The sequence below is a fragment of the Ktedonobacterales bacterium genome, from assembly GCA_036557285.1.
GTDB lineage: Bacteria > Chloroflexota > Ktedonobacteria > Ktedonobacterales > DATBGS01 > DATBHW01.
In genome coordinates, this window is sequence record DATBHW010000029.1 from 1 (window position 1) to 57,671 (window position 57,671).

General features: G+C 59.3%; 39 protein-coding genes, 3 tRNA genes and 1 pseudogene. 27 read left to right on the top strand and 16 right to left on the bottom strand.

The genetic code is table 11. The features are described 5' to 3' along the window. Positions 1-1,020 precede the first annotated feature (1,020 nt). Both VH599_08650 and VH599_08655 read left to right on the top strand, forming a co-directional pair. On the top strand, positions 1,021-2,637 hold the full coding sequence (locus tag VH599_08650; protein HEY7348370.1) for a peptide ABC transporter substrate-binding protein: 1,617 nt from the start codon (positions 1,021-1,023) through the stop codon (positions 2,635-2,637). A gap of 215 nt (positions 2,638-2,852) precedes the next feature. Next, on the top strand, positions 2,853-3,695 hold the full coding sequence (locus VH599_08655) for an alpha/beta hydrolase (GenBank protein ID HEY7348371.1): 843 nt from the start codon (positions 2,853-2,855) through the stop codon (positions 3,693-3,695). A 56-nt stretch (positions 3,696-3,751) separates the two neighbouring features. Here VH599_08655 and VH599_08660 read toward each other — a convergent pair whose 3' ends face one another. The 5 genes from VH599_08660 to VH599_08680 form a co-directional block, all read right to left on the bottom strand. Continuing rightward, on the bottom strand, positions 3,752-4,564 hold the full coding sequence (locus VH599_08660; GenBank protein HEY7348372.1) for a hypothetical protein: 813 nt from the start codon (positions 4,562-4,564) through the stop codon (positions 3,752-3,754). 94 nt (positions 4,565-4,658) lie between these two features. Continuing rightward, positions 4,659-5,543, bottom strand: a complete 885-nt coding sequence (locus VH599_08665) for a hypothetical protein (protein HEY7348373.1) — start codon at positions 5,541-5,543, stop codon at positions 4,659-4,661. A 297-nt stretch (positions 5,544-5,840) separates the two neighbouring features. Continuing rightward, entirely contained in the window at positions 5,841-6,119 is a 279-nt protein-coding gene (locus VH599_08670) for a hypothetical protein (GenBank protein ID HEY7348374.1), read from the bottom strand. 127 nt (positions 6,120-6,246) lie between these two features. Beyond that, entirely contained in the window at positions 6,247-7,206 is a 960-nt protein-coding gene (locus tag VH599_08675) for a hypothetical protein (protein HEY7348375.1), read from the bottom strand. 250 nt (positions 7,207-7,456) lie between these two features. Then, positions 7,457-8,458, bottom strand: coding sequence for a substrate-binding domain-containing protein (locus VH599_08680; GenBank protein ID HEY7348376.1), 1,002 nt, complete (start codon positions 8,456-8,458; stop codon positions 7,457-7,459). Between the two features lie 290 nt (positions 8,459-8,748). Here VH599_08680 and VH599_08685 point away from each other — a divergent pair, with 290 nt between their 5' ends. The 7 genes from VH599_08685 (at position 8,749) to VH599_08715 (ending at position 19,329) form a co-directional block, all read left to right on the top strand. Beyond that, positions 8,749-10,953: a hypothetical protein gene (locus VH599_08685; protein HEY7348377.1), complete on the top strand. Its 2,205-nt coding sequence runs from the start codon at positions 8,749-8,751 to the stop codon at positions 10,951-10,953. 20 nt (positions 10,954-10,973) lie between these two features. Continuing rightward, positions 10,974-11,732, top strand: coding sequence for a vWA domain-containing protein (locus VH599_08690; GenBank protein ID HEY7348378.1), 759 nt, complete (start codon positions 10,974-10,976; stop codon positions 11,730-11,732). A 14-nt stretch (positions 11,733-11,746) separates the two neighbouring features. Continuing rightward, on the top strand, positions 11,747-12,700 hold the full coding sequence (locus VH599_08695) for a hypothetical protein (protein HEY7348379.1): 954 nt from the start codon (positions 11,747-11,749) through the stop codon (positions 12,698-12,700). 190 nt (positions 12,701-12,890) lie between these two features. Then, a complete protein-coding gene (locus VH599_08700) occupies positions 12,891-13,262 on the top strand; it encodes an EsaB/YukD family protein (GenBank protein ID HEY7348380.1) in 372 nt (123 codons plus the stop codon). A 77-nt stretch (positions 13,263-13,339) separates the two neighbouring features. Further along, entirely contained in the window at positions 13,340-17,443 is a 4,104-nt protein-coding gene (gene eccCb, locus VH599_08705) for a type VII secretion protein EccCb (GenBank protein HEY7348381.1), read from the top strand. A gap of 27 nt (positions 17,444-17,470) precedes the next feature. After that, positions 17,471-18,829, top strand: a complete 1,359-nt coding sequence (locus tag VH599_08710) for an O-acetylhomoserine aminocarboxypropyltransferase/cysteine synthase family protein (protein ID HEY7348382.1) — start codon at positions 17,471-17,473, stop codon at positions 18,827-18,829. After that, positions 18,826-19,329 carry a CoA-binding protein gene (locus VH599_08715; GenBank protein HEY7348383.1) on the top strand — a complete coding sequence of 168 codons (504 nt, stop codon included), beginning with the start codon at positions 18,826-18,828 and terminating at the stop codon, positions 19,327-19,329. Before VH599_08710 ends, VH599_08715 begins: the two co-directional genes overlap by 4 nt. Positions 19,330-19,378: 49 nt before the next feature. On the opposite strand, the gene VH599_08720 is transcribed toward VH599_08715, so the two are convergent. Further along, on the bottom strand, positions 19,379-21,304 hold the full coding sequence (locus VH599_08720) for a serine hydrolase (protein ID HEY7348384.1): 1,926 nt from the start codon (positions 21,302-21,304) through the stop codon (positions 19,379-19,381). Positions 21,305-21,796: 492 nt separating this feature from the next. On the opposite strand from VH599_08720, the gene VH599_08725 reads away from it, so the two are divergent. The 5 genes from VH599_08725 (at position 21,797) to guaB (ending at position 27,312) form a co-directional block, all read left to right on the top strand. Further along, positions 21,797-23,440 (top strand): cellulase family glycosylhydrolase, encoded by a 1,644-nt coding sequence (locus VH599_08725; GenBank protein ID HEY7348385.1) that lies wholly within the window; start codon positions 21,797-21,799, stop codon positions 23,438-23,440. A 42-nt stretch (positions 23,441-23,482) separates the two neighbouring features. Then, entirely contained in the window at positions 23,483-24,958 is a 1,476-nt protein-coding gene (locus VH599_08730; protein ID HEY7348386.1) for a serine/threonine-protein kinase, read from the top strand. 149 nt (positions 24,959-25,107) lie between these two features. Continuing rightward, positions 25,108-25,188, top strand: a tRNA-Leu gene (locus VH599_08735). Between the two features lie 56 nt (positions 25,189-25,244). Next, a tRNA-Gly gene (locus VH599_08740) sits at positions 25,245-25,316 on the top strand. Between the two features lie 499 nt (positions 25,317-25,815). Next, entirely contained in the window at positions 25,816-27,312 is a 1,497-nt protein-coding gene (gene guaB, locus VH599_08745) for an IMP dehydrogenase (GenBank protein HEY7348387.1), read from the top strand. Between the two features lie 48 nt (positions 27,313-27,360). On the opposite strand, the gene murA is transcribed toward guaB, so the two are convergent. From murA to VH599_08765, 4 genes are all read right to left on the bottom strand, one after another. After that, positions 27,361-28,731: a UDP-N-acetylglucosamine 1-carboxyvinyltransferase gene (murA, locus tag VH599_08750; protein HEY7348388.1), complete on the bottom strand. Its 1,371-nt coding sequence runs from the start codon at positions 28,729-28,731 to the stop codon at positions 27,361-27,363. A gap of 173 nt (positions 28,732-28,904) precedes the next feature. Continuing rightward, on the bottom strand, positions 28,905-29,606 hold the full coding sequence (locus VH599_08755; GenBank protein HEY7348389.1) for a hypothetical protein: 702 nt from the start codon (positions 29,604-29,606) through the stop codon (positions 28,905-28,907). Further along, positions 29,606-31,105 (bottom strand): FAD-dependent oxidoreductase, encoded by a 1,500-nt coding sequence (locus VH599_08760; GenBank protein ID HEY7348390.1) that lies wholly within the window; start codon positions 31,103-31,105, stop codon positions 29,606-29,608. The genes VH599_08755 and VH599_08760 overlap by 1 nt, the downstream gene beginning before the upstream one ends. Before the next feature lie 7 nt (positions 31,106-31,112). Then, complete coding sequence (locus VH599_08765) at positions 31,113-32,942, bottom strand: FHA domain-containing protein (GenBank protein HEY7348391.1); 1,830 nt, start codon at positions 32,940-32,942, stop codon at positions 31,113-31,115. 268 nt (positions 32,943-33,210) lie between these two features. Between VH599_08765 and VH599_08770 the strand changes: the two genes are divergently transcribed. The 7 genes from VH599_08770 (at position 33,211) to aroC (ending at position 42,458) form a co-directional block, all read left to right on the top strand. After that, positions 33,211-34,074 (top strand): type I 3-dehydroquinate dehydratase, encoded by an 864-nt coding sequence (locus VH599_08770; protein HEY7348392.1) that lies wholly within the window; start codon positions 33,211-33,213, stop codon positions 34,072-34,074. Positions 34,075-34,093: 19 nt separating this feature from the next. Then, positions 34,094-34,984 carry a prephenate dehydrogenase/arogenate dehydrogenase family protein gene (locus VH599_08775; GenBank protein HEY7348393.1) on the top strand — a complete coding sequence of 297 codons (891 nt, stop codon included), beginning with the start codon at positions 34,094-34,096 and terminating at the stop codon, positions 34,982-34,984. A 351-nt stretch (positions 34,985-35,335) separates the two neighbouring features. Then, a complete protein-coding gene (gene aroF, locus VH599_08780; protein ID HEY7348394.1) occupies positions 35,336-36,388 on the top strand; it encodes a 3-deoxy-7-phosphoheptulonate synthase in 1,053 nt (350 codons plus the stop codon). A gap of 72 nt (positions 36,389-36,460) precedes the next feature. Further along, the gene (gene aroA, locus VH599_08785; protein ID HEY7348395.1) at positions 36,461-38,527 is read left to right on the top strand and encodes a 3-phosphoshikimate 1-carboxyvinyltransferase; all 2,067 of its coding nucleotides are present in this window, start codon (positions 36,461-36,463) and stop codon (positions 38,525-38,527) included. 123 nt (positions 38,528-38,650) lie between these two features. Then, positions 38,651-40,378 (top strand): 3-dehydroquinate synthase, encoded by a 1,728-nt coding sequence (gene aroB, locus VH599_08790; GenBank protein ID HEY7348396.1) that lies wholly within the window; start codon positions 38,651-38,653, stop codon positions 40,376-40,378. Positions 40,379-40,382: 4 nt separating this feature from the next. Next, complete coding sequence (gene aroE / locus VH599_08795; protein ID HEY7348397.1) at positions 40,383-41,237, top strand: shikimate dehydrogenase; 855 nt, start codon at positions 40,383-40,385, stop codon at positions 41,235-41,237. 39 nt (positions 41,238-41,276) lie between these two features. Further along, positions 41,277-42,458 (top strand): chorismate synthase, encoded by a 1,182-nt coding sequence (gene aroC, locus VH599_08800; GenBank protein ID HEY7348398.1) that lies wholly within the window; start codon positions 41,277-41,279, stop codon positions 42,456-42,458. Positions 42,459-42,576: 118 nt separating this feature from the next. On the opposite strand, the gene VH599_08805 is transcribed toward aroC, so the two are convergent. The 6 genes and pseudogenes from VH599_08805 to VH599_08830 form a co-directional block, all read right to left on the bottom strand. Next, on the bottom strand, positions 42,577-45,822 hold the full coding sequence (locus VH599_08805; GenBank protein ID HEY7348399.1) for a PDZ domain-containing protein: 3,246 nt from the start codon (positions 45,820-45,822) through the stop codon (positions 42,577-42,579). Between the two features lie 279 nt (positions 45,823-46,101). Continuing rightward, positions 46,102-47,610 (bottom strand): NAD(P)/FAD-dependent oxidoreductase, encoded by a 1,509-nt coding sequence (locus VH599_08810; protein ID HEY7348400.1) that lies wholly within the window; start codon positions 47,608-47,610, stop codon positions 46,102-46,104. 261 nt (positions 47,611-47,871) lie between these two features. Further along, a complete protein-coding gene (locus VH599_08815; protein HEY7348401.1) occupies positions 47,872-49,029 on the bottom strand; it encodes a transposase in 1,158 nt (385 codons plus the stop codon). A 3-nt stretch (positions 49,030-49,032) separates the two neighbouring features. After that, positions 49,033-49,215, bottom strand: a pseudogene (locus tag VH599_08820) (transposase). A gap of 134 nt (positions 49,216-49,349) precedes the next feature. Then, complete coding sequence (locus VH599_08825; GenBank protein HEY7348402.1) at positions 49,350-50,219, bottom strand: VOC family protein; 870 nt, start codon at positions 50,217-50,219, stop codon at positions 49,350-49,352. Positions 50,220-50,255: 36 nt separating this feature from the next. Continuing rightward, positions 50,256-50,981, bottom strand: coding sequence for an HAD family phosphatase (locus tag VH599_08830; protein HEY7348403.1), 726 nt, complete (start codon positions 50,979-50,981; stop codon positions 50,256-50,258). Positions 50,982-51,573: 592 nt separating this feature from the next. Here VH599_08830 and VH599_08835 point away from each other — a divergent pair. From VH599_08835 to ftsZ, 6 genes are all read left to right on the top strand, one after another. Next, entirely contained in the window at positions 51,574-52,167 is a 594-nt protein-coding gene (locus VH599_08835) for an acetate uptake transporter (protein HEY7348404.1), read from the top strand. A gap of 367 nt (positions 52,168-52,534) precedes the next feature. After that, a complete protein-coding gene (acs, locus tag VH599_08840; GenBank protein HEY7348405.1) occupies positions 52,535-54,652 on the top strand; it encodes an acetate--CoA ligase in 2,118 nt (705 codons plus the stop codon). Between the two features lie 251 nt (positions 54,653-54,903). Next, positions 54,904-55,587 carry a protein-L-isoaspartate(D-aspartate) O-methyltransferase gene (locus VH599_08845; protein HEY7348406.1) on the top strand — a complete coding sequence of 228 codons (684 nt, stop codon included), beginning with the start codon at positions 54,904-54,906 and terminating at the stop codon, positions 55,585-55,587. A gap of 25 nt (positions 55,588-55,612) precedes the next feature. Then, positions 55,613-56,122, top strand: coding sequence for a hypothetical protein (locus VH599_08850; GenBank protein HEY7348407.1), 510 nt, complete (start codon positions 55,613-55,615; stop codon positions 56,120-56,122). A 105-nt stretch (positions 56,123-56,227) separates the two neighbouring features. Beyond that, a tRNA-Arg gene (locus tag VH599_08855) sits at positions 56,228-56,301 on the top strand. Positions 56,302-56,431: 130 nt separating this feature from the next. Further along, on the top strand, positions 56,432-57,619 hold the full coding sequence (gene ftsZ, locus VH599_08860; GenBank protein ID HEY7348408.1) for a cell division protein FtsZ: 1,188 nt from the start codon (positions 56,432-56,434) through the stop codon (positions 57,617-57,619). The last annotated feature ends 52 nt before the right edge of the window (positions 57,620-57,671 follow it).

Genomic DNA, 57,671 nt, shown 5'->3' on the forward strand with positions numbered 1-57,671 from the left:
CATCGCGGCCAATCGGGCGTATGCCTCGTTGGAGGAAGAAGCCGAGCGAGCTGTAGCTTGGCTCGACGGCCTCACCAATGACGAGCGGTTGCGCCGCTGTGGTCTGAAGTCCTCTAAATTTCAATGGCTATCTACTTAGGAGTCGGCAGCGGCACAGCGCCAGCGCATCTCTCGAATGGCAGCCAGGCAGCAGAGTGAAGTTCGAGAGATGCGCTCCATCCTGGCTGGCATAGCTCTCTATCCGATAGAAATGACCCATCGTGGCGTCTTCGGCTTTGTGATTCCCAAAAGTGGACGCCGCTTCTCTTCACGACCCCTGGCGAGAAAGAACGCTTTCACTCCAGCTCCTCCACCACGTTCCAGAAGCCAAACTTTCCATATCCATGTGAACATTTGCAGAAAAGAGCGTATCTCTTTTGCAACGAGCCTCTCTGGCTTCGAGTAGTTCGTTTTTCTACCAGGCTCAGACTCGTATTCTGTCGTATCTCAGGGTTCCCTTCGTAATTTGACCGAGAGACGAACATCAAGCAAGGCAAGGAAGGGGGTGGTCTTTCGCAAAGAGCGGCGTCAGCACAAAGAACAGCCAGCCCAAACCCTGGAGAACGCCGTGATCTTGGCGGACCAGCGTTCTTCAGGCTTTTCAGGCCAGCCGCCCTGTTGTGGAGAGTTTGAGGCTCTACCAGTTGGTATCATAGCATAGGTGTCTTCTCTGCTCAATTCCCCAAGGTTCCGCGGAAAAGAGAGGCCACACTGCCAGGCGACACGTCTTACCGACCAGCGCCGCCTGACTCTCCCCGCCAGAGTCTGTTCCTTTGTGTCCTTGCTGCAAACACCAGCGTGTAGCGCAGCTACAACGGCCCTCAATAAGCGACTGCGCGGAGATTATCACGAAGCACTACCCGGCAATCGAACTCCTTCTGGATACAGCCGCGCGCACATTTTGGGCCTGTTTCCTCAGCGTTTTCCTCGAACTCTCGTCTTGCTGCGAGAGGCAAACCAGAACAAAAGGACACAAGTTTCATGCACAAGAAAACCTTGTTCGCCACTGAGGCGCTCCTCATTTTGGGGCTGCTGAGCCTGCTTCTTACGGCATGTGGCTCACCGAGTGGCAGCGCGGCCAAGCAGATCCTCAATATGCCTAATATTGGGACGCAGGACATCAAAACGATGGACCCCGCCACAGTGACCGACCTGAACTCTGCCCAGGCCATTGAGTTAGCTTTTAGTGGGCTGGTGAGTCTGGACCCAAAGACCCTGCAAGTCATCCCGGACATTGCCACGAGTTGGGACGTTTCCAATGGCGGCAAAACCTACACCTTCCACCTGCAAAGCGGCGTCAAGTTCTCTAATGGCGATGCGGTGGATGCCGACACCTTTGCCTACAGCATTGACCGCGCGCTGGACCCGGCCACCAAGTCGAACATCGCTACCCTCTACCTGGGTCATATCATTGGCGCCAATGATCGCAACGCTGGCAAAATCCCAACGATCATTGGCAACGGCGTCAAGGCCGTTGACCCACTGACACTCCAGATCAATCTGGATTCCCCCATCGGCTTTTTCCTGCAAACCATGACCTACCCCACTTCCTGGGCCGTGGACAAGAACGTCGTCCAGCAGTATGGCGCAAACTGGTGGGAGGACCATGCAGTCGGTACCGGACCCTTCATCCTCCAGAAATGGCAGCACAAGATCCAACTGACCTTCGTGCAGAACCCCAACTGGTACGGCAAGAAGCTCACGCTGACCGAAGTTGATATGCCGATGATCGCCGACACCGACACAGCCTTCAAGCGCTTCCAGGCCAAACAGGCTGATGTTGATAACGGCGTGGACTCGGCAAACTATCCCATAGCCAAGGCGCTGGGTTCCAGCCAGTTCTTCGAAGGCCCGGCTTTGTCCATCGGCTACCTCTCCCCGAACAGCGCCGTTGCCCCCTTCGATAATCTGACGGTGCGCCAGGCGTTCGCCGAAGCAGTAGACCGTGACACTATCGCCAATCAGTTGCTCAGAGGATTTGTTCTCCCCTCCGATCATATCGTGCCGCAAGGCATGCCGGGGTACAATGCGAATCTGAAGGGCTTGTCCTTCGATCCCAAGGACGCCAAGGACAAGCTGACCTCGGTCTATCCTGATGTAAGCAAGATGCCAGCAGTCACGTTGGAGTATCCCAAGGTGGCGGATAATGATAAGGTGGCGGCGAAACTCCAGCAGGACTTCCAGACCTACCTGGGGGTGCATATCAACCTGAATGCGGTGGATTTCGAACAACTCATCCCCGATGTCTACACCAACAAGGTGCAGTTCTACTTCCTCGGCTGGATCGCCGACTATCCCGACCCCCAGGACTGGACCTCGTTACAGTTTGTCAAGGGATCGCCCAACAACACGATGAACTTCGAGAATCCACAGGTCGATCAACTCGTCGCGCAGGCCGATGTGGAGCAGGATCAGGCAATGCGTATATCGCTCTACAACCAGGCGGAAGAGTTGGCCGTCGATGGGGTGGCCTGGATTCCCATCAGCCAGGGCAAGAACGTCTACACGTTCCAGACCTATGTGAAGGGCTTTGTTCAGGATGCAGGTGGACTGACTCCCGACAACGTCTGGCCGAATATCTCTATTGCAGCCCATTGATGCGCGATCTGAGGGCTAAGCCCTCAGCCGTAGCGATCACCCTCCTGCTGTTGGGCGCTGAGGAGATTCTACTCCTCAGCGCCCAACGCTACAGATGTAAAAGCCACTTTCCTCTTTCTTGCCTCTATCACCTCTCCTGCTGGGCATAATATAATCACTTGCACACCTGCCTGTCATTCGCGCCGCTCGCAATATTTTTTTGGAAGGAGAACACTATGTCAGATTCCCTGGAAATGGGTGGTCAATCCCGGTGGATTGATTTACCTGGCGGGCGCTTTCACTATCTTAGTTGGGGGGCAGCGCGGACAGCTCGGCCCAGCGCGCTGCTGCTGCATGGCATTACCAGTGACGCCCAGAGTTGGGTGCGCGTTGGGCCAGCACTGGCAGACCGCTATCGGGTCTACGCGCTGGATATGCGCGGTCATGGGCAGAGTATCAAACCGGCGCCAGGAGCCTATAGCTTGCGCCACACCGCCGACGACGCGGCAGCGTTTATCGAGGCGCTGAACCTGGATCATCCAGCGGTGATCGGCCATTCCTGGGGTGGAGCGACGGCGATTGTGCTGGCTAGTGGAGCGTGGTCCCAAAAGCCCATTCCTCTTCTCTCACAGGTGATTCTGGAAGACCCGGCTCATAGTTTTGGTCGGGGTGATCTCGAAGAGCGTATCGCTAATTATACCAGAGACATCGGGCGACCCGCCCAGGAACTGCGTGTCGAGATTGCCGCCGATAACCCTGGCTGGACCGAGGCCGATATTGAGGGCAAGATTGACGCGCTGCAACACGTAACCCGCGAGGCAGTGGTCAGCGTCTTCTCTGAAGCTGACCAGTCGAATGAACTGCTGCCACTGCTCGCCAGGATCAAAACGCCAACCCTCGTGATCCGAGCCGATGCGGCCCTGGGAACGACGCTGGACGACGCTGACTGGGAGCAGACGAAACACTATCTGCCCGCCCACAGCCGCGCGGTCGAGATCGCAGGAGCCACACACAATGTCCACCGCAGCAGCTTCTCGCCCTTCATGCAGGCCGTCAACGATTTCCTGAACGAATCGTAAAAAGGCGCGAATGCTGCGCAACGATAGGGAGCGCCGCGATACATGACCACGCCAGGCTAAGCAGGGCGAGAGAGTTCCTCGAAATACTGAAGCAGTTGGCGTTTCATGTCAGACGCATTCGTGGATTGTATCAACAGAACAGGTTCACCAGGCGTCTTTTGTGTGGCGCGCCAGGCAGAACCCGCGCCTTGCAGCACAAAAATGCTGCGCGCATCTCGAATCGCCTCTGGCCCGCAGCGCAGCACCGCAACCGAGCCGACGAAAGTTGGGTGGGCCAGCGCCTGATAGAGCGGCGCCGCATCGGCTGCGCGTACCCCATGCCGGGCGAGGAAGGCTTCGGCGCGCTCGCGCGGCTGATGCTGCGCGAGTTCTCTTACCGCGCGGAAGTCATCTTCGCTCATCTCCACCGCCGCGTTAGTCTGCGGCGTTTCCTCCAACTCCAGGATATAGCGCTCTCGCTCGATCATGGTTGGAATGTCTGGTAACACGGCAAGCCGATGCGCCTGCTCATGAGGATACGAGTGTTCCACCGCCAAGTCGTGAGCCGTGTAGTGGAGAAAGAGCTGTGGCCCGACGCCGGTCACATTCCGAACGAGGATAACAGCTACTTCGGGATAGGCTACGACCCTGGCAAGATTCTCGAAGGCAGGAGCAAGCTGGTACTCTCCCTGTTCCTGGCGCTTCAAAGCGCCTCGCTGCTGCAACGCCGCTTCGCCCTGCGCCAGTATCGCGCGGCGTTCCCCCTCGTCTGAGGGGAATAAGGACGCTGGCTCTATGCCAACAACGTGGCGCGCATGGACCGCATCAAGCAGCGCAAGAAACTCTGGATGATTCAGGACAAGTTCTCGCATCAACATTGAAGTAGGCATGGTGTGCAGCGCGCGCTGAGCATCTGTTCCCGCAAGACGCGCTACCCCTCCTTTCCTGGCCTGAGCGCATACAGGCTATTGACCACTGGCGCACTCACCACGCTCCACCAAAATCCAGCCCAAGCGTGAAAGGCCCCAATTTGACCTTCGTATGCTTACCAATCTCAACACCAAGTTCAAGCTTCAGCCCTACACCAGCATTGACACCAACATTCACACCAGCTATATCTGTGCCAAGATGCCCATCTACCTCCGCCAGATTGACGCCGACCTCGGCCCCAAGTGAATCATCCTCAATACCAGCAAAGCCCGAAGCTGACAAGACCTTCGCATCGCCCCCATAAGTTAGCCCCAGGTCTTTGGAGCCTAACCTTCCCCTGTCTTCGATGGACGCGGCGGTAGCTTCGCCCCAGATGCCAGCATTCAGATTGCCATCTTTCTCCATAACCCCCACCCCGACAGCCCCTGTCCCGAATTTAGCTTCTGCCTCATTGTAGAAGCTGCCCTTGTCAGTTTCCGAAATCGGGAGTGTAACCGCGCTGCCCTCAACCCCCACCCCAACCAGGCTTTTGCTTTTGCCATCTTCGAACTCAGAACCTATTTTGCTAGTGGGCGCAACCCCGCCTATCTTCACGCGTTTCTCGCCGCTCTCGCCCCCCTCTATCGAGCCAGGACCACCCCCTGCTGGAACTTTGCCTCCACCAGAGGCAATCTCCGCCTCCAGATGGACCGTATCACTGACCACCAGCAGCAGCCGCGATTGCGCCGCCTGAAGCAGTTGCGCCACTTCGTTCAACTGCGTGAGCGCTTGTCGTATCGGCGTGCTGACACCGATTTCGGTGTATTGCAGCGCCGCCTCCAGCGTTGTTAACTGCCATACCAACTGTTCGATGTCGTTGCGCAGTTGCGATTCAATCTTCCCTAAAGCGCCAGCAGCAGCCCGAACCTCATCTGCGTCTATGGTCAACATTCCCGGCATACCGGATTCTCCTGCTCTTGGTCTGCGCTTGTGTTTCTGCTATTTGCCGGGGCCATCTCTTTCGCCCCTGTCGGCAGCAGCTTTCCCATCGTCAAAAGAAGAGCGGCTAGCAATATGGCTCATCGCTTGCCGCAACAAAAAGCGGCACATAACCAGCGCCGGATAGAGAAGATACCTTAGAGACTCACATGATCTCCAGAGACGTACATGATCTCCAAGTTGGCGTCATTCCCTGTATCGGGCGCAGGCTATGTGCCTCTTTGCAGCAGCGTGAGCCAGACCTGGACTACCTGGTCTTTAGCTCGACTGGATGGCCGACTCGGTCTGGCGAGCGTCGGTGACGACTTGAACAAGACGCTGCTGAGCATCCTTCAGCAAGTTCTCGATATTGGTGAGTTGCTGCTGAGCCTGCTGCAACTGATCCTCCGCACCCACCTGTGTCCAGTGTACAGCCGCCTGAAGGGCCGAGTATTGCCCCCTGAGCTGCGAGTTTGCGCTCTCGATAGACTGTACGAGGGACGCGAGCTGATTCGCAACGCTCTGCACTTGATCAGCATCAATTTGCAGGATTGCCATTCCGAAAACCTCCTTGCGAATCCTGGGTTAAAGAATAGGTAACAAACAGTGGGTAAAATCGAGAAAGAAGCCTCGCGCTTCTTCTGCATTGAAGAGTATAACATTGCCTGCTGAAGAATACAAGAGCTTAGTGGTACAAAGTTTCTTGTTGGTGATGGAAATGAGCAATGGCAGCATTACAGATCGTGTCCAGCACTTTGAGAGGATCCCCCACCTCTGCCAGTTGCGCCCGCACATCGCTGGTATCTCCCCCGCTCACCTCAGAAAACAGCCGCTCCGCGCAGGAAACGATCCCCTGATGCTGACGGCTCACCTCAGCCATCAGGCTATCAATGGCAGCAAGCATATCATTGACATCTGATGAGATGGCGGCAATCTCGTCATGGCCGATCACTTCAAGACGTGCCTCTCTTTCATCGGCTAGGCCAGCCTGGGTCACTTGCCGTAATCGCTGAAGCGGGCCAAGCAGCGAAATCGTGACCAGCAAGCCAGCAATCAGGATGGCCGCCAGAGCAGCAGAGGCAGCCAGAAGAGTTCTTACCCGTTGATCATGGCCTTCTTGCAAACGCGCGGCGCTCTGGACAGAGAGGCCCAGGCCGCGCTCAAATTGGATGAGGCTGGAGATGGCGCTGAGTACATCTGTAGCCATCGGATCGGCCTGGACGCGCGCCAGCGTCTCCGCTGCGATTACTTTGCCAGCCAGGATGTCTTGCAACACCTCTGTTTGTGCCGCAGCATACCTTTGCCATGTCGAGATCAGGCTGATGACCAGTCCATGCTGCTGCTCAATCGCCGCGCCTTGCCCTAGCTGGTTCAGCCACTCTGCCTGAGCAGGATGCTGAGCGAGCAGGTTTTCGCGTACAAACGCGGCTATTTCCGCCTCATACTGCCTGGACAGGCTCTTGACAGCTTCTTGATCGCTCAACAGCGTCTGATGGGGCTGGCTCTCAGCCGCATCTTCTACAGCAACATGTGCCTGGGCGTTATCGGCCTGGAGAAGCAGGAGAGCCGTTGTCAATTGGGCGCTGGCTACGCCCACCTGTTCTTGAAAAAGAGCCGTCTGGCTCACCGCTTGAGAAGATTGCAAACCGACGAATCCAGAAGCCAGCACAGCCACCAGCCCGGCGAACAGAAATCCTGTAGCAAGGCGAGCAGCGATAGGGACGCGGCAAAGAAGGCGATGGGGGTAACTGAATGATGCTGCTCCTGATTTATGCAGCCACCTGTTTGCACGACGAGCCACGGACAAGAGCCAGGAACGCTGTGGCGAACGCGATGGCGCAGGTGATGCGCTCACTGGAACAGAGCGACGAGGGCGCATAGGATGAACCTCGCTTTCAGGCTGACGTGGTGAATGCCGCTGGCGACGCCGATATGGGCGAGCCATCCATCTCAGTGAGGGGAATGTAGCCAAGTTGCTGGATAAGCTGCTCTACCGATGTAGTCTGCATAAAGTGGAGAAACAGCGCCCTGATCCCGCTATCCCCTGTGGCCTCCTGCATCCCAGCGGCGCCAGTATCCCGCGTATACAGATGCGCAAAGCTCCAAAAAGCATAGCGGCCTGCCAGAATCTGCTCTGCTGTGGCTGGTTCTCCATCAATGGCAACCGCGCGCACGCGCGCATTCAGCAGCGGCCCCGGCAAATAGCTGATGCTTCCCGGCGTTCGCGCCACCATATCGCGCAGTGTTTCCGGGGAATCAGTGGGCAGCGTAGTGCCGACTTCAGTGGCAGCGCCCAACGCCTCCTCACGAAATAAAAACCGTATATCAGAGGTCAGCGGTGGCATCAGCGCCACAAGCTTCTGATCTGGGCCGCCAAGCTGCTTCCAATTGGTAATCGCCCCGGTTGAAAAGATGCCACGAATCTGTTCCCGTGAGAGCGAAGGCAGCGACACATCGGGATGAGCAATGATGAAGAAGGGGACAATACAGACAAGCTGGTCAAGCATATGCTCAGCGGAAATGGCGGCAGGGTCCGCATAGACGATAGTGGCAGCAATATCAGCCTGCTGGTGAACCAGATCGCTGAGGCCATCAACATTTTCGCTGCTCCGCAGGTCGATCTGCGCCTCCGGGTGCTGGCGCTCATACAAGGCAGCGGCAGTTCTGACGAGAGGCAGCAGCGCGGGCGAACTGGTGATGAGCAGGTGCGATGAGCCGGGCGTCGCATTCGCGCCGATGCCGCCTGGGAGTCCGCCGCATCCGGCTACAATGGGCAGAAGCAGGAGAGCAAAGAAGAACCAGGGGAACCGATGTATTACTTGCAAGGCGGCGGGCGATTTGACACGACTCGCTGGAGAGAGGCATACACTGCCGACCCTGGCTGATGAACTCGTCACCGCAAAACACCTCCTTGCGCCCTCTCCAGATGGACGCTGGGGCGTATCACCATCAATTACCCGGCAGAAGCTGGCATTGATTTACAACGTGGCTGTGTGTATACTACAATACTGCCGCTGAGTTATGTAACTGCTGTCTGGAACGTCGTCAGTTTGTCAGTTCGCTGCTGGCCTGCGGACCATCCAGCGAGGTAACTACTTTTATGGAACCAGGCGTTTTCATCCCTTGCCCGCGATGTCGTGATTTAGTGCCAGTTAGAGCGCAATTTTGCGGTAACTGTGGTTTGAGAATGACCGTACCCCCTTCAGGGCCGCTGCCAGCTTCTTCTGGGCCGCAGCAAGCTTCTCTTCCCCCCTCTGGCGCGCAGCCCCACGCCAGCGCCTATCAGGCATATCAAGGTGTTCCGGCTGAGAACACCGGGCGCGCCGCTGCTGCCCCCCGCATTACTCGTTCTTTTAGCGGCATCTTGCAGCGCCTGACTCGTCGCTTTGACAGCGGCCAGACAGCTATGCCCAATCCAACGCCCTCAACACCCTTTCCAGAACCGCCAGGGCTGGCCCCGGAGCGGGCCATTGTCCTGTCAATCAATCGGTCCCCCGCCGAATCCATAATCAATCTTCCTGCCATTCAGGATGCGCAAGCCGGACCTCGCTCTGCGGCCATCCCGGAGTCCAGGGCGCTTACCCCTGCACTACCTCGTGAAGCGCCTATCTCGGCTCAATCTGGTCCTGTTATCGTACCGCAGCGTCAGCCGGATGGACAAGGAGCGCCGCTGCCACGAAACCAGAAGCAATTTCGTCGGCGCGTGATTGGCTCCAGCGTGGCGGTGATCCTGGTACTCGTGATTACAGGCATCACCGTAGTGAGGCTGCTGACGCCAGCGCAAGACCTCACGCTGGTTGCGCCAACCCGGTTGGGCGCATTTCCAACCGGCAGCGCCCTGGCAGCATCCTCGCTCTTCATCCAGCCGGCCTGGTCAGCGGCAGATAGCGTACAGGTTGCGGCGGACGCGGATCACATCGCCGCGCTCACGCCGCTCCCCCCTGACGCTGCGGCTGGTTTTCCTCAGGGGGACACTGCTCCCCTTGCCAGGCGCGTCCAGACCCTGACCGGATTAGGGCAGACACAGATGGGTATTCAAGCGCCGATGGACGTATCCATAGCGGCCACAGATCACTATGTCGTTGAGGCAGTGGACGCCGGTTTCCAGATCATTGACACACAGGATAAAGTCCTGTCTATCGGCTTCGTCCAGTTTTTCCATCAGGTACGGCATACCGCCGATGTATTTGGTGAACCGCTCGTCATCTTCGACCCGACAGGTCAGCAATGGGTACTCGTCGTCAATGAGATAGCGAAGAACAGCCTGGGCAACGTCGCCAGCTACTTCGATGTGGCTATTAGCACGACCAGTTCGCCGCTCGATCTGTGGCACGTCTATCAAATTCCCACCCTGACCAACGACTACGGAACATGCAACTGGGCCGATGATCCGCAGTTGGGAAGCAACGCTTTGGGCTTCTTCATCGCGGGTTCTAACTTCAACTGCGGAACGGACGGTACGCTCAACGGAGTAGTCCTTTGGGAACTCCCCAGGGCAAAGTTCGGCAAAGGCAAGAGCGAAGCGCCGCTGAGATGGACCCGTTTCACCAACAAGGGCCAGCCGCTGCTTTCATTAGTACCAGCCGTTGAGTCGGGAACAACGTCCACAGAATGGCTGGTTGGGAATGACGCTGGAGAAAGTGACTCGGCAGACTATCAACACACTTCTCGGAGCCTTCACCTCTGGGCTATCGCGCCAGTGTCCTCTCCAGGGCAAGCGACAGGCGCGGCGCTGCCGAGAGCCGACCTGACGCTCGCAGCCGCCTATGCCGATCCACCGCTGGCGCAGCAGCCAACGCCTGATTCACAAGCAAACCAATCATCGCCAAGGCTCTCAACTGGCGACGCGCGCGTGGCGCGCGCGCAATTCGTGAACGGCCATCTTTATATCGCTTTCACCACTGCCGTCAACTGGGTTGGCGACTCGCTCACTCGTTCGGGTATTTACTGGATTGACCTTGCGCCTTCGCTCGTTTCCCGAACCAGGAGTATATCCGCCAGAGTCGTGCAGGCGGGTATTTTGGGACTCCCCGGAACATACCTGTTCACGCCGACGCTGGCAGCCGACGCGCAAGGCGATATGATCTTGTCAGCGCAGATTGCTTCTTCCAGCATCTATCCTGGTATCATCTATACCAGCCGTCGCAGCAGCGACCCTCCTGGAGAGATGGGGCAGGAGAATACGATCATCACTCTCCAGTCGGGGACGAAACCTTTTGGCGCGCACTGGGGCGATTACGCGGGCAGCAGCCTGGTATTCGATAGCACGCCCGCATCTTCACGAGCCTGGATAGCAGCCCCGGTCATCGATCCTGGTTCAGAGAGCGACGAGATCGCCTCAAGCTGGCGTACCAGGATGTGGGAATTCGAGATTGGCGACAACCCTTTATAGCAGATCCGTGAGAACAGCCAATGCAAGAGCGAGTCTATATCCAACCGGCCACGACCCTGACCCCCGCGCTCATCATCTATCTTGTAGATGCGAGCGATTCAATGAACCAGATGTGCAGCGACAGAAGCAAGATGGAGGTTGTCAATAAAGCCCTGCGCCTGTCGTTACGAGATCTCTGGCGGCGTTCGATGCGCGATGGAATGCCCCAGCGCCGCTACAAAATTGCCATCTTCGCCTACAGCACGAAGGTGGTTGACGTGCTCGGGGGCATGGTAGACCTTCCCGAACTGCTTCAGTATGGCGTGCCACAATGGAGCGCCGACGGCGTGACCGATATGGCCGCTGCCTTCGCTACAGTAGAGGCGTTCCTCGAAAAGCGGCTCGCCGAGTTTCAGCGTTGCCCGGCGCCGCTTGTCTGCCATCTAACCGACGCCGTTTTTACCACGACCGATCCATCACCAGCCATCAGCCGCATTCAAGGAATGCGCGTCGAGGACGGCCCGGTGCTGATGGAACACGTCTATGTCGCCGAGCGTATGCTGCGCAAACCGATCCGAGACTGGTATCAGTGGCAAGGGGTTCGCCGCGCGAGCGAGTTAGCCGATAAGTACGCCAGGTTTCTGCTCGGCCTTTCTTCGCGGCTCCCGGAGCCTTATCGCCATAACATCAATGGCTATGGCTATCATCTTCAGCCGGGCGCCATGATGTTCTTTCCTGGTATCCAGCACGATCTCATTCGGCTCGCCTTCGTTGCTTCTATCGCCACACAGATCAAATGACCAGAAGGTCCGGCATGGCTGTCTTTCGCCCGCATCTGCGCATGGTTCTCTGCATTGGAACGGCGTGCTACCGCTTTTTGCCCGATCCCTTTCTTTTGACCGAGCCTGATACGGTCTTCATGTTGGAGGGCAGCGAAGCGTTCATCTATCAGGTGCAAGAGTTAGGGACAGGCAAGCCTTTCGCGCTGAAAGTCGCCAGGGCTGCTACACGCGGAAAACATATCGAGCAAGCTGTCAACGCCCTGGCGCGCTGTCCAGAGAGCAATGGCCTGACGCTGGCCCGGCAGCGCATCTGCCTGACGAAAGCCACGCATCCGCGCCTGATTGCAATGTTTCCTCAGTTGGAATACGCGGTCCTCATGCCCTGGTTTCAGGGCCGCACCTGGGCGGGTTCTATGCTTGACCGAAAAGCAAGCGAAAGCTATACGGCTCATCAGGCGGTGAAACTCGCGCGGATGACCTCGCTGGCCTTGCGCAGCCTGGAACAGCAGCGCCTCGCGCACAGCGATATTGCCGGAAGTAACACGCTGGTGCTGCCCCACTTTCAGGGCATCGAGTTCCTCGACCTCGAAGGGCTATACTTTCCCGAAGCCGCGCCGCCGCGCGCCAACTGGGGTACGCCAGGCTACCAGCATCGGCATCCGGGCCGCCAGGGCCAGTGGTGCGCCGAAGGGGACCGCTTTGCAGGAGCTATTCTGTTGACGGAGATGCTTACCTGGTGTGACCAACAGGTGCGAGCCTCTGTCCCGTCAGGAGCCGAATCGCTCTTTCGCCCGGAAGAACTGCAAGAAAGCGGGCCGCCGCTCTTGGAAACGGTGCGAACCGCATTGACGAAAAACTGCCCCCCGGCGCTGGACCTCTTCGATCAAGCGTGGACCTCCCGTGACCTCTGCGCCTGCCCAACGCTTGACGCCTGGGCAAGCTGTTTGCGCTATGAGCACCCGGACGACGCTGAGCGCCCCGTCTAACTGGCTTCCTGATCGGCGTCTCCGCGCGATCTCAGCCCACAGAACCAGAGCTACAGGCAGGTTAGAGAGCATTCAGCCTGACCTTGACACTCAACAGTACGCTTCATATACTGATATATGCCAGGCACACATTCGCTGCTGCCGCTTGCGGAGCCGGGCCGCCTGGTGCATTGGAAACGGCAGGAACGCTATGCACACCCTCCTTGTCACGGTGGATTATCTTAACGACAGCCTTGACCTCGCCCTATCCGCAGAAGCTCCGCTGAGTGAGCTGCTCCCCATCCTTCTGGAAGTGTGTGGATTGGCCCAGCGCGAGGCCAGTTCTTCTGAGGAGTGGGAACTTACTCTATACGGGGGCGAGGCGCTGCCTTTGACTCGCTCGCTTGAGGGCTGCGGCGTCTTTGATGGTACGCGCCTGGTACTGAAAAGGGCTGCCGCGCAGGAAAGCACCATGAACCTGCGCCTTCCAGGTCGGGTACACGTATTCCCCTATCCGCCTGCCACTTCCGAAACCGAAGGCCCTCGTGTGCGCTGGATTCACGATGATCCGCTCAATGAGTAGCGCGTCAAGCCGCTTCACTTGCCGCAGGAGACGCAAGCGAGATATAGTAACGCAAGATATATTACGAGGATTCCACCATGCCTGGTCTTATCTTTCACCGTCCAGCACGAAGCTACCCTGATCGCCTGCCCACAGATGAAATCGTCATCGCGGCCCCACCCATCCTGCCACAGTCACAGAGCGGCGGGTTTTCCTGGATGCAGTTGCTTGTTCCCCTGCTGAGTTCGGTAGGTTTCCTGGCCTTTGCTTTCATCTATCCAGACCCCATCTTTATTCTGGTCGCTGCCTTTATGGTGGTGGCTATGTTTAGCGGCGCTGCACTGATGCAATTTGTGCAGCGGCGAACCACGCGGGTCCAGGTCAAGGCCAATCGCAGTAAATATCTTCGCTACATTCAGCAGCAGCGCATCTGGCTGCACGAAGTTGCCCAGCGCCAACAGCAGCTGATGAACCGGCTCCATCCACCGTTAGCAACCCTGGCCGCCTGTGTCGAGCGGCGCGAATACCTCTGGGAGCGCCGCATCACGGATGCCGATTTCCTCCAGGTGCGTCTGGCCGCCGACGTAGCGCCGCTGTGCTGCCCTTTGACCATCGAGCAGGACAAGAATCCCCTGGCGGAGTACGACAGGGATTGTTTGACAGAGGCGCGCTTGCTGCTGGCAAAGTACAGTCAGGTAGAAAACGTACCCCTGGTGTCGCCCCTGAGTACCCTTGGCGCGCTCGTCATGACCGGCAACCGTCCACGAGTACGGGCGCTCTTGCGCTCTATGCTGTGCCAGGTTGCTGCTTTTCAAGCTCCCGATGATGTTCGCGTGATCGCCTACTTTCCCATCGAGGCTGCGCAGGAATGGTCCTGGCTCAAGTGGCTGCCGCATACCCGCCTGTTCCGCCAATTCAAGTCAGCCAGGCAGCAAGACATCGAGCCATTGTGCCTGCTGGCAGATGCCCTCGACGATTTTCAGGAAATCCTGACTTCGCAATTGGTTCCAGAACTTGAGCGCCGCCGCAAGTTCAATGCAGACCCGAACGCGCCAACTGGAAGCGCCGTCAGGCCGCATTTCATCGTCTTGCTTGACGGCTACTCGCCCGATAGCCCCCTGGCACACCTGCCTGCCATTCATGAATTGTTCACTGACGCGGCCCGCCTGGGGGTCACGATCCTTTGTCTGGTCCATGACGCAGCCGATGAGCCGCCAATCCTTCAGGCGCGCCTCCAGGTTTCGGAGATGGGCTGGTTTTCCTATGAGGAGACCGCGCCAGAAGGGCGACGCTTTGCGGGTCTTTCCGCCGACTTCGCTGACGTGGCAACCTGCGAGCGGATCGCCCGTAGTCTGACGCCACTGGTCCTCGGAGAGAAAGGGAAGCAGCAGGATCTCTCTCAAGAAGTCCGTTTGCTCCCCCTCCTGGGTCACGCCTTCGCTGATGACCTGGCCGCGTCAGACACCTGGCACGCCCGCAGCAGGAGCGAACTGCTGCGCGTTCCCTTCGGCATTGGCGCAGCCGGAGAGCCGGTGATTCTGGACATCAAAGAGGCTGCCGAGGGCGGGATGGGGCCACACGGCCTCATCATCGGCGCGACAGGCTCTGGCAAGAGTGAACTGCTGCGCACCATCGTCACCAGCCTGGCGATTACCCATGATCCCGAAACTCTCAACTTCGTCCTGGCAGATTTCAAAGGCGGCGCTTCCTTTGCTGACCTGGCCGGACTTCCGCATGTCGCTGGCCTGATTACCAATCTTCAGAGCGATCTCACCCTGATAGACCGGATGCGCGCCGCGTTAAGCAGCGAGCAAGAACGCCGCCAGCAGATGCTCCGCGAAGCCGGAAACCTGGATAACATCCAGCAGTACCACGCGAGACGGCAGATCTTTCCTGGCATGGAGCCGATGCCTTATCTCATGATTGTCGTGGACGAGTTTGCCGAACTGCTTGCCAATCGCCCGGAGTTTTTGGAACTCTTTGTGGCGATTGGGCGCGTAGGCCGCAGCCTGGGTATGCACCTGCTGCTGGCGACGCAGCGGCTTGGAGAAGGGCGCATTCAGGGGCTGGAGGGACTCTTACGCTATCGCATTTGCTTGCGCACCTTCAGCGTTCTGGAAAGCGCCGCCGTCCTCGACACCCCTGATGCCTTTTATCTGCCCTCCTTTCCCGGCATCGGTTATTTCAAGGTTGATACAACTATCTACGAGCAATTCAAATCGGCGCTGATCTCTGCTCCCTATTCCCCCGGCGGCATGAACGGAATCGAGCAGGCGCCTGTACAGCGGTTCTCACCCACAGGAAAACTGGTACCCTATGTCAGAGCATTGCCCCAAAATGGCGGCAGCGCCGTTGGCGCGTTGCAAAAAGCCGGGGATGAGAGCCTGCATACAGATATGGATGTGGTCATTACGCATCTTATTGCCCGGCAGACCCAGCAGCAGAAGGTAGCCGTCCATCAGGTATGGTTGCCACCGCTGGCATCGTACCTCACCCTGGGCGAAGTCTTCTCTATGCAGAGCGCGAGCAAAATAGAGGCGCCTTCCAGAAAGCCTCTTCCCCGACCCGATCTGCTTCAGGTTCCCATCGGCATTGTTGATATGCCTGCTCTGCAAAAGCAGGAGCCGCTGCTGCTGGATTTCTCAGGGGCTGGCGGGCACCTTGCCATTGTCGGCGCTCCTCAGACGGGGAAGAGTACCTTTCTCCAGACCTTGATTACCGCCTTTGGGGTGACTCATACCCCCTATGAGGTTCAGTTCTATTGTATTGACCTTGGCGGCGGTCAACTGCGCCTGCTGGAACATCTGCCCCACGTCGGCAGCGTCTGCGATAAGACGGAAAGGGATAAAGTCCGGCGGCTTATTCGCCAGATCCGCATGATTATTGAAGAGCGCATGTATCTGTTCCGCGAAGCGCGTATTGATACCATTATGACCCTGCGTTCACGCCGCCAGGCGGGCGAGTTTCAGGACATGCCATTTGGTGACGTGTTTCTCGTCATTGATGACTTTGCCCACTTCCAGCAGGAGTTTGAAGACCTTGAGATTGAACTCTTTGAGGTAGCCACGGCTGGTCTGACCTACGGTGTGCATCTCGTCTTTGCCAGCAATCGCTGGAGCGACATTCGCTCAAAACTCCGCGATTCCCTCGGCGCTCGCCTCGAACTCCGGCTTAACGATCCGCTGGAGTCTGAGGTGAGCAAAGCCGCCGCCCTCTCTCTACCCGCCGGGGCGCCTGGACGTGGCCTGCTGAAAAATGGCCTCCACTTTCAGGTAGCGGTCCCCCGGTTCGGGAGCGGCGCAATCGTACAAGCACAGCCGTTGTCTGAAGCAGTGGAAACGCTGGTACACGCGCTGCGCCAGGAGTGGAGAGGCGTTTCAGCGCCCCTTATCCGCATGCTGCCCGCGCTCGTCACCCAGCATGATCTTCCGGCTCCTGGGACCGATCAGCGATCAGGCGTCCCCGTTGGGCTGGAGGAGCTTGAACTCCAGCCGGTATACATTGACCTGCTGGATGACAACCCGCACTTCCTCATTCTTGGTGACGCGCAGTGCGGCAAGACCTCGCTACTCCATGCCTGGATGCTCGGATTGCAGCATCGCTACACCCCGGACCAGGTACAGTTTATCATCGTTGATTATCGCCGAAAATTGCTCAGCCTGGCTAAAAGCGCGCATCTCTTTGCTTACGCCTACACCCCATCCCTGTTGAAAGAGTGTATCGAACGCCTCAAAGTCGAGCTTGAAAAGCGCGTACTCTCGGCGGCCAATCTCTCGCTTGAAGAACTCCATCAACCTGCCAGATGGACCGGCCCCCACTACATCCTCTTCATTGATGATTATGAACTCTTGACAACCCCATCGGGCAATCCCTTGCTCCCGCTGGTAGAACTCATCGGCCAGGGACGCGATATAGGGCTGCACGTCGTTCTTGCGCGCCGCGTCGGCGGCGCCTTGCGCTCAGGCATGGAGCCAATATACCAGCGCATCAAAGAGATGGGGAGTCCGGGTTTCATTATGGACGGCGATCCCCAGGAAGGCCCCCTGCTGGGAACGCAGCGCGCCACCACGCTCCCTCCGGGGCGCGGCTATCTTGTTCGCCGGGGACATCGCCCGGCGCTTGTTCAGATCATCTGCCTGGAGCCTGGAGTCCTGGCAGGGCAAGGCAGCCAGAACGGTGATAAGATGGAGCAGAATCCGTAAGACCTGCCATTGGAAGAGGAGTAGAGCATGCCAGAAATTGATGCAGACCACCGCTTTGGCTTTGATACGCTCTCCGTTCATGCCGGGCAGCGGCCTGATCCGACTACCGGAGCGCGAGCAGTGCCTATTTACCAGACTACTTCGTATGTCTTCGATGACACCGATCACGCCGCGCACCTGTTTGCCTTGCAGCGCTTCGGAAATATCTATACACGCATCATGAATCCCACCACCGCAGCTTTCGAGGAGCGCATCGCTGCCCTTGAGGGTGGCACAGGGGCGCTCGCCGCAGCATCGGGCATGGCCGCGCAGATGGTGACGATGATGACGCTTCTGCGCCCTGGCGACGAGATCGTCTCCTCCAGCAGCCTCTACGGAGGCACGCATACCCAATTCGACCTGACGCTGCGCACCTGGGGCATTCAGACTCATTTTATCGACAGCACCGATCCTGAAAACTATCGGCGCGCCATCACGCCGCGCACGCGCGTCCTCTACGGCGAAACCATCGGCAACCCGCGTGGCGATGTGCTCGATGTGCAGGCAGTCGCTGCTATTGCGCACGAGGCGGGCATTCCCCTCGTCATTGATAACACCTTCGCTACGCCGTACCTGTGCCAGCCAATGGCATATGGCGCTGATATTGTGGTCCATTCCGCCACCAAGTTTATTGGTGGGCATGGCACTTCAATCGCGGGGGTGCTGGTCGAGTCCGGCAAGTTTCCCTGGGACAACGGCAAGTTTCCCCACATCGTTGATCCCTCGCCCGGCTATCATGGGGTGCGGTTTTACGAAACGTTTGGGGATTTTGCCTTTGTGATGAAAGCCCGCGTGGAGACAGTACGCGATACGGGGGCTTGTATCAGTCCGTTCAACTCGTTTCTGCTGCTGCAAGGATTGGAGACGCTTTCGCTGCGCATGGAGCGGCACTGTCAGAACGCGCTCCAGGTCGCGCAGTTCCTCAAAGAGCATCCTGCCGTCAGTTGGGTGCATTATCCGGGCCTGTCGGATGACCCCTCCTTTGGGATGGCGCAGCGCTACCTACCGCGTGGCGCTGGCTCCATCTTCACCTTCGGCGTCAAGGGCGGCTACGAAGCGGGCAAAGCGGTCATCAATCAGGTGAAATTGTTTTCGCACCTGGCAAACGTTGGCGACGCGCGCAGCTTGATTATTCATCCCGCGAGTACCACACATCAGCAGCTTTCAGCAGAGGATCAACTGGCAGGTGGCGTAACTCCCGACCTGATTCGGGTCTCGATTGGGCTGGAAAACATCGAAGATATTCTGTGGGATCTGGACCAGGCGCTGCACCACGCATCAGCGACGGTGCAGGTCACTGTGGCGCAGAGCGATTCGACCCAGGCGGTGAAAGAGGGGGTGGCATGAGTACCACTAAACAGGCTGCTGGCAATCTTACGCCGGATATGTACGAGCGGCTCAAGTTGCTGCGGCAGTATCGGCATATTGCCATCGTCGGAATCTCGGCAGACCAGTATCGGCCCAGCCATTTTGTAGCGATCTACATGCTGGCAGAGGGCTATGACATCATCCTCGTTAACCCGGCCCATGCCGGACAGACCATCCTGGGCAAAAAGGTGTATGCCTCGTTGAAGGAGGCCAAAGAAGCAGGCGAGACCATCGAGATCGTGGATGTCTTCCGTAAGCCGGAAGCGATCTTACCGATTGCGGAAGAAGCCATACAGATCGGGGCCAGGGTGTTATGGTTGCAACTGGGCATTCGCAATGATGAAGCAGGCGAGCGAGCGAGAGAGGCCGGGCTGATTTTTGTCCAGGACCGCTGTATCAAGATGGAACACGCTAGATTTTTTGGAGGGCTGCATACCGTTGGATTGAACACAGGGGTGATCCTGTCACATAAGCTCTGAGAGCAGCCAGGTGGCCTTGCTATTTCGCAAGCCGCAGATACATCCGCTGTTATATCTGCTGCGAGAGGAGCGAGGCCACCTCCTGACAGACCTGGCGTGCGATGGCCTGGCCTTCCTGGAGCGAGTTCAGGTGTGCCGAGTAGACGGAAATAATATAAGTCTCGCTCCCAACTCTCACAATGCCCGATGTATTCATCGCCCAGCGGTTATCTGTGCCAACCACCCAGCCATCTTTCATAGCGACAGCTGCCCCCTGCGGCCTGGTGTCACCCACGCCTATCTGCTGGGCTGGCTCGATATTCTCCAGCAGCGAGAACGCCAGCGCGCGATCCTGCTGTGTCAGCACTTTACCCTCATACAGCAGCGTCAATAGCTGCACCATCGCCAGCGGCTTCACGAAGCTATAGGTCCATTCACAGTTATCTGGCTCCAGGCCAGTAATCCCGATCTGATCCAGATACTCCTTTAGCCCGATGCCCCAACCAATTTCGCCGTACAGCTCCTCACCAGCCTCATCATCAGCATTTTTAATCAACTTCGTCAACAGATCCATCTCATGAGCACTCGGTCTGCGGTCCTGCTGCTCCGTCATCGTCAGAAATGCCAGCAGAATAGGCACCTTGACTGAATTGCCCATGAGGTAATGATTGTTCAGGTGATAGGTATAGTATTGCTGGCGGGTCAGGTCGTAGACAGCGGCAGCCGTATGATCGCCCTGGCTTGCCAGGTACTGCGCGAGGCCGGATGAAAGCAGATCGAATGAGGCCCACGCGGAGGTTTTTCCTGGCGAGGTGAAGGTAGTCCCAATGGCTGGCGCCCACCCATCGCCAGAGGTTTTAACACCTTTCCACTTCACATGGTACCAGAGCGTTCCGCCGTTCCACCGCGTATCGCCAGCCAGGGTGAGTGGGAAGTGCTGACCGACGTGGAGGGTTGCGGCGCCCGTGGCTGGCGCGTTGAGGATGTCTATGTCGCCGTTGGCCCAGATGGTAGTGTGCGTACCCAGCGCAGGGGCAGGTGGAGTGAGGGTTCGCAGATAGGCCACGCCGGTATCAAGCGGCTGAATGAGAGGCTGACCAGAGGCGTCCTTGTTATCAAGATTCATGATCAGCGCCCTACGCCAGAAGACCTGGATCAGCAGACGGTGCGAGGCGCCGTACTGAGTGGTGGCAAAGGGGATGGCCTCAGTCAATGGAGCGCCAAAATCGGTTTGCCAGCCATCGGGCGACACATTGCGACGTGTTATAAAGGCCCACAGAGCGGCTGGGATTACATGACCGACCTTCCTACCATCGCGCGTGCCGCCCTGAATGAACACGCCGCCGCTCGATTCGCTCTGCGGGCTGTTCTGGTTCACGGCGCTGTTGGGCGCGGGTTCAGGTATCATCTGGTCGGGATTCGTCGCGCTGCGCAGATCGGTATAGGTTAAACTGCCCCCCACATGCGCCTGGCTCCCCACCGTGAGCAGGGTATGCAGCAATGGGAGTTGAATGACGCCGGTATGGCTGTCTTTCAGTCCGTCCGGTATCAAACGCTCTATCTGTTTATCCGCCTGGCTGGTCCTGGTGGTGGCTGCCCCTGGTATCCCTGGCAGGAGCAGCGCGTTTGCGGTAAAGAATTGAATCCACCCCTGGGCGATAGGAAAGCCCGGCGTCACCGGCGCTCCCAGGAGCGTCGCCCCCGCATGCGATTGATAATAGGCGCTAAAAGCTGGATCAACCGCGATCTGCAAGGTCTCTGGCGAAGAAAATGGGATCGTTGCCGCCGTAGTGTCCGTATCATCGGCCCAGCGGCTTGCATCGCCTGCGGCTATCCTCTGGTTGTTCAGTTGCGCATTGAGCTGCACGATCCAGATACTCATACCAAGCAGTGATACCAGCACCGCCAAGGTTCCAAGCCCGATCCACGGCCTGGAGACGAGTTGTCCGGGCCACCGAACCATTCTCGAATTGATCCTGGGCAAATGTTTTTGCATACAGTAAAGGCTCCTTGTTAAGTGCAGAAGAGAGACGCGCTGGCGTCAATGCCCTGGGACATGCGCAAAGCAGCAGCAAAGTATATACCAGCCACAACAGTGCCAACACTGTTTCGCAGGCGAACGCTCACAGGCGGTTTCGCCCAGTGGTTTGCTATTTGCAGTGACAGCCGCCAGCCCTACCAGAAAGATTGTATGGGGCGGTATGAGCGGCGGCCCCGCTGAAAAGTAATGTGCTTGTGGTGTCTATGCTTTTGATAAAATGCCTGGCGTAATAAAATGCTTGACAAACTTTGCTATTCCCTCTATACTCATCGTAACCGATACCGAAATCGCTTACGTGAACGCTCTCGGTATCGGTTACAAGACTGTCTCATTTGCGCTGCGGCGCAGCAATGCCGCGAGTTCCACCTATGTATCAGAATAGTATATAGTAAAGGCGCCCTCTTATTGTTTTCTTACGATGGGTTACTAGCTTGAGAGAAATCTTCCATGAAGCCATGTGCCTTTTGTCAGGGACCAAAAGACCCGATCAGCGGCATCTGTCGTCGGTGTGGCCGGATGGCCCAGGATGACCCGTTTATTCTAACCACACCACCTCCAACCCCATCTTTCCTCCATGTCGCAACCGCTGAAAGCCAATGTCCAGGTTGTGGGGAAGCGATCATCGCCGACCAGCGGTTTTGCAGGAAATGTGGGCTGGCGCTGCCCACCCTTTCCACCCAGCCAGAGGGCCAACTGATCGGTCAGCGCGCTGGCGCAAAGGAGAGCGAAGCAGAAGCCCTCCCCAGCAGCGCGCCCACGTTCCAAACGTCTCCAGGCTCGACAGGCGCGTGGTGGGAAACTCCCACCGTGCCAGTAGTCCAGACGCAGGCGCGCGATACCGTCTCGTCTGGTGTGCGGCGGCGGCGGGTCTGGCTCAGCCTCTTACTCCTGGTGGTCGGCCTCGGCAGCATCGGCGGCTATCTGGTCCTGCATGCTCAGACGCAGGAGCCTGGCCGCAAGGTGAGCAGCGTCGGTACGCCCGGAGCAAACCCAACCAGCGGGCTGGCCCCGACCCCAACCGCCTCGCCGCCGGTCGGGTCCGGCTACTGGCACACCAGCGGCATCCAAATTGTGGATGCAAACAATCATCCGGTGCGAATTGCAGGCCTCAACTGGTTTGGCTTTGAATCGCCTACCTACGTGGTTCACGGCCTGGGGCAGCGCGATTACCACGATCTGCTCCGCCAAATCAAAAGCCTTGGCTATAACACCATCCGCATACCATTCTCTGATCAGTTGTTTTTTGCTAATAGTGTCCCAAACGGCATCTCGTTTAACAACGGCATGAACCAGGATCTGCAAGGACTCAACGGGTTGCAGATTCTGGATAAAATTGTGGCCGCGTCCGGTCAAGTGGGCTTGCGGATTATTCTGGACCATCACGGCATAGACGCTGGCTCGCAAACCAAACTCTGGTCAGCGCCTGATTGTTCTGTATCCTGCTTTGAGGCGGATTGGCTGATGCTAGCCACCCATTACCTGGGCAACACAACGGTTATTGGAGCGGATCTGGATAACGAGCCGCACGCCGCAGCCTGTTGGGGATGTGGTAATCCCTCAGTAGATTGGCAAATGGAGGCTCAGAGTCTGGGCAATAAGATTCTGGCGATCAACCCTCACTGGCTGATCTTTGTCGAGGGCGTGGAGTGCTACAAAGGGGATTGTTACTGGTGGGGAGGCAACCTGGAAGGGGTAGCCGACACGCCAGTCCAACTCAATGTACCCAATCAGGTCGTCTATTCTCCGCACGACTATCCGCCTGATGTCTATAATCTGCACTACTTTAACGAACCCGATTATCCCGATAACCTGCCTGGCATCTGGGATGCCCATTGGGGCTTTATTGTCAAAGAGGGCATCGCCCCCCTCATGTTAGGGGAGTTCGGCACCCTGTTGACCACGACGAAGGACCAGCAGTGGTTCACGAGCATCATCGCCTATCTGGGCAACGGGGTTACAGGAATAAGCTGGACGTATTGGGCATTAAATCCTGACTCGGTGGACACCGGAGGCATTCTGCAAAATGATTGGGCCACAGTCAACCAGCAGAAACAGGATTACCTGAACCCCATTGAGTTTCCGCTTGTCTAGACTCTTCCCCTCTTTTGGAGGCGGGAAGGTACGGGAATAGTGATGTCAAGATTACTCTCTAGATTACCAGGCACGCGCCTGGGCGATTACGAACTGATCGAGGGCATTGGCGAAGGCGGCATGGCCGATGTCTATCGCGCTAAGCAATTAACCGCCTTTGGCCGCGAGGTCGCGGTGAAGGTTATCCGACCAGAATTTACGGGAGATGAGCCTTTTCGTCGGCGCTTTCTGCGCGAGGCCCACGCTATCTCCAGGCTTTCCCACCCCAACATCTTGCCGCTTATCGAGTTTGGCGAGGAGCAGGGCATTCTTTATCTCGTCATGCCTTTGGTACGCGAAGGCACGCTGCGTGATCTGCTCTACAACCATCATGGGCCACTGTCTCTGGAGGAAACGCTTTCCCTCTTCGTCCCGCTCTGTGACGCTGTGCAGTATGCCCATCAGGAAGAAATTATTCACCGCGATATTAAGCCCCAGAATATCCTGCTGCAACGCCACACCCATGTTTTGCTCGCTGACTTTGGCATTGCGCGTGATCGCTTCGATACCAGGATGACGACAACTGGCGTGGGGCTGGGCAGCGTAGAATATATGGCTCCAGAACAAGCGGAAGGTCTGGCGGATGCGCGCAGCGACATCTACAGCCTGGGGATTGTTCTCTATCAACTGCTCACCGGAGTCGTACCGTACTCTGGTTTGCAGCCGCTTGAGGTGCTTTTCAAGAAGGCAAACGACCCGGCTCCCGACCCACGCTGGCATAATCCCCATCTGCCTGTCGAGATCGTGGATATTCTCCAGATGGCACTCGCCAAAGCCCCCAGCCAGCGCTTTGAAACTGCCGGGGCATTAGGGTACGCCGTCCAGCAAGTCGGGCCTTATGCTCTTCGCCCTCCACTCTTCAGTCAGATGATCGAAGCGCCCGCCTCTGACGCGACCACTCAAAATAGCGACCTGACGCCCACTACGCGTCTAGCCAGGGGCCAGACGTTACCAGAGGCCGAGGAGGCTGCGAGCAGCCAGAACCTCGGAAGTCTTCCCACTAGGCGCAAGTATGTCCTGCTCATCGCTGTGCTGGCCGCCGCACTGGTATTGACGATTGGTGTTTCCTCAATTGCTTATGGGCATTTGGGCCTGGCCTGGTTTCATCCTGGCGCTGCTGATACAGACGCCCGGCTCCTGACCCCCACGCCGGGCGGAACCATCCAGCCCACACAGATACCCGGCCCTATCAACACGCCTCTACCCTGGCCTACGGCACTACCCCAACCCACCCCAACCGCCACGCCTCAGCCCACTGCGACGCCGACGCCTGGCCCGACAGAGACGCCAACACCGCAGCCCACTGCGACGCCGACACCTGGCCCGACAGAGACGCCGACGCCTCAGCCCACTGCGACGACAACGCCTGATCCGACAAACACACCAACACCGCAGCCCGCTGTGCCGGGGGGACCAGACCCTGGTCAGGCGCTACCCCCCCCGTCCGGCGCCGCGCCCAACCCTGGCGCGAACAATTGAGAGCACCGACTTTTTCGGGCCACCCCCACGCCCGCCTGGTCGTGTACAGCAGGCTTGCTTTCATGCCTTGCCAGAGCTATTGACAAAGAGCGCGCCGCCAGTATATACTGTATAGTGCGTCTGGCGAGGCTGCCAGAGCGGCGCAAGAAGCCCCCGTGGCGGAATGGTATACGCGGCAGGTTGAGGGCCTGTGCCCACAAGGCGTGCTGGTTCGAGTCCAGTCGGGGGCACCGTGATTGACTTTTAGCTGATTATCAGGTACACTTGTGAATGCTGATGCTTGTAGGCGGGCTTGGTGTAGTGGTAACATGCGACCTTCCCAAGGTTGAGACCGTGGGTTCGAATCCCATAGCCCGCTCCCTTCGCTCAAGCGACCCTTTGCTCACGCCGGATAGACATCCGGCGCTTTTTTATGGCCGCTTTGCTTTGTATTGAGCGCCCTTGCTCTGCGGTTGACGCGAACCGACTCCAGATGATACAGTATTTCTAATATACATTTCCTTTTATATATTCCCTTGAACTTTTCGGCATTCTGCGGTTGCTATCCCAGGACTGGAGCGACAAGAGGCGCGCTTGATAACACTCCGTCTTGAGGATATTGAGTTGAGTTTGCAAAGGCATCCCAGTTGATTTCAAGCGCATCCCACCCGCATGCCCGATGGCTCGAAGCCGGACGCCCAGCGCGGCTGTATAGTACGCGCCTGGGCGCTTTCTCTATGATCACCTGATTCTATTGGTCTCATTGCTGGCCTCATCGCGCGACATCGAGCAATCATTGGACAGGCAGAGCGAAGGACACGCGCCGAAATCGGGAGTCATACCCGCAAGGATCATACAAGAAAGGATACGGCGCACTCATGACTACGCTGCTGGATTGGGAGGAGAAATTTGGCGCACAGGGTCTTACCTTCGATGATGTGCTGCTCATCCCAGCCGCATCTTCAGTGCTTCCCTCCGATGTCTCCACCCGCACCCGGCTCACCAACTCCATTGAATTACGCATCCCCATCGTCTCAGCCGCTATGGATACCGTCACAGAAGCCAGGCTCGCCATTGCCCTGGCCCGTGAAGGCGGCATAGGCATTGTTCATCGCAATCTTTCTATTGAAGATCAGGCAGCAGAAGTTGATAAAGTCAAACGCTCGGAATCGGGAATGATTACCGATCCGATTACCCTGGCGCCAGGCGACTCGCTGCGCAGCGCCCTGGCCTCGATGGCAAACTATCATATCTCCGGCATCCCCATCACCGAACAGGGCAAACTGGTGGGCATCCTCACCAACCGCGACCTGCGCTTCGAGAGCAACCTGGACCGCCCCATCGGCGAGGTCATGACCCGTGAGCATCTCATCACCGTTCCAGTCGGCACCACGCTTGAACAGGCGGAAACGATTCTACACCGCTACAAAGTCGAAAAGTTGCCGGTTGTTGATGAGCAGGGCATGCTCAAGGGGCTGATTACTGTCAAAGACATCCAGAAGAAAACACAGTATCCCCACGCGGCCAAAGATGAGCGTGGTCGGCTGCGCGTCGGGGCAGCGGTTGGCGTGGGGCCAGATTGTGAAGAACGCTGCGCCGCATTGATTGCTGAAGATGTAGATGTGCTGGTGGTTGATACCTCTCACGGCCATTCGCGCATGGTGCTGGAGGCCGTCGTGCGCATCAAGCGCCGCTTCGGTCAGCAGGCACAGATTATCGCGGGCAATGTCGCTACTGCCAGCGGCGTCGAAGCATTGATCGAGGCTGGCGTTGATGCGGTGAAAGTGGGCATTGGCGCTGGAGCCATCTGCACCACGCGCATTGTCGCGGGCGTCGGCGTCCCTCAGATCAGCGCCATTTACGAGTGCGCGCAGGCCGCCGCTCGTTATCATATTCCCGTCATCGGCGATGGTGGCATCCAGTATTCAGGAGACATTGCCAAGGCGATTGCGGCGGGAGCCGATACCGTCATGCTCGGCGGCTTGCTCGCCGGAGTTGATGAAAGCCCCGGCGAACTGATCATCTCCCAGGGCGAACGCTATAAAGACTATCGAGGCATGGGGTCCATTGGCGCGATGAAGCGGCGCAGCTACAGCAAAGACCGCTACTTCCAGGATGGCGTCAGCGACGAATCGCGGCTCATCGCCGAAGGCATCGAGGGGCGCGTCCCCTATAAAGGGCCGCTCGGCTCTATGACCTACCAACTGGTCGGCGGGTTGCGCCAGGCGATGGGCTATTGCGGCGCGGCCACCATTGCGGAGATGCAAGCCGCCACGCGCTTCACACGCATCACCAGCGCGGGCCTGCGCGAGAGCCATCCACACGATGTCTTTATCACCAAGGAAGCCCCTAACTACGCCGTGAACCCACGCTGATTGCTGATTACTACTGGCAGCGCCACGACTTGACGCCTGGCTGGCTCGCTACTGGCCCACCAGCGCTTCGCCAGCCTCGCGGCCATCCAGCTTCTCGATCTGCGCCCCCAGCATTCGCAGTTTTTCAGGCAGCCGTTCATAGCCGCGCTCAATATGTTCGATGCCCATCAGCGTTGAAGCGCCATTCGCGCACAGCGCCGCCAGGATATAGGAGCAGCCCGCGCGAATATCAGGAATGGTGAGCGCCGCGCCTGAAAGCGGCGTTGGACCGCGCACGATACAGCTATGGAAATAGTCCTTCTCGCGGAAGCGGCAGGCCATCTCCCCCAGGCATTTTGTATACAGCCCGATGTCAGCGCCCATCCGGTTTAACTCTTGCGTAAAACCAAAGCGATCTTCATAGATCGTCTCGTGGACCACCGACATCCCTCTGGCCTGCGTCAGCAACACAGTAAAGGGCTGCTGCCAGTCGGTCATAAAACCTGGATGCACATCCGTCTCTATCGCTATAGAGCGAGGCACACAGCCGGTATCAAAAAAGCGAATGGCGTCTTCTTCCACCGAGAAATCTAACCCGATGCGATAGAGCGTGTTCAGGAAGGTCAGCAGGTGATCCTGGCTTGCCCCCTGGAGCCGCACATCCCCTCTGGTCAGATAGGCGGCAATCGCCAGCGAAACGGCCTCCAGCCGGTCAGGGAGAATATGATGCGTCGCCCCGCGCAGCCGATCTACCCCTTCCACAACAATCTTGCGGTCCACCTTGAGTTCGATAATCGCCCCCATCTTTTGCAGGAACTTGATGAGGTCCATAATCTCCGGCTCGATAGCGGCGTTCTCGATAATCGTCACGCCTTTTGCCAGCGAGGCGGTCATCAAAAGGTTCTCGGTCGTGCCCACACTGGGAAAGGGCAGTCGAATCGTTGCGCCCTTCAAGCGTTTAGCCTTCGCGTAAAAACAGCCATCCCGAAACTTGATCTCCGCGCCCATCTGCATCAACCCTTCGATATGGAAGTTGATGGGGCGCGGGCCAATCTTGTCACCTCCTGGCGCCGGAATCCTGGCCTGGCCGCAGCGGTGGAGCATCGGCCCCAGGGTTAACACCGCCAGCCGATTCATCCGTCCAAGCTCTTGCGGCGGGGCATGATTGCTGATGTTCGCCGTTTTAATCAAGATAGTCGAGGGATGGTCCGGCAGCCAGCTTATCTCCGCGCCAATCGCCCGTAAGAGGCTCTCGGTAATGGTCACATCCCCAATACGCGGCGTGTTATGCAGGGTACATGGCTCTTCAGTCAGAAGTGAGGCAACCAGCATTTTGGTAGCGGCGTTTTTCGCGCCGCTCACGCGGACTGTCCCACGCAGCGGCGCTCCTCCCTCTACCAGATAGCAGGCAACACGATCAGCCGTGACAATCTCGCTCATGGTTTCTCTCACTTCCAAAAGTGGGCGCTACTCAAGAATGGGCGCGGCTCAAACGTGACCGGACCCTGAAGCATGCTTAATGCCAAACTCAGCCAGCAGCAGTATACCTATCGAGGGAATCCTTTGTAAATACACATAGGACTCTTGGGCGCGAGTGTGGGCGCGATATGCGCTCAGTGTGGTGGGGCTTGGTGTCTCAGGCGGGCGCGAGCCGTCCAGTGGCCCGCCTCCGCGCGAGCAATGGCAATCTCGGCTCCAGGCCGACGCTCGGCCTCATACAACAAAGCCAGCACCAGATAGAGCGCCCCCAGACCAGCCTCATCCTCAACGGCTTCCAGCAGCCCTCTGGCCTCTTGCGCCAGCGCAGCCGCCTGGTCGAAGTCCTGCTCGCGCAGCGCCTGGCGGGCGCGCATCACCAGCAGCCAGCCCAGAAGCTGGCGGTGCTTTGGGCCAGCGTCGGCGCGCCCAATCGCCTCGCAGCGTTCCCAGGCGCGCTGCGCCTCCTCCGCGCGGGCAGCTACCAACAAACGCTCGCCCTGCACCATCAGGCAGCGCCCCACCTGCACCCCATCACCCGACATCTGAGCCAGCGCCACCGCCGACCCCATCCGCTCCAGACTGGCGGCGAGATCACCATCGCGCTCATAGAGCAGATCATCCTCGCGCAGCAGCACATAGGCGAGCAGCGCCTGACACGCTGGCGCCACCTCTGAGGGACCATCGCGCACCACGTCTTCAAGCGCCTCGCGCTCCTTTTGATATGCTGCCAGCGCCGCTGCCTCGTCAAGCGTCGTATCCCAGAGCGTCGCCTCAACCCGCTCCTCAATCTCTTGCAGCCTGGCCCGCGCCGCAGCAAGACGCTTCGGCTCGTCCATCACTGCGGCTCGCTTCTGGTCGGCAGATGCTTTTGCCTGGCTGGCGGCGGTGGCGCGACCAGCCAGTAGAGCGCGCGGGCCGCCCCTGGCTTGCGCGGGATATGTGACGCGCCTGATCGCCTCTCCGATCTGGCAGCCGCTGCTGGCTCCATCTTCGTGGCTGGCGCAGTGCCTCCGCGATCCAGATCATCCAGCAGATCAAGCATCTGATTCACGCTTTGCGCCACGCCTTCAACCATCAGATAGCCCGATGGTTTGATCGCGTCGCCCACCAGATAGAGGCCGCGCAAGCCGATCTCCGGCGCAAAATCTGCGCCCTGCTGCGCCCGGTTGACCGGCCATTCCCCGCGATACTGGCTGATCGTCAGCACCCGACAATCGCGCTCAAAATCGGGGCCGATAATCCGGCGCAGGTCAGCCACCGCCAGCGCGCGCTCCTGCTCCACATCATCCGAGCGCATCACCTGATGCGTAATCAGCAGGTGCTTACCCGGCGGGGCCAGCCGCCGGTCACAATTGCTGGGCTGCACCATACCCGCTATCCGCTCGGTATCCAGGCAATACATAATCCCCTTATGCGGAATCAGCGAGCGATCACTGAGTACATGGACCTTCAGACCAACCGCCTCGCGGATCGGCGCGCTATGTTCGACCACGCCTTGCGCCATTCGCGCCGTCGCGCGCGGCCCAACATTGCTAATCACCAGCGGCGCATGCAGGATGCTTTCCTCGCCCGTTGCTTTGTCGCGCGCATGCACGCCCGTCACCGCGCCCTCCTCCGTCAGCACGCGCACGACATCGTGCCGCAGACGCACCTCTCCCCCCTGCTCGCGCACGCGCCGCTCCAATTCTCCAGTCACCGCCGCGCAGCCGCCCTCCACAATGCCCGGCGGCCCATAGCGGAACATATTTTTGGTCGTCTCGGCAACCTCCAGCGCGCTTATCTCCTCCAGGGGGACGCTCAGCGCAAAATGCGAGATGCGCTCAAAGAAAGCATAGAGTTCGGGGGAGCTGGTCGGGGTCACATGGTATTTCTTCAGCCAGTCGGTGAAGGGCAGATCGCGCTCATCGGCGGGCAAACGTCGAGCCATCAGCGTTGGCCCCAGCAGCACAAAGCGCGTAAACTGGCGCGGCCCCAGGAACGAGGCGACGCCCAGCAGGGAGCGGCAGACATGCTGGCGGCCATGCACAAAAAAAGAGGCAAAGACTTCCGCGTCATACACGTAATGCGGCACCGCCAGGCGTCGCAGCATCCCCGCCAGCACGCCATTCGAGCCAAAGGGCAGCATATGCACCGCGCCGGTGCTGATCTGCGCCCCCTGGAACGTTTTCGCCGTAAAGCGCCCGCCGCAGTGCGCCAGGCGCTCCAGCACAGCCACGCGCATGCCGCGCTGTAAACATTGGGCCGCGCTGAGCAGGCCACCCAGCCCGGCCCCAATGATGACCACATCGTAGTCCTGGTTTGCCAATTGGGGCGTCATCGCGTTGTTATCGCCCAAACAATGCCTAGCTTTCCGGCACCGCCTGCTCGGCAGAGAGCAGGTCATTCAGCGTCGCCAGGCACTCACTCAGAATCTGATTGACATGCTGGTGCATCTCGAAGAACTGCGCCAGTTCTCGCGCGCGCCGGGCCAGGCTGCCCAGCGTATAAATGTCGCGCGGATCACTGCGCACATCATCAATCAGCTTCATCAGGTCCGCAATCGAGAGCGACTCATCGGCGCGCTGCACTTCTTCAATCACCTTGTTTAGACGATTCGATACATCCGCAACCCCTACCCGCAGGCGTTGTGCCAGGATAGCTACCGAGTTATCATGATTGGAGATAGCATCAGTAGCAGCCCGCAGTTGATCGCGGAGGCGCTGCGCTTCTTCCTCCAGAATCTTCGCCTGGCGCAGATTCTCGCGCATCTCGGCAGTCGTCGAATCCAGCGATTTGATCGCGCTCAGCATGGTAGGGATTTCAGGCAATTGTGGTACTGGCAAGGGCATGTCCTCCTCATTCACCGTCTCAGTCAGTCTCAAGCGTTCTGCGATGGATATATCTGCCGGGGCGCCTTCCTCAACCTCTTCTTCTTCCTCCACCACGCTCACCGACGATTCCTCGGTGAGTTCAATCCGCTCAATAATGGTCGCTTCCGGTACCTCCACCTCAGCCTGAGCCGACGCCGACGCCATCTCAGGATAGGCTGAGGCTTGCGGATACGCATCATCCTGCTCCTCATAGGTCACCGTCGCAAAAGCAGCCGAGACGCTGGCGCCTGCCGTCTCCACCAACTCCGCGTCCGTCGTCGTCTTGATCTCCTCTTCTACATCCTCCTGAGAAACCGCTGCATTCTCCCACGCGCCCGCAGCGACAGAATCGCCCTGGGTCACATACGCCCCAAAAGGCTCCAGGGTATCAGCCTGGCCCGGCACCGGAACTGTCTCAGGGTTGACCTCCGCCGCCTCTGGCTGGTGAAAGGTCATGGTCGTTGGCTCGGCTGCGCTCTCAGCAACGGAGAAGAAGATCAACTCATGCTCGCCAACACCAACATGATCGCCATTGCTCAGTGGGGTAGGGGAACGCAGTTCGACGCCGTTAATATAGGTGCCGTTGGCGCTCACCAGATCACGAATGACATAACTGACCCCATCGAAATGGATCAACGCATGCCGCCGGGAAGCCAATTGATCGCCAGAAAGCGCAATATCGTTGCTGGGCGCGCGGCCAATAGAAATATCTGGCTTCTTCAAGAGAAACTCCCGCGTTTGCCCATTTCTGCTGACAATCAGCTTGGCAGGCGACTCATTGACACTGGTAATGGTCACGTCCACCTCCTCCTCCACCGCCGCTCGTGTCTCCATGCTGGCAACAACTGTCTCCAGGTAATCGCCAGCATTGCCAGCGTCGGGCGGCTCCGCCACAGGGGCCATTGCCGTAGGCGCCAACGCTTCTGGCGCGGGAGCCTCTGGCGCCACCATAGTAGCCTCCAGCACCTCCGGCGGCGAAATCATCGTCGGGTCTTCTCTTACCGGGCCTCCGGTATTCGCCACCGTCGTCCCGCTCGCGTCATGCCCTGGATCAAACGGCGCCTGCGCTGTTGGCAAGGTCGGTGAAGTTGGCGGCTCGAATGAGGCGGGCGACGACCCTGGTGGCGGCCCCCATTGATGAAAAGGAGGCGCTCCCGGCCCTGGCGTTGGGAACACTGGCGCCGCAGGCCCTGCTGGCTGCTGCGGCGCTCCCCAGGGATTTTGATTGCCAGCGGGTTGAGAGCCGGTCAGCCGATTGCCACAATTCAGACAAAATTGATCTCCTGGCCGCGTCTCAACACCACAATTTGGACATCGCTCCATAATAATCTCCCCTCAGCACGTGCGTTTGCGAGCTTCAAGACAAGAATCATATGCTTAAAACGAATCATCGCTAGAAATAGCCCTGCTAAAAACTGAGGCCATTATATCATGAGCGCCAGCCCCCAAACAATGAAGCAGAACACACCTTGCCCCTGGATTTTTCTCGTTGCATCTCGCTATACTCCCAGAGACAGCGTAGCCTCCCACGTAGAATAAGACGAAGCAGGAAACGCTTTTTGCGTCCCTGGAACGATACCGGAAAGAACCGATGGTGAACAGAATCGCCGCCTCGCTGGCGCTCCCCGATACTCAAGCCTGCCTGGCCGCTCTTCACGCGCTGGCGCCGACTATCAGCATGGCCGAGATTCGCCTGGACATGATGGCTTCCTTCGATCTCCCTCGCCTGGTTGGCGAAGCGCCCTGCCCCCTGATTCTCACCTGTCGCCCGCCCCGCGAAGGCGGCGCGTTCCAGGGCCAGGAAGCCGAGCGCCTGGACATTCTGACTCAGGGTATGGACCTGGGCTGCGCCTATATAGATAGCGAATGGGACAGCCTCGCAGCCCTGGCCGCGCGCCGCAGCAGCGCCACGCGGCTGATCGTTTCGCGCCACTGGACCGACCACATGCCTTCAGACCTGTGGGGCGCCTACGAAACGCTGCGCAGCCAGACCGATGTGGTCAAGCTCGTTGGCCTGGCCCAACGCCCAGCCGATCTCTTACCTATCTTCGAGTTCTTGCGGCGCGCCACCAGTCCGGTAATCGGCCTGGCGATGGGCAACGCCGGGCGACTCACACGGCTGCTCGCGCCCGCCTTCCCCCACTGCCTGCTGACATATGCGGCTCCCAGCGCGGCGGCCATCACCGCCCCAGGACAACTGAGCGTGCAAGAAATGACCGAAATCTATCATATAAACGCCCTCAGCCCTCAGACGCAGATTCATATCCACCTGTGCGCCACAGAGGCATCCGCACAGGCAGCCATTGAACAGAACAGCAGGATGACGCATGGAGAAGCGATCTCTATCCCTCTGCTCGTTTCCGCAGAAGAAGTCGGGCGCCTGGCAGCCGGATTGCGCGCCAGCCTGCCAAACCTCACCCTGACTTTCGATCCGGCGCTGGCTGGGACAGGCTGAGCAATAAGGAGAGACATATATGCAAACGGTGGGCATTATTGGCCTGGGACTGATCGGCGGCTCCATTGGCCTGGCGCTCAAACAGCAAAGAGAGAACGCAGGCGCGCTAAGCCCTACGGTGATCGCATACGACAATGACCCCGGACGCCGCCAGCAGGCCAGGCAGCTACAGGCAATCGATCAGATATTCGATCAACTGGCCGAGGTCGCGCAGCAAGCCGATCTGCTGATTATTGCCACGCCTGTGCTGGCCGTTCGCCAGGCGTTGGCCGAGATCGCCCCATATGTGCGCGCAGAAACCGTGATCACCGATACCGCCAGCACCAAAGCCGCTGTGCTGCGCTGGGCAGAAGAACTGCTCCCCGGCGGCGCGCGTTTTATCGGCGGCCATCCAATGGCTGGAGGCGTCGGCAGCCTCGAACAAGCCAGACCAGACCTCTTTCACGGGGCAGCTTATTGTATCGTCCCCCCCACGCAGGCTGATGAAGCCAGACATGTGGATGCATCGGCGCTTGCAGCGATTCAAGACCTCATCGCCACATTGGGCGCGCGGCCCCTGCTCATTGATGCTCAGACACATGATCGCTGCGTGGCGGCAATCAGCCATCTACCCTTTATTACCTCCGCCGCCCTGGTGGAAACCGCAGCCAACAGCCCGGAAGTTGAGATCATGCGCCAGCTTATCAGTTCAGGGTTCCGCGATACCAGCCGTCTTGCCGCGGGCGATCCAGCCATGTACCAGAGCATCGCTGTCACGAATCGAGAAGCGATGCTCTTCTGGATGGATGCTTACATGGCGCAGTTGCAAACCTTTCGTCAGGCGCTGCAAGTCGCCGAAACCGCCGAGGCTGAACGCCTCTTGACGCTGTTCAATCAGGCCCGCCAGCACCGCAAAACGCTGCTGGAGTGAGGCGCGCTCGCGCGTGTACCTTGTGAGCGTATCTCCTCCTGGGGTAAGTAAAATTGACCACCAATCCCCTTGACAGAATTGGCGAAAGGCTTTATACTCGGACCATGACGTACCCGGCACAACACTCAACCAGCTTTTATTATTACTTTTGGCGTCCTCCGACATGGCGGTGGACTTCTTGTGCTGGGTAACGTAGCCTGGTCCCCCAAAGCCTGTCGGAGAAGCAGAGGAACGATTCCTCTGCTTTTTTGTTTGTCGTGTAGCAGTTGACGCCTGCTGAGGCAAAGGGTCGTCGGAACGAACATGGGGAGAGCAGCGGGGTAAAAGAAAGAGTTAGAAAAGAGTAAGGACATGATTATTCTCACGGAGAACCATCTAGCGCCCGAAGCGTTTATGCGCATAAGCGCCGTTCTGCGAAGAGCGCAGATCACCGAACCGCTGCGCCCCATCCAGACCGGCGTGGGCATGGCCTGCTGCCTTGGCGCAAAACACCTCAGCGCGGAGGCGCGTGCCGAACTCAGCGCCATCGCGGGCGTCGCGGGCGTCTTCACCTTTTCCACTCCCTACCAGCTTGCCAGCCGTCACTTCCAAGACGAGAAAAGCATCATCCAGGTTGGCAGCCCCGGCGCCTCACATGTCGTAAATATTGGCAGCGGAGAGCCGGTCATCATGGCCGGGCCATGCGCAGTTGAAGATGCCCAGCAGTTAGGCGCTGTTGCGCGGGCAGCCAGGCGCGCTGGAGCCGACATGCTGCGGGGAGGAGCATTTAAGCCACGCTCCTCCCCTTACTCGTTCCAGGGGCTGGGCATTCCAGGGCTGAAACTGCTGGCCCAGGCGCGCGAAGAGACCGGACTACCTATCATTACCGAAGTCATGGAGCCTGGGCTGGTGGAAGTCGTCGCTGAATATGCTGACATGCTGCAAATCGGCTGCCGCAATATGCAAAACTTCCCTTTGCTTCAGGCGGTGGGCAGCGCCGGAAAGCCGGTCTTATTGAAACGCGGCTTTTCCGCAACCATTGAGGAATGGCTGCTCTCGGCAGAATACATCCTCAGCGCGGGCAACCCCAATGTCGTCCTCTGCGAGCGCGGCATTCGTAGCTTCGATCCCCAGACCAGAAACCTGCTCGATCTCAGCTGTATTCCCCTGCTGGGTATGCTGACCCATCTGCCCGTTGTCGTTGATCCCAGCCATTCCACCGGGCGACGAGAACTGGTCGCCCCGATGGCCCACGCGGCCATCGCCGCCGGAGCAGATGGCTTATTGGTTGATGTCCATCATCAGCCTGACCAGGCTCTTTGCGACGGGGATCAGGCCATCATGCCAGAGGATCTGCAACGACTTATCCAGCGCGCGCGGGTAATCCGAGAATCTCTGCTCCAGACTTCGATGATCGTTGCCTGACCAGACTCCCCCTCAGCGCGGCGGCCTCGACGATACGTTTGGAACGGCTCGGAATGTATGCAGGAGAAAGCGATGGAATCCAGACCAGGGGCAACAGCACAAGCCCTTCAGACATTTAGTATAGAAGCCTTCGACAGAACCTGGCGAAAGAACGGACGGGCATTGATCGCCACTATTGCGGTACCCGAAAATAGCGTTCTGGCTATTCATGAAGCAACTGTCAATCTGATGAAATCGCTGCTTGAAACCTATCCTCTTTATCCCAACGCTCTTATCTGTGCTTTTTTTCTTACTGATCTCACTGCTGACTATCCTGCTCGCGCCGTTCGAGAAAAGCTTGGCTGGAATACCATTCCTCTGCTCTGCGCGCACGAAACCAGTCCCGCTCCCAACGGGGAACACAGCATCAGCGTGGTACTGCTGGCACAGACCGATCAGCCGGCCACAGAAGCAAACTCACCTCGCCTGCGCGGCATTCGCGGCGCGACCATTCTTGAAGAGACCTCTGAAGAAGTTCTGATGGCCGAACTGCGCTGGCTTTTTGATGAAATACTCGCCCGGAACGGGCTGGAACGAGCGGCGCTTGTTCGAGGTATTCTCACCGTTACACCTGACCTCAACGCCTCCGCCGCCTTGGCAGCCGCGCAAGCCATCCTTGGCCCATCCATTCCGCTCTTCATTGCCAACGAGATCGATGTGCCTGGCGCGCCCCGGCGCTGTCTGCGCGCCCTGTTCTTTGTGCATACCGCTCATGAGCCACAGCCTGTCTATTCAGAGCGTGCCAGGCAACTGTTAAGGCCCGATTTACCCAGGTCTATTCCTCAGACCATCCGTGTTGCTCCATCTGGCCCGCTGCAAGGCGTCATCACGCCGCCATCCTCAAAATACCATACCCTGCGGGCCATCCTTGCCGCTCTGTTGGCCGAAGGAGAGAGCATTATCGAGAATCCGGCGCTCAGTGATGACACAACGGTCCTGCTCACAGCCTGCGCGCAGCTAGGCGCAGCGATAGCAACCAGCTATCAGGCGGACGGGCGCTGTACCCTTCGCATTCAGGGCGTCGGCGGGCAGATCAATCCCCCCCAGCCTGTGGTAATTGACGTTGGCAACGCGGGCGCTGTCCTGCGTCTCTTGCTGGGCATCTGCGCCAGTTCGGCGGCGCCTGTCACCTTCACCACACCATATCCAGAGTCGCTGGGACGACGCCCCAATGATGATTTGCTGCAAGCTCTGGCGCAGCTAGGCGCTCAGATCGCCAGCCAGGGGCCAGAAGGAACGCTGCCCATCACCATCCAGGGCGGCCAGATACACGGCGGGAAAGTTCAGCTTTCCGGCAAGAAAAGCTCGCAATATCTCAGCGCCCTGCTCTATCTAGGGCCGCTCCTGGCAGAAGGGCTGGAAATCGAGATCACCGATACGTTGGTATCAGCCTCGTTCATTGACCTGACGCTGGAGATACTGCAAAGGGTAGGGATTACGATCATCACCCAGGAGCGCCATCGGCGCTATCGTATCCCCGGAAAACAACACTACCTGCCCGGCGCCTACCACATACCTGGCGATTATCCCTCAGCGGCGGCGCTCCTGGCAGCCGTCGCCATTGCGAGAGGCGCAATCACCCTGCGTGACCTGCCGCCAGGGGCCGCCGATGGTGAAGCCATGCTTGAAGCGTTCGCGCAGATGGGCCTGGAGATCAGCCGAACCGAAACCACGATCATGGCTCGCGCTGACAGACCGCTGCGGGGCATTACCTTTGACGGCAATACCGCCATAGACAGCGTACCTTGCATAGCCGCTGCTGCCTGCTTTGCAACCAGTCCCAGCCTCATTTTTAATATCGCCAATCTGCGGCTGAAAGAGAGTGATCGCATTTATGACCTGGCAGAAGCCTTGCAGGCTGCTGGCTGTCAGATTGCTCCCTTTCCAGATCGTCTGGAAATACACCCCGCCGGAACCATCGCGGGGAATACCGAGGTAGATACTCATACCGATCATCGTCTGGCCCAGGCGCTTGCTGTCGTCGGACTTGGCAGCGCGCACTCGATCACACTGCGTCACGCCGGGCATGTCGCCAAAAGTTATCCGCGTTTCTTCGACGACCTCACCAGCCTGGGCGCAAAGGTCGAACCAGTACCGTAAGCACTCGGCAAACCGTGAGGGAGAAGAAGCGCGCACCCATAGCTACTGTAGCTGCTGTACATGATGCAGGCGCATGGCGAAGCTACCCTGCCAGGCAAAAGACATAAGGGGATGTACACGTTCATGGGGCATATCTTTTTAACCGGCCTTTCCGGCGCGGGCAAATCAACGGTTGGCCGCTTAGCAGCCAGCATGCTGGGCCGCCCCTTCACCGATACGGATGATCTTATCGCCCGGCGAATGGGGCGCCCCGTCGGCCAGGTTCTCAGCGAATCCGGCGAAAGCGTATTTCGCCAGCTTGAGAGCGAAGCATTAGCAGCGGCGGCCAGTTCGCAAGAGGCCGTTGTTGCAACGGGCGGTGGCGCGGTGATGGCCGAGAACAACCGCAAGCTGATGCGCCAGGCTGGCCTTACCGTCTATCTACAAACCTCCGTCGAATGCGCCTGGCAGCGGCTCGATCAGCAAATGCGCCAGGCCCCAGCAGCGCCCCTGCGGCCATTGCTCGCCGGAGGCAGCGGGCAGCAGAAGCTGAACGACCTGTATCGCGTTCGCCAGCGTTGGTATGAGGAAGCCGAACTCCACCTCACCACCGACTCTCAGACGCCAGAGCGCCTGGCCCAGCAGGTTATTGCCGGAGCCATCGCACACGGCGCGCTCCTTTCGCCCGGCTTACCGCCGGAAGAGTTCGCGCTCGACCTGGGCCGTACATCCTCGCAAGCCATCGTGGAATGGGGCGGGCTGCATCGCCTGCCGCAGCGATTGCAGGCGCTGGGCTTCCACCGACGCGCCTTTATCGTGACCGATACCACCATCGGCCAGCTCTATGCCGAGCCACTCACTACGCTGCTGGAACGCGCAGGCATCGAGCCGTTTATCTTCACTGTTCCAGCGGGAGAGGCGAGCAAATCGCTGTCCAGCTTTCGAGCCATCACCGACTGGCTAATACAACAGCGCGCCGAGCAGCAAGACCCGTTGATGGCACTGGGAGGCGGCGTCATTGGCGATCTGGCTGGATTCGTCGCCGCCTGCTATCAGCGCGGCGTCCCGCTCATCCAGGTTCCCACTACCCTGCTCGCCCAGGTGGATGCCGCCATCGGGGGCAAGACCGCCGTCAATCACCCGCTCGGCAAAAATCTCATCGGCGCTTATTACCAGCCCAGGCTCACGCTTACCGACCCCGCCTGCCTCCTGACTCTGCCAGAGCGCGTCTATCGTGAAGGCTGGGCGGAGATCATCAAATATGGGATGACCCTCGACGCCGAACTGTTCGATCTCCTTGAAACGGTTCCCCCCATCCAACCACAGGAGCGCGCCTTGCTTGCCAGAGTGATTGCGCGCTGCGTGCATCTGAAGCTGGGCATCGTGCAGGACGACGAGCGCGATCAAGGGCAGCGGGCCATCCTGAACTATGGGCACACCTTCGGCCACGCGCTGGAAGCCATCACCGACTATGCGGCGTGGCTGCACGGCGAAGCCGTCGCGGTTGGAATGGAAGTCGCGGCGCAGATCGCCCACGCCCAGGGCTTGCTCTCGCGCGAGAGCGTGGCCCGCCAGCAGGCGCTCTTGCTGGCCTATGGTCTGCCAATCTCCTGCCCGGAAGTTGATGTTGACCTGCTGCTGGAGCGTATGCGCCTGGACAAGAAAGTGCGCAGCGGTGTGATGCGCTGGATTTTACCAACGGCTATCGGCCAATCGGGCATCTATGCTGATGTGCCGCTTCCTCTAGCGCGGCAGGCCATAGAGAAGGTCGCACACCGGCCAGCCGGGCCAGAGGCCGCAGCAGATCAGGAGATAGAAACAGTGCAAGAGCAGAGCGAGTGGGCAGAAGAACAAGTGGGGAGCGAGGGTTAGAACGATGCAGCACGTCGGGATTATCGGCTTTCCGGTGGCCCATTCGCTCTCACCACGCATGCAGCAGGCGGCATTTGACGCTTGTGGCATCGCGGCGCGCTATACTTTTTGGGAAACGGACCCCTCGCGCCTGGCAAATCGAATCGCCAGCCTGCGCGCGCCAGAGATGCTGGGCGCGAACGTCACCATACCCCATAAGACAGCAGCCCTGGCGTTCATTGACGAATGCGATCCCCTGGCCGCCAGGGTGGGAGCCATCAACACCATCGTCAATCGTGATGGGCGTCTGATCGGCTACAACACCGATGTGGGCGGATTTATGCAGGCGCTCGCCACACACAAAGATCATCCCTTCCAGAGCCAGGGGAAACACGCCGTCATCATTGGAACCGGGGGCGCGGCGCGCGCCGCCGCAGTCGGGCTGCTGGAAGGCGAGGTCGCTGAACTGGCGGTGCTTGGGCGCACCGAAGCGCACCTCGCCAGCTTGCTTCAGAGCCTTCAGGCGGCTGCCCCTCCATCAGCTAGCTCTGCTAGGCTTCACGCCGCAAGACTGGACAGCACCGACTCCAGCCGTTTCCTGGCGCAAGCCGATCTGCTGGTCAACGCCACGCCGGTAGGACTACACGAAAGAGATGCCCAAATACTGATTGACGTTCGTTTAGTATCCCCGGCGGCGCTGGTCATGGATATGATCTTTAACCCGCCCTATACGCCGCTCTTACGGGCGGCGCACGCGCAAGGCTGCGCCGTCTTGAACGGTCTCAGCATGCTGCTCTATCAGGGCGCGCTGGCTTTCAGGCTCTGGACCGGCCAGCCCGCGCCGGTTGAGGTCATGCAGCGCGCGCTTGGGCTGTCATAGAGACGCCCTGGGCTATCATAGATATAGAAAGGTTCACCGATGCTTCGCTTCTTAACCGCCGGGGAGTCTCACGGACCAGGACTCACCGCCATTATCGAGGGCATACCCGCCGGTCTGCCGCTTTCGGCAGACGACATCAATCCCCATCTGCAACGACGACAGGGCGGCTATGGTCGCGGCGGGCGCATGAAAATCGAGCAGGATCGCGCCATCATTCGCTCAGGGGTGCGTCACGGCCTGACGCTGGGTTCGCCTATCACGCTTGAAATTGAGAACAAAGATTGGGAAAACTGGCAGGTGAAGATGAGTCCAGCCCCGGTGGAAGAACCCATCGAAGCCGTCACCCTGACACGGCCCGGCCACGCCGACTTTGCCGGAGCCATCAAATACGGCCACCAGGATATTCGCAACGTCATCGAGCGATCCAGCGCCCGCGAAACCGCTGCGCGCGTGGCGGTAGGAGCGGTCTGCCTGGCCTTGCTGCGCCAGTTCGAGGCCGAAGTCCACAGCCACGTCCTTTCTATCGGGCCGGTGGGCTATCTCGCCCAGGAGCGCAGCGCCATCAAGCAAACGTTCTCCGACGACTATTGGGCGCGAGTCGAGCAATCGCCTGTGCGCTGCGGTGATAGCGCGCTGGCCGAGCACATGATCCAGCATATCCAGCAGAGCAAGCCCCAGGGAGAAACCTGCGGCGGCGTGGTTGAGGTCGTCGCCACCGGCATCCCGATTGGCCTGGGCAGTTACAGCCAGTGGGACCGTCGCCTGAGCGCCCGCCTGGCAATGGCGCTGATGAGCATTCCATCGGTGAAAGGCGTCGAGATCGGCAGCGGCTTTGCCACGACAGCCCTTCCAGGCTCGCAGGTCCATGATGTGCTGGAGTGGAGAAGCGAGTTGGGCTGGCAGCATCAGACCAACAACGCTGGCGGCATCGAGGGCGGCATCAGCAACGGCGCGCCGATCATCGCCAGGGCCGCCATCAAACCCATCTCCACCCTGGCCCATCCGTTACCGTCAGTCAACATCCAGACCCGCGAAAACAGCAGCGAGGGGCGCTACGAGCGCAGCGATGTCTGCGTCGTTCCGGCGGCGGGCGTCGTCGCCGAGGCCATGATGGCTATCGTCCTGGCAGAAGCCTGGCTGGAAAAATTCGGCGGCGACAGCATAGGCGAAATCCGCGCGCACCTTCACGCGGCCCAGAGCAAAGGGCCAGCGGCGCTGTAATACCACTTCCCGTCGCGTGCCTGCGGCTTCGACAGGAAGCGCATCCTTCCAGGGCGCCCAGTTTGCCTGGCTGCCCTGGAAGGATGCGCTTCCCACCACCGACTGAGGCGATCCCTCACTACCTGGGATAGCCGCGACGCGGCGGCTGCACCGGCGTGGGCGTCTCGGCGGGGTACTCCTCAAGCAGACGCAGCGCCTCAGCGATGCCGCGCTCAAGCTGTGGATCGAAGCCGCGCGCGTAATCCTGTGGCGTGTAATCTACATCAATAGTCGGATCGGTCCCATAATTTTCGACGCCCCAGCCCACATCATTGAACCAGAAGCTAAACTCCGGCTGCGTGGTGATCGTCCCATCAACCAGCGGCATATAGGGAGAGATACCGATAACGCCGCCCCAGGTGCGCTTGCCGATCAGCGGCCCCAGCCCCATCATCTTGAACGCATGCGAGAAAATGTCGCCATCGGAGCCAGCGTTCTCGTCGGTGATCGCCACCAGCTTGCCGCGTGGGGAATTATAGATATAGGGGTTGGGCGGAGACCAACGCTGGAAATCATAGCCCAGCCGGGGACGCGCCAGCTTCTCCAGCACCAGACCGGAAACCGCGCCGCCGCCATTCCAGCGCACATCAACGATCAGCGCATGATGGTCATATTCTGTCAGGTAATAGCGGTGGAACTCTGCATACCCATCTACCCACATATCGGGGATATGCACGTAGCCCACGCGGCCCCTGGTCTGCTCGTGTACCAGGCGACGGTTGTTCTCCACCCAATCACGATAGCGCGCGCGGGATTCGTCGGCCAGCGCACGCACAGTAACGCTGCGTGTCGCGCCGTTGGCGGATTGAAGGAGTATCTGTACCTCCGTCTCCGCCTGGTTCACCAGCATCTGCTGCGGCCCCCGTTCTGCCGTGAGACGCTGCCCGTTGATCGCCAACACCGCATCGCCCACACTGGCGTTCACCCCTGGGGCGAGCAGCGGCGAAGTCCATTTAGCGTCCCAGGGATCGCCGCGCACGATCTGCGCGATGCGATAGACGCCCTCGCCCGCGTCGAAGCGCCAATCAACGCCCAGGAAGCCCTGGCGGTATTCGGGATGGGGGCGATACTCCCCACCTCCCTCATAGGCATGCGACGAGCCAAGTTCGCCCTGCATCTCCCAGAACAGGTCCGAGAGTTCGCCGCGCGAAGCCACTCGCTCCACCAGCGGCTCATAGCGCGCGCGGACGCCCGGCCAGTCCACACCGGCAACATCGGCCACCCAGAACTGCTCGCGTTGCAGCCGCCACGCTTCGCCAAACATCTGGCGCCATTCGGCGCTGGGGCGAATCGAAACCTTGATACGCTCCAGATCAAGCCAGCCCGATTCACGTCCAGGCTTGTCACGCTCAGGCCCCTGCAATTCCGGCGGCTTCTCGCCAGCCTTGAGAACACGCAGCTTATCGTTGGAGGAATAGAGCAGCATCTTGCCATCGGCGGTCACGCTGAAATCCGCGACCTCATCGGCGATATGCTCCTGCTTGCGCTTCTCGAAGTCATAAAACTCCAGGCCGCCGTTCGATTTCGGCTTCAGGCCGAACAAATCACCAGTGCGCAGCCCCTCAACCGGCAGCGACGTAAAGAGCGCGCCATTGCCTGTGCCGAAGACCCGGCCATAGAGGCCCTCAGGCACAGGAAAAGCGACTATGCGGTTGGTAATGCCCTCAAGATCGATCTCCACTGGTTCGGGCGCGCTGGCCTTCTCAGCTTTCTCTTCCGGCTTCTGGTCAGGCTTCTTCTCTTCCTTGCCTTCCTCGTGCAGCAGCGCGGATTCCGGCTCAAACGGCGAACGCAGGTCTTTGCGCAGCGTAATCAGATAGGGGCGCACGCCTTTGGGGAAGCTAAACTCAAAGTGCATCATATCCATCACCGGATCAAACTCACGCGCGCCCAGGAAATAGAGGTACCGCCCGGCAGGATCGAACGCCGGTCTCGTATCGCGCCGCAGCGCGTCCGTCACCTGATATGTTTCGCCGCTCTCGATGCGACAGAGCTTGATAACGATCTGCTGCGCGTTGATCGCCTGTTCATAGGCTGCCCAGCGGCCATCAGGCGACCAGGCGACGCCATTCACCAGTTCGCTATCCTCGATGCGGCCATACTCGCTGCGATCAAGCACGCGCAGCGTCTCTGCCGCCAGGTCCACCAGCAGCAGTTCGTTGCGATGGTTCATCAGCAGCGCCTGATCGCCAACCGGCGCGGCGCGCAGCGCCGTCGCGTGGCCGATGTCAAGCCGCTCCAGTATGCGATCAGGCGACGAGCCATCGGCGGTCAAGACGACCAGGCGCGGCTCGCCGCCCGCGTCGCTGACAGCTACCAGGCGCTTGCCGTCGGCCAGCCAGTTGATCAGCCGATAGCGCGGGCCATCCACTTCGCCGTGCTGAAGGGCTGCACCTTCCCAATTGCTCATGCTGAACGCTTTGCCGCGCGTGGTCAGGGCTACCGCCTGGCCTTTGGGGTGCAGATTATACGAGTCCATGAACTTGCCTGCGGAGACAAACTGGCGTGACCGCTGCGCCTGAGACCCCGCCAGATCAATCTCCAGCCGCGTCTCGCGGTCAGTAGACGGATCGAGAACAAAGAGATCGCCGCCCGCGTGATAGACGCACAACCGCCCATCGCTGGCAAGATTGCGCGCGAAATACGTTTCCTGCTGGCTGTGGCGGCGCAGGTCTTCGCCGGTGGGCAGGCAGGAATAGACGTTGCTGATACCCTCGTGATCGGACAAGAAAAAGATACGCTCGCCCACCCAGCAGGGAGCGCCAATATTGCTATTCAGGTCCAGCAGCCGCTTGAACTCGCCGTCGCCCCGCTTGCCAATCCACAGGTAGCCAGCGGTCCCGCCGCGATAACGCTTCCAGAACGCCAGTTCGCGGATGTTCCGTCCCAGCACAACCGTATCGTTGGGACCAAAGGCGATGGCATTGGCAACGCCATAGGGCAGGCGCACCGGCTCCCCGCCCTGGGGCGAGATACCAAAAATCCAGCGGCCTCGCGGCACGCCAGCCGAACTGGCATAGAGAATCATTGATCCGTCAGGCTGCCAACCGATCACCTGAGAACGCCCGGCATGATACGTCAGGCGGCGCGATGGGCCGCCATCGGCGGGCATCACAAAGACTTCTTCAGGGCCTTCATCGTTGCCCGTAAAGGCAATCTGGCGGCCATCAGGCGAGAATTGCGCCCTGGTGGCTGTCGCCACACCAGCGGTCAATCGCTCCGCGCGCCCGCCTGTGGCCGCGACGCGCCAGAGATCATCCTCAGCAGTGAAGACGATCTGATCGCCGGAGATCGTGGGGAAGCGCAGGTATCCAGTGGTTCCCATGAATTCCTCTCTCTATAGGTTGCTCGTTCTTGCAACGCTTACATCACCGTGACATGCAGCGCCAGCAACGCAAACCCTGCTGTCCATTGCACAACTGAGTACGAACCGGTGTGCGCATACTCCTCTTCTTAAGAATTATGAGGGCTGATCTTCATAATATCCAGGTGACTCTTAAGAATTATATGGATCAGCCTTCGTAATGTCAATAGAACTCTCAAAAGCCCTCTAGTCCAGCCCAGGAGAACGGGAAGCGCATCGCTTGTGAGCCAGGTCGGCGCGCTACTTCACCGTCAGAGCGTAGCTTGCTGGATCGAAGCGGCGCGTGCGTCTGCGATACTGCCAGGTGAAGCCAGGCCAGAGAGTCGAGTTGTGGCCGCCCGCGTCCAGATACCAGCTCGCGCACCCGGAAGTCCAGACGGTCCCCTGCATGCGGCGTTGCAGTTCCACGTTGAAAGCGCCTTGCGCGTCGGCGCGTACCTCAATCGCCTGTATGCCTCGTCGGTCCATCAGACGCAGGCAATCAAGGATATAAGATAGCTGCGACTCGATCATAAACACCATCGAACTATGCCCCAGGCCGGTATTCGGACCGATAAGTACGAACAGATTCGGAAACCCGGCCACGCTAGCGCCTAGATAAGCCCTGGGGCCTTCGCGCCAGGCATCGGCAAGCGTCTGGCCGCCGCGCCCACGAACACAGCGGGCCAGCGGCATATCGGTCACATGGAAGCCGGTAGCCAGGATGATCGTATCGAAGGCGCGCTCCACACCATCCTCGGTCACAATGCCTTCTGCCTGCACCCGCTGAATCCGGTCCGTCACCACCTCAACGTTCTCCTGACTGATCGCGGGATAGAAATCGTCGGAAAGCAGGATGCGCTTGCAGCCCATCCTGTAGCCAGGCGTCAGCTTTGCCCGCAGCGCAGGGTCCGTTATCTGCCGCTCCAGGTGGCGCAGAGCAAGCGCCTCGCCGCGCTGAAGCAGGCGACTCCGGTTGAGAAAGCCAGGCACAAGCAGTTCGCGCTGCCAGTAGATCGCGCTGCGGGCCAGGCGCTGGGCAATGGGCAGCGCGCGGAACAAAGCCTGCCGCCTGGCAGAGATCGGATGGTCCAGGCGCGGCAGAATCCAGGGCGGCGTGCGCTGGAACAACGCCAGATGACCGACTTTCGGCTGGATGTGCGGGACAAACTGAATGGCCGACGCCCCCGTCCCAATGACCGCCACTCGCTTCCCTGTCAGGTCGTGGTCATACTCCCAGCGGGCCGAGTGAAAGAGCGTCCCCTCGAAGCGGTCCAGACCAGGAATGGACGGGATTGATGGCTCGCTGAGCGGGCCATTGCCCAGCGCGAGCATCTGAGCGGTAAACTGGCCCCTGGTCGTCGTAATGCGCCACTGCCTGGCCTCCTCCTCCCATGACGCATCAACGACCTCCGCATTCCAGCGAATGGAGGGCGTGACGCCAAACTGCCTGGCGCAGCCGCGCAGATACTCCAGAATCTCCTGCTGGGGCGAGTAGTGATGGCTCCAATGGGGGTTAGGCGCGAAGGAGAACGAGTAGAGATGGGACTGTACATCGCACGCGCAGCCCGGATAGGTATTGTCGCGCCAGGTTCCACCCACATCAGCGCCGCGCTCAAGCACCACGAAGTCGTCTATGCCCTGCTGCTTCAGCCGGATCGCCAGCCCCAGCCCGGAGAACCCCGCCCCAACGATAGCCACGCGCACGCGCCTTGCCCCGACAGCTTCCTGGGCAGGGGTGGCAGCCTCTTGTTCAGTGTGAATAGGCATAGCAAGGCTCCCGTCGCTCCCTCAGAATGTTGATGTGACGCTGGGAGCATGCGATAGGCGCTCACCTGCTGCTGGCGCTGTGGAACGCAAACATCCTTAACTGAAGTATACCGTAAGAAAACCCTGGGGGGCAAACATCCAATCGCAGTACTGCCATCCCGGCGGCCATCACACCTGTTCCACCAGTCGGCGGGCCACGTGCAGCCACTCCTCTGGCGTCTCATCGGGTACCGAACAGCCATTCGTTGACACTCCCCTGGCCTAAAGGCCGGGGATTCTCGGTTCGTCACGGCGCTTCCGTGTAGCCGCTCCCCGATGGGTCTGCCCGACCCATAAAATGTTTTTGGCGGCGTTATGGTCCCGGTGCAGGGATGCCCCACAATCAGGGCATTCGTGCCAACGCACGGATAAGCCTTTCGCTACCATGACGCCGCAGCCAGAGCATAGCTGGCTGGTATAGGCAGGGGACACGGCTACGGCTTGTTTCCCAGCGTTTGCAGCTTTGAAAACAAGGATGGTACAGAACTGCCCCCAACCGGCATCATGGATGCTTTTGGCAAGGCGCCCATTCTGGACCATGTTGGCAACCTGCAAGTCTTCGTAGTAGACGCTATCGTAGCGCTTCAAGAGCGAAAGGGCGGTTTTATGGTGAAAATCCCGGCGTTGGCGGGCAACCTTCTGATGGGCGCGCAGCAAGAGCCTGACCGCTTTTAGGCGTCTCTTGCTGCCCTTCCTGCGCTTGGAGACGCGCCGCTGCGCTTTCACCAGTCGCTTTTCTGCCTTCCGGTAGTGCCTGGGATTGGCAATCTGTTCTCCATTGGCAAGCGTCAGAAACGATTCCAACCCAAGATCAATCCCCGTCTCTTCACCCGTCACGGGCAAAGGCTGAATAGGCACATCGGCACACGCAATGCACGCATACCAGCCATCCGGCTCCTCGATAATGCTGGCCGTTTTGGGTGTGCCTTCCAACGGGCGCGACCAGCGTACCGCGATACGCCCGATTTTGGAGAGGACCAGGAACCCCTTGTCCAGGCTGGCTCCATTGCCCCATTGGGGATATGTGAAGCTGTGATAGCGGTTGCGACCCTTGAAGCGCGGGTAGCCAGGCTTCTCCCCATTCGCCACACGCTTAAAGAAGGCTTTGAACGCCCGGTCCAGGCGCAACACCACATCCTGCAAGACCTGGGAATGAATGGCGGCGGTATCTTCTCGATAGGCGCGAATATCAGGAAGCTGGGCTTTCTGCTGATAGTAATTCACCGACACCCGACACTTCTGCCAGGCTTCTTTGCGTTCCTGAAGGGCGGCGTTATAGAGTTCCCGACACAGGCGCAAGACACTCCCCAACTGTGCCGCTTGCGCGGGCGTAGGGTGAAGTTTGTACTTGAACGTCTGGTGTCCGGTGAGTTCTGCCATTGCCTAGCGTCCCTTCTGGCTCTCAACGTAGCGCTTCAAGGTGTCCAGCGTCACCCCGCCAACCGTACTGCAAAAGTAGCTGTTGGTCCACAGGGAAGGCCGCCGCCGCTTCAGGATGGGGAACTCTTGGCGCAGCGCATGAGAGGAATAGCCTTTCAGCAAATTCACCACCCGCGCTCATCCAAACCACCTATCAGGCATTTGCCGGTTAGAGTCAAGTGACCCCAGTGCTGAAGCGCGGGGCAGCGCAGATCGGGCATAATTTTCACCATATGTCTTCATATCTTCGTCCTTACAAAGCTCCTCTCTGAGAGCCTGCTTCACGATTTCAGCCACAAACGCGCGCCAAAGGTCTCGCGCAGAGGCAGCAATACCCCCGTTGAGTCGGCCTGGGGCTGCTCTGCGCTCAAGCCGCCTTGAGCCAACGCCTCGCGCGTCTGGTCGAGACTCCTGCTGGTCAGCGTCAACTCAAACGGCCCCTCGCCTACTGCTTCCAATGTCTGCTGCGCCAATCCTGCTCCAGTCGGCTCCAGCAGATCAATCGTAAACGCCCCCAGCCGGAAACTGGCGCGGCGCGCCCCCAGGCTCAGCGCCTCGTTCTGGTGAGCGAACTCCAGCCCAAGCTGATGCTGGTAGAGATCAATCGCGCGCTCCAGGTCGCGGACCACCAGACTGATCCCCGCCACGCCCGCTGCGCCGTTGGGGTGAACACCTGGCTCTTCCCACACAAGCCGCTCGGCATCGGGCGCATCCCATTGAATCAGAAAGGGCCAGGGCCGACGCCAGGGTACGCTCCCAGGGACCAGCAGCCGCCAGGAGAGCCGACGGCCATCCGGGCGCATGCGCTCCATCGCAAAGGGGCCTTCAGCCGCCAGGCCGGTGCGCCCCAGGCGCTCAGCATCCTGCGCAATATCGGCGGTAGCGAGCGCGTAGCCTATCAGGCCACCTTCTTGTTTTGCCAGAAACTCAGCCAGCGCCTGCCCGTTCAGGCCGCGTCCGACAAGCTCTGTCTCATCATAAATGGCGATTAACTCAAGGTAGTCCAGGCCAAAGCGAATGATGGCATTCTGTGTGCCGCGCCCGGTATGACGCCCGCCGGGGCTGACCGCGAAGCCAAGCGCCTGATAGCGCCGCTGCGCCTCAGCCAGATCGCGCACCGCGATTACCGCGTGATCGAAACGACCAATCATGAGTTCCTCCTGCCTGTGCAGCCAGCTCTTTCTGCGCTATGCGTTCGAGGCTGCGGAATGGCCCGCCATCAGCGTTTCCAGGTCCACCAGATGGACGCGCTCCAGCGAATCAACAACCCGGTCAGCCGCCGCAAGCAATGCCGCCGGATGGCTGTTGGTGACGGCCAGGCAGCGCATTCCAGCAGCCGACGCCGCAGCCACCCCGGCAGGGGCATCCTCGATGACCACACAACGCGCCGGAGCAACGTCCAGGCGCTCTGCCGCCAGCAAGAATATATCCGGGGCCGGTTTGCCGCGCGGAAGTCGATCCCCCGACACCATTGCATTCAGCCAGCGACGCAGGCCAAGCTCCTCGCTCATCACAGCGATATTCTCCATCGGCGCGGAAGATGCCAGGCTCTGCCTGAGACCAGCCGCGTGCGCTGCCTGCATTAATTCCAGCGCCCCAGGCAGGGCGCGCAGATTCCCTTTCAGCAGTTCCCGAAAGTACACCTCTTTGCGAGCCGCCAGGGCATCCATCTGTTCCGCCGAAAGCTGCGATCCCCAGAACAGTGGGATGATCGCCGCGTTGCTTCTGCCAAAGGTCTTCCAGAAATCTTCATCGGTAAATACAACGCCTGTTTCGGCAGCCAGCCGCTGCCAGGAGAGACGATGCTGCTCACTGCTATCAACAATGACCCCATCCAGATCCCAGATAATGGCCTGAAGCGAGGCTAAGGGTGGTTGGCCCTGATGAGAAGTCGGCGCCTGATTGATTGACATGGAATGGCTTTTGCTCCTTTGTGCCAGGAAATGGGGAAGCAGATGTATCGTATGAAGTATCGTATTAAGAAAGAAAATTGCCAAACCTCTTGACTTTTCGCTTCAGCTAGTATACGCTATGTTCAAGGCAGTCATCTAAACTACGTCTTTGTAAAATAGCAAAAAGCGTTCTAAACTGCTTCTACCTCTTTGCTCGCGGTTTATCTCCTCTCTGTGCGAGCTACATGCCTATAGATCATCACCCTTGAATAGCGACCCTGACCCATCCATAAGGATGTTCCATCTTGCTTAACGGAATGTGGTGAGGATGAAGGGAAGCCTGCTGGAAAGGGGGTGAGAGACATTCGGGCGGCTGAGCAACTGGCACGGGGACACGTCTGTGCTGTTCCCAACAGCACACCTCGCCCGCTGGAGCTTTTCCAGCAGCATGCCGTATGCCCACTCCTCAGCCTGCCAGCACAGCGGCTGTAGCTGTGCCTGTTTTTTCTGGACTTCTTTTTCGTCTCCCAGATGGTTCTGGTTAGACCATCGTTCATTAGCTCAAAGGGAAGCAATATGGCGCTTCCCAGTTCCGTAGTTAGGAGAGGCTTCGATGGCTCAAGCAACCGAAACCAAAACAACAACGGCAGTAGCCGACCCGGCGCCCCTCGGACTCTTTGGATTTGCCACGACCACCCTCGTCCTGAGCGCCGCAAACTCTCACTTTACTGGAGTTGATGCTGGCGGCGCGCTGGGTCTGGCCTTTGCTTATGGCGGCATAGCCCAGTTGCTGGCTGGCATGTGGGAGTTCAAGAACGGCAATACCTTTGGCGGTGTTGCGTTCTCCTCCTATGGCGCATTCTGGATTTCCTTCTGGATACTCTTCAACGCCGCCGGTTCCGCGCCGAAGGGTAACGATGTAGCCTGGTACCTGTTGTCATGGACCATTGTGACCGGACTCTTCCTCCTTGGCGCGCTCAGGCTGAACTGGGGCCTGGTAGCAGTCTTCGCTCTGCTGTTCCTTACCTACCTGCTGCTGACGATTGGCGAGTTCAATCCCCCGGCTAATCCGGCGGATGCTTCGCCCATTGCTGGCTACGTCGGCATCGCAACAGCTATAGCAGCCTACTACGTGGGCCTTGCTGGCGTCCTGAAGGCTGCGTCCGGTGGGAAGATTAACCTGCCACTTGGACCAATCGGCGGCTAGCCAACACACCAGATTTTTCAAGGGATAGAGCGACTGAATACGGGACAGGGGACAGGCTCAAACCACTCGCATTTCAGCGATGAGCCAACCAGGCTAAGACACCAAGAGCCGCTGCCCCCTGTTCCGGCTCTTTTATGAGCGCCAGGCAGGAAGCCCCAATCCACCAGCGCGCTCAATACGAAGTAGTGGGCGATGGGCTACAGGAGAGATACTGCACGCTCCACGCTCCGAAGTAGTATGGCAAGGAGATTTCAACGCTATGAAAACTCCTCTAGCCCTGGCTAAGCTATGGAGGCGCCTTACCGCCAGGGAAGCTGTGTCTCTTGCGCGAGAGGAAATTATCGTAACCACAAGGGGTGATCAAGCAATGGCAAAAGAAGAAGTGGGAGTAGCAGTCTCCGAAGCAGAGATCGCCGTTCACTGGCGGGAAGAGGAGTACTATCCACCCTCTCCCAAGTTTATTGGGCAGGCCAATGCCAGCGATCCAAGCATCTATGAACGGTTCAGCGAAAAGAACTTCCCTGAGTGCTTCAAGGAATACGCAGACCTGCTCACCTGGGACCACTATTGGCATACGACACTGGACACCAGCAATCCGCCGTTCTGGAAGTGGTTCGTCGGTGGGCGGCTCAACGCTTGTTACAACTGTGTTGATCGCCACATGAAAACCACCCCCAATAAGGCCGCGCTCATCTGGGTGCCTGAACTGGAAGAGGATGATACCCTGGCGATCACCTATCGGGAACTCTACATCCGGGTCAACGAGTTCGCCGCGCTGCTGCGCGACTTCTGCGGCCTCAAGACAGGGGACCGCGTGACACTCCACCTGCCGATGGTTCCTGAGCTGCCCGTTACCATGCTGGCCTGCGCGCGCCTGGGCGTCATCCATTCTCAGGTGTTTGGTGGATTCAGCGGCGCGGCCTGCGGTGGCCGCATTGCCGACTCAGGCAGCCACGTCCTGATAACGATGGACGGCTACTACCGCAGTGGAACCTTGATTGACCACCGGGTCAAGGCCGACGAGGCCGTGAAAGTGGCCGAGGAACAGGGAGCCAAAGTGGATAAAGTGCTGATCTGGCGGCGTCATCCAGGTCAGTATGCCTCAAATAATCCAATGGTCGAGGGTCGGGACTTCTTTGTTGACGAGGTATTGAAGGACTACCGCAGGCGCATCGTCGAGCCGGTTTCCATGCCCGCCGAAGCGCCGCTGTTCCTCATGTACACCAGCGGCTCCACCGGCAAACCCAAGGGTGCGCAGCACAGCACTGGCGGCTACCTCTCTTATGTCACCGGCACGTCGAAGTTCTACCAGGATATTCACCCCGACGACACCTACTGGTGCTTCGCCGACATCGGCTGGATCACCGGACACTCCTACATTGTCTACGGCCCGTTGGCGCTGGGGACAACGAGTGTGATGTATGAAGGGGTACCGACCTATCCCGACGCTGGCCGACCCTGGCGCATCGCCGAGAAACTTGGCGTGACCATCTTCCACACCTCGCCAACATCGGTGCGCATGCTGCGCAAGGTCGGACCCGACGAACCGGCGAAATACAACTACCATTTCAAGCACATGACCACCGTGGGCGAGCCGATTGAGCCGGATGTCTGGCGCTGGTATTACAATGTCGTCGGCAAGCGCGAAGCCGTCATCGTTGATACCTGGTGGCAGACCGAGACCGGCGGCTTCCTGTGCAGCACCCTGCCTGGGGTGGGGGCGATGAAGCCCGGCAGCGCAGGTCCGGGCGTCCTTGGTGTCTACCCGGTGATCTACGACGAAAACGGCGACGAGGTGCCAGCCGGAAGTGGACGGGCTGGCAACATTTGCATTCGCAACCCCTGGCCGGGCGCCTTCCAGACGGTCTGGGGCCAGCCGGAGCGATATATCCAGACCTACTATGCCAAGTATTGCCGGAACAAAGACAGTAAAGACTGGCATGACTGGCCCTACTTCGCGGGTGACGGCGCGCTACTGGCAGCCGACGGCTACTTCCGCATCCTGGGCCGGGTTGATGATGTAATCAATGTGGCCGGACACCGACTGGGAACCAAAGAGATCGAATCCGCTTGCCTGACCGTTGACGAGGTGGCCGAGGCCGCCGCAGTGCCGCTGGTGGACGAGGTCCGCGGCAGGGTGGTTGAGGTCTATGTTTCCCTGAAGCCGGGAATCACAGCGAACGCGGAGCTTGAGTCGAAGGTGTCCAAAGCGGTTGAGACAGAGATCGGGCCGATTGCGAGACCCCGGCATATCTGGATCGTCCCGGATATGCCCAAGACCCGCTCTGGCAAGATCATGCGCAGGATTCTGGCCGCCAGCAGCAACTTCGCCGATGTGGGCGACGTAACGACGCTGGCGAACCCGGAGGTCGTCGAGGGCATCCGCCGCCACGTCCAGAGCGAAAAGGTTGCGCGTGGGGTGGTTCCACGCGCCCTCTCGCCAGAAGAGCTTGAGGAGATCAAGCGCTTTGGAAGCGTTGAGTAACCGCGCAAGCCACCAGGAAGCAGCGACAGAGGGACTGGCCTCGCACCTTCAGGCCAGTCCCTCTGCCTTGTTGCGCAACCCTCGATAGGGGAGCGCCAGACGCCCCGCTTGACGAGGAACAGTTTGGGTTCTACACTAGAAAAAGAGAAGGCGCCACAAGATTCCTGGCAAGATCGCAGGCTTGCGTGAAGACGGCACGCAAATTGCGGCTGAGGCTGCGCAAGGGCAGATGGCTCCCTGGGGAATGCCCTATGACACACACGGTTGCGGGTCAGACCGACCCTCCTGATAGTCTTATCGAGCGCCGCGCGGCGTTGCTCGCCACGCTGCGCCAGGCAGGGGTACATGACGAGCGTGTTCTGCAAGCAATCAGAGATGTGCCACGCGAGCAATTTGTCGCCCCGCCGTTGCGCGCGCAGGCGTTTGAGAATATCGCGCTGCCAATTGAGCAGGGCCAGAGCATCTCGCAGCCGCTGATGGTGGCGATGATGACCCAGGCGCTGGAGTTGACCGGCGCAGAACACGTTCTGGAGATTGGCACAGGATCGGGCTATCAGGCGGCCATCCTGGCGAAGTGCGCTCGCTCAGTCGTCACCGTCGAACGCTGGCCCAGGCTGGCTGAACGCGCGGCCAGGCTTCTGGTGACGCTCGGTTATACCAACGTTCAAGCCCATATAGGCGATGGAACACTGGGCTGGCCGCCCGCCGCGCCTTACGACGCGATCCTGGTGACTGCCGCCGCGCCAGTGATCCCAGAGCCGTTGTTACAGCAGTTAGGTCTTAATGGCCGATTGGTTGCCCCGGTGGGCAGCCCGGAGCAGCAGGATTTGCTTCTGCTGCTCAAGCGGGGACAGGGCATTGAGCAGCGCACGCTGGGAACGTGCGTCTTTGTCCCGCTGATTGGCGCCGCCGCCTGGCGCGAACGATTCGACTAAAGAGCAGCGAAAGCGAGGAAGAAGCGTGATCGGTTTGCAGGTACATGCCCTCCAGTTATGCTGGTCTCTCGTCTTCTGGATCGCGCTGCATGAGGCGGCCTATCTGCTGCTGGGGCTGGCGCGGCGGCGCATCATGATCTGCTGGAGCATCGGCCCCCTTGGCATAGCAACCACCTATGTGCGCGAACCAGGACGTGGGTTTTTGTTGGCGCAGTTGCTTCTTCCAGCAGCCCTGGCCGCGTTGTTCCTGCGCTTTCTCTTGTTCCAACAGATGCCTCCGCCCATCCTGCATCTACCGCAGGGGGCGCTGGCGCAACTGCTCACCATCGTTACCTCTGTAGTGCTTACGAGCGGTATTCGGGCAGTGATGCTGGTGCGCGATTGGCGCTATCCGATCTGGGGCGAAGCGCGGCTCTTGCGCACGGGCGCCTGGAGCCGGGCAACCTGCGCGGCCCTCTATTTTACAGCGTTCGGACGCGCGTTTCTGCGCGAGCGGTTTCAAGCCACGCCACGCGAGTTTGTGCAGACAGTTTAGCGGAAAAAACGGGCCTGGGGTCTTGACGCCCCGCACGCCAGGTGATACGCTGTCCACTGAACAGGAGGCAGGGCGATGATGAGCGGCTCCTGCAAACCTGTATTCGCTCCCGTAGCTCAGTGGATCAGAGCACTGGTCTTCGGAACCAGGTGTCGGGGGTTCGAATCCCTCCGGGAGCGCCTGGGTTGTGTGGTGCGCACTGGCCGGTTCGTCCGTGCCAGTGCGCCCTCGTTTTTTTAAGCGGATGTTGACCGATTCTTTCCTGGGGGCTGTTCTCCCTTCTTAAAAGAGAGTGAGGGGCGAATCCTGATGAGTATACAGCCAGCGACCAGAACACACCGACGACAGGGACACGCCCGCGTTGTCCAACTGGAGGAGCAGGCGCTCTTCGCCCCGGAGCCAGCGCAAATTATCGTCGTTGGCGTTGGCGGCGCGGGCAATAATGCCATCAACCGCATGATCGACGCGCAGCTTCGCGGCGCGCGGTTCCTGGCTCTCAACACCGATGCGCAGGCGCTCGCGTTTTCACAGGCGCCAGAGCAGCTTTGCCTGGGCGAAACGCTCACCCTTGGACTGGGGGCAGGCGGCGACCCCGCCATCGGGGCAGAGGCCGCAGAAGCCAGCCGCCAGCAATTGAAAGAAGCCTTGAGCGGCGCCGATCTGGTCTTCCTGGCGGCAGGGATGGGCGGCGGCACCGGAACCGGCGCCAGCCCGATTGTGGCGAGCATAGCGCGCGAGTTGGGGGCGCTGGTGGTGGGGACCGTCACCTTGCCCTTCTCTTTTGAGGGAAGCTATAGACGAAAAATCGCGCAAGCCGGGATCGCGGCGCTTTCTGGCATTGTGGACGCCCTTGTCACTGTGCCAAATGATCGTCTGTTGCAGGTGGTGGGCAAAAATCGCACGCTGGCCGACGCCTTTCACCTGGCGGACGATATATTACGCCAGGGCGTGCAGGGCATGACCGAGATCATCACCGTTCCAGGGCTGGTCAACGTAGATTTTGCCGATGTACGCAGCGTGATGCAGCAGGCGGGCCTGGCGCTCATGAGTATCGGCGATGGGCGCGGCGAACATCGGGCAGAAGAAGCAGCCACCAGGGCGATAGCAGGCGGGTGGTTGGGGGCCTCCATTCAGGGCGCGCAGCGCATCCTCCTCAACATCACTGGCGGAACCGACCTCACCCTCTTTGAGGTGACACAGATCGCTCAACTGGTCCGCGAGGCCGTTGATGAACACGCCGACATGACCTTTGGAGCCGTTCTGGACCCCAAGATAAAGGACCGCATTCGGGTCACGCTGGTGGCGGCTGGCATGGCCCGTACAGGGAGCGACCGAGAAACGCTCCAGAAGCTGCCAGGAATCAAGACACCAGCGCCCCCCCTTGCGCCGCCCGAAGCAACCAACGGCGCAGAGGAGAAGCCAGGTAACAGTCCGGTCCTCTCTGCCAGCGGTGGAAAAGCCGCCAGGAGCCAGGAGCCGCTCCCCGGCAGCAGCTAGCAGCACAAGAAACGCACGAGCAGGTCTTCCGTTTGCTCAAAAGGGTGAGCAG

Bases quoted from the DNA above. Each gene is read 5' to 3' on its own strand.
- ftsZ (HEY7348408.1), top strand. From the start codon at position 56,432: ATGAGTATACAGCCAGCGACCAGAACACACCGACGACAGGGACACGCC.
- VH599_08665 (HEY7348373.1), bottom strand. From the start codon at position 5,543: ATGCCGGGAATGTTGACCATAGACGCAGATGAGGTTCGGGCTGCTGCT.
- VH599_08815 (HEY7348401.1), bottom strand. From the start codon at position 49,029: ATGGCAGAACTCACCGGACACCAGACGTTCAAGTACAAACTTCACCCT.
- murA (HEY7348388.1), bottom strand. From the start codon at position 28,731: ATGAGCGAGATTGTCACGGCTGATCGTGTTGCCTGCTATCTGGTAGAG.
- aroE (HEY7348397.1), top strand. From the start codon at position 40,383: ATGCAGCACGTCGGGATTATCGGCTTTCCGGTGGCCCATTCGCTCTCA.
- VH599_08755 (HEY7348389.1), bottom strand. From the start codon at position 29,606: ATGGACGAGCCGAAGCGTCTTGCTGCGGCGCGGGCCAGGCTGCAAGAG.
- aroA (HEY7348395.1), top strand. From the start codon at position 36,461: ATGGAATCCAGACCAGGGGCAACAGCACAAGCCCTTCAGACATTTAGT.
- aroB (HEY7348396.1), top strand. From the start codon at position 38,651: ATGGGGCATATCTTTTTAACCGGCCTTTCCGGCGCGGGCAAATCAACG.
- VH599_08685 (HEY7348377.1), top strand. From the start codon at position 8,749: ATGACCGTACCCCCTTCAGGGCCGCTGCCAGCTTCTTCTGGGCCGCAG.
- VH599_08810 (HEY7348400.1), bottom strand. From the start codon at position 47,610: ATGCCTATTCACACTGAACAAGAGGCTGCCACCCCTGCCCAGGAAGCT.
- VH599_08770 (HEY7348392.1), top strand. From the start codon at position 33,211: ATGGTGAACAGAATCGCCGCCTCGCTGGCGCTCCCCGATACTCAAGCC.
- eccCb (HEY7348381.1), top strand. From the start codon at position 13,340: ATGCCTGGTCTTATCTTTCACCGTCCAGCACGAAGCTACCCTGATCGC.
- VH599_08720 (HEY7348384.1), bottom strand. From the start codon at position 21,304: ATGCAAAAACATTTGCCCAGGATCAATTCGAGAATGGTTCGGTGGCCC.
- VH599_08690 (HEY7348378.1), top strand. From the start codon at position 10,974: ATGCAAGAGCGAGTCTATATCCAACCGGCCACGACCCTGACCCCCGCG.
- VH599_08825 (HEY7348402.1), bottom strand. From the start codon at position 50,219: ATGATTGGTCGTTTCGATCACGCGGTAATCGCGGTGCGCGATCTGGCT.
- VH599_08835 (HEY7348404.1), top strand. From the start codon at position 51,574: ATGGCTCAAGCAACCGAAACCAAAACAACAACGGCAGTAGCCGACCCG.
- VH599_08715 (HEY7348383.1), top strand. From the start codon at position 18,826: ATGAGTACCACTAAACAGGCTGCTGGCAATCTTACGCCGGATATGTAC.
- VH599_08725 (HEY7348385.1), top strand. From the start codon at position 21,797: ATGAAGCCATGTGCCTTTTGTCAGGGACCAAAAGACCCGATCAGCGGC.
- VH599_08655 (HEY7348371.1), top strand. From the start codon at position 2,853: ATGTCAGATTCCCTGGAAATGGGTGGTCAATCCCGGTGGATTGATTTA.
- VH599_08660 (HEY7348372.1), bottom strand. From the start codon at position 4,564: ATGCCTACTTCAATGTTGATGCGAGAACTTGTCCTGAATCATCCAGAG.
- VH599_08710 (HEY7348382.1), top strand. From the start codon at position 17,471: ATGCCAGAAATTGATGCAGACCACCGCTTTGGCTTTGATACGCTCTCC.
- aroC (HEY7348398.1), top strand. From the start codon at position 41,277: ATGCTTCGCTTCTTAACCGCCGGGGAGTCTCACGGACCAGGACTCACC.
- VH599_08765 (HEY7348391.1), bottom strand. From the start codon at position 32,942: ATGGAGCGATGTCCAAATTGTGGTGTTGAGACGCGGCCAGGAGATCAA.
- VH599_08650 (HEY7348370.1), top strand. From the start codon at position 1,021: ATGCACAAGAAAACCTTGTTCGCCACTGAGGCGCTCCTCATTTTGGGG.
- guaB (HEY7348387.1), top strand. From the start codon at position 25,816: ATGACTACGCTGCTGGATTGGGAGGAGAAATTTGGCGCACAGGGTCTT.
- VH599_08670 (HEY7348374.1), bottom strand. From the start codon at position 6,119: ATGGCAATCCTGCAAATTGATGCTGATCAAGTGCAGAGCGTTGCGAAT.
- acs (HEY7348405.1), top strand. From the start codon at position 52,535: ATGGCAAAAGAAGAAGTGGGAGTAGCAGTCTCCGAAGCAGAGATCGCC.
- VH599_08805 (HEY7348399.1), bottom strand. From the start codon at position 45,822: ATGGGAACCACTGGATACCTGCGCTTCCCCACGATCTCCGGCGATCAG.
- VH599_08730 (HEY7348386.1), top strand. From the start codon at position 23,483: ATGTCAAGATTACTCTCTAGATTACCAGGCACGCGCCTGGGCGATTAC.
- VH599_08695 (HEY7348379.1), top strand. From the start codon at position 11,747: ATGGCTGTCTTTCGCCCGCATCTGCGCATGGTTCTCTGCATTGGAACG.
- VH599_08775 (HEY7348393.1), top strand. From the start codon at position 34,094: ATGCAAACGGTGGGCATTATTGGCCTGGGACTGATCGGCGGCTCCATT.
- aroF (HEY7348394.1), top strand. From the start codon at position 35,336: ATGATTATTCTCACGGAGAACCATCTAGCGCCCGAAGCGTTTATGCGC.
- VH599_08830 (HEY7348403.1), bottom strand. From the start codon at position 50,981: ATGTCAATCAATCAGGCGCCGACTTCTCATCAGGGCCAACCACCCTTA.
- VH599_08700 (HEY7348380.1), top strand. From the start codon at position 12,891: ATGCACACCCTCCTTGTCACGGTGGATTATCTTAACGACAGCCTTGAC.
- VH599_08845 (HEY7348406.1), top strand. From the start codon at position 54,904: ATGACACACACGGTTGCGGGTCAGACCGACCCTCCTGATAGTCTTATC.